Origin of the sequence: Paenibacillus sp. Soil787 (assembly GCF_001429545.1) — a bacterium.
Lineage (GTDB): Bacteria > Bacillota > Bacilli > Paenibacillales > NBRC-103111 > Paenibacillus_E.
Genome location: NZ_LMSP01000023.1, coordinates 276,339 through 334,009, shown reverse-complemented (window position 1 = coordinate 334,009; position 57,671 = coordinate 276,339). Strand labels below are relative to the sequence as shown.

The following is a 57,671-nucleotide window of genomic DNA, read 5'->3' as shown; positions in this document are numbered from 1 at the left end:
GCGGCTTATCGATTAAGAAGCTGCTGAAAGATCGCGTGAACGCATCGCACTCATCTTAGGTTATACAGGGGGTGGAACCCCTTTTAACATAGCAACTGCACTTATAACGTTTACTTAAAAAGGGAGGAAGAAACATGAAAAAATGGATGACCGTTTTAACTGCTCTCTCGCTCACATTTAGTTTGGCAGCATGCAGCACGAAAACTGGCGGGGATCAACCGGCTGAAAGCAAGAAGCCTGAGGCCACGACAGCACCGGCAGCCTCGACAGCCGCCACCAAAACAGCACCGGTAGAAATTACATTCTGGGGTGACTGGGGCGGAGAAGGTGAAAAGCAGTTTGTGATGATGGCTGATGCATTCAATAAATCGCAAGATAAGATTAAAGTTAAATATGTTCTGCAGGAAGATATGATCACGAAGTTTCTGACAGCGGCTACCTCAGGCGGCTCGCCTGATATTATGTTCTGGGACAGATGGCGGACTTCGCTGTATGCATCCAAGAACGTGCTTCACCCGATCGACGATTATTTGAAGAAAGACAACGTTAACCGTGGCGATTATTACGATGAAGCCTTAAAGGAGCTTTCCTCTGGGGGTAAGCTGTATGGTCTTCCTTTGACGGTTGATGCACGCGCATTGTTTTACAACAAAAAGTTGTTTGCTGAGAAAGGACTTCAGCCGCCGAAAACCTGGGATGAGCTGGAGAATGCGGCTAAGCAGTTAACGGTATGGGAAGGCGATAAGCTGGTTCGCTCCGGTATGTCGATGCAGGATAATGGCCTGTACAATATGTGGTTGCAGCAAGCAGGTGGCTCTATGATGACAAGCGATCTGAGGAAAACGAATTTCAATAATGAACAAGGCAAACAAGTATTGGATTTCTGGGATAAGCTGATCAATAAGGATAAGGTGTATAAGGTTGGGTTTGAAAAAGGTCTTGGCGAAGGCACGGATGCTTTTGTGACAGGAAAAGTAGCTATGACTTATACAGGTCCATGGATGCTCTCAACTTATAAGAAATACGGCAAGGATCTTGATTTCGGTGTTGTACCTCCTCCAGCTGGACCTGGCGGCGCCAAAGGAAGCGTAATGGGCGGCTTCGGTCTCGTGATTCCAGCGGGCTCCAAGCATAAAGACGAGGCATGGGAATTTGAGAAATGGTGGTTAGCGAATAAAGACAACGCGCTGCTATGGGCGAAAACAAGCTTAAACCTGCCGGGCTTCAAACCAGCGCTACAGGATCCGTTCTTCAAGGATGATCCGAACTGGAAGCCATTCATGGATACATTGGAATTCGCGAAAATTCGTCCGCAGCATCCAGGATACTCGGTTATGGAAGGCGACGGTCTGATGCCGAATATTGAGCTATTCATTCAAGGCAAGCAGGATGCGGCCACAACGCTAAAGAAGGGGCAAGACCAAGGTGATAAGCTGCTCGATCAGAACGCAGCAGGGAAGTAACTAGAAATGTGGGGGAGGGGCATCCCTCCCTTTTTGTGGAAGGGGGAATTCTCTTGGCATCGATAACCAAGCTGGGTCGACATCAAGCTAGGATGGGTTATCTCTTTATTACGCCGACAATTTTGCTATTTATTATTTTTACGATTATTCCGGTCATCATGGCGTTCTATTTAAGCTTCACGAATTATGACATTGTGAGTAAAAACGATTTCGTTGGATTGGATAACTATAAGCGCCTAGCAGAAGATAACATCTTTTGGACGACGTTGAAAAACGTTTTGTTTTACTCCGTCCTTTATATTCCGCTGAATATTGCCATCTCTTTATCGATGGCCTTGCTGTTTATGCGCAGCCGTTTCGGCGTAAAGCTGTTTCGTACAGCCGGGTACTTGCCAACGTTAACTTCTGGCGTTGCTGCGGCCACGGTGTGGATATGGCTGTTAAACCCAGAGTTCGGACTCGTGAACGATATCCTGAGCAAATTTGGAATCACAGGACCTTCCTGGTTGGCTGAAATGCCTTATGCCATGCTGTCCATTGTGTTAGTGACCTTGTGGCAATCCGTTGGTTCGAACATGATCATTTATTTAGCGGGACTTAACGGGGTACCCGAACATCTGTATGAATCCGCAAAGTTGGACGGAGCTAATGCTTGGCAGTCCTTTCGCTATATTACTTGGCCAGTGCTGAGACCGACCACCTTTTTCGTAAGTACAATGGCCATTATTGGCGCGCTGCAGTTGTTTGACCAGGCGTTCGTATTGACCAAGGGCGGCCCCGCCAACTCGACGAAAACAACGGTTTATCACATTTATCAGCAGGGCTTCAACCAGCTCCAGATGGGCTATGCCGATGCGATGGCGTTTGCGTTATCTATTATTATTTTAGTATTTTCGCTCATTAATATGAGACTAAACAAAGAGGAATCCGTGATCTAGGAGGGATGGAACGTGAAACAGCAATACTATTGGCAAACGACAATCATGTATATCATTTCCATCGCCGTCTGCATCATCATGGTCGTCCCGTTTGTATGGAGTCTTATCACTTCAATCCGGTCGGATGAAGAGATTTTCATGCTGCCGATTCAATGGATTCCTTCCAGCATAACGATTGAGCATTATCGCAAGGCGTTTGAGCTCGTTCCATTCGGCCTTTATTTCTGGAATTCATTTTACCTTGCGTTCATGGGCGTGCTCTTCAACTTGCTTTTTGGCTCTTTAAGCGGCTATGCCTTCGCTAAGCTTCATTTCCGCGGAAGAGATATGATGTTCAAAATTCTGCTCGCTGCCATGATGATACCTGGTGTTGTGACGATGATCCCGCAATTTTTCGTGCTGAAGCACATTCCTTTAATGGGAGGGAATGATTGGCTGGGCGGTGGCGGCAACGGCTTGCTCAATTCATTTTGGGCGATTATTTTGCCAGGAGCGTCGGGTTCCTTTGCGGTATTTTTTATGAGGCAATTTTTCGTTTCTTTACCTAGTGATTTGCAAGAAGTGGCCCGAATTGAAGGCAGCGGAGAGCTTCGTATCTTTTGGAACATTTATATTCCGCTCGCGAAGCCGGCGTTGGCTACACTCGGTATATTTACCTTTCAAGCAGGCTGGAACAGCTTTCTCGGTCCGCTCATTATGCTTAACGACCCTGCCAAGAAAACGATTCAGCTAGGCTTAGCTGCTTTTACTTATAACAAACAGGTCGACTTCGGCCCGTTGATGGCAGGTGCTTTAATTGCGGTAGTGCCGATACTGATTTTGTTCTTGCTGCTGCAGAAGTATTTTGTGCAAGGAATCGCTTTTACAGGAACGAAGGGATAGTACGAAAGTCGGACAGATAGGTGAAGCGAATTGACAATTCGATTAAGAATGATCATAGCCCTGATGATTGTTGGGATAGGCATCATCGTGGCTGCTAGCTGGGGAGTGGAGACAATGGACAAAAACAATAAGATGACCGATGTGCAAGTGAGCACAAATAGAGAAACCTGGGAGCGGCGTGCGGATTTAGCTCAAGCCGGGTTGCTTAAGCAATATTGGAACGGAAAGCTGAACTTATTCGATAATTTGTCGCCTTGCAACGATTTATGCAATGAGAAGTTCCATTATTGGTGGCAAGCGCATGGTGTAGATACGTTAGTGGACGCTTATGCAAGAACCGGCGATGCAGCGTATAAGGGCTACCTGGCGAACATGTATCAGGGGATACTGGACCGCAATAGCGGCGTATGGCCGAATGATTTTTACGATGATATGGAATGGTTGGCTTTAGCTTGGCTCCGTGCTTATAACGTTACAGGCGATGAGAAATACAAGGAAGCTTCGCTCGAGCTTTGGGAAGATATTAAGACGGGCTGGAACGAAGAGCAAGGCGGAGGCATTGCATGGCGTAAGCCGCAGCTTGATTATAAGAATACGCCGGCGAATGCTCCAGCAGTCATTTTAGCTGCTAGATTATATAAGCAGTTCGGCAAGTCGGAGGATCTAGCTTTGGCGAAAAAGATTTACGATTGGCAGAAGGCCAATCTCGTTGATCCAGATACGGGCTTCGTCTGGGATGGGAAAAACCGCGAGGGAGACGGCAAGATTGATAAGAGCTGGGAATTCTCCTATTGCCAAGGTGTTTACATCGGAGCAGGGGTTGCGCTGTATCAAGCGACTGGGGACAAGAGCTATCTGGCGGATGCGGCCCGGACTGCTCAAGCATCGAAGCTCAGATTGACAAGTCCGGCAACAGGTATGCTTCCTAGTGAAAGCAATGGAGATGGCGGGTTATTCAAAGGCATATACGTGCGTTATTTGGCAGAGCTTGTTCTTGCGGACCCTGGTCAGAAGGAGTCGCTTGAGCTTCTTGTAACGAATGCAGACAGCCTTTGGAAATACGGGAGAGATGAGCAGCGCGTCATGTTCAGTAAATCATGGGCGGCAACACCTGAGCCTGCTGAGGATTTGAGTGTGAATCTAAGCGGTGTTATGCTGCTGGAGCGAATGGCTGCGTTGGAGAAGCAAGGATTGCTGAAACAGAACTAAGGCATTAAGAACAGGGCAGCCGAGAATCTGCCCTTTTATTTTCTACACAGAGGAGTCGAGGGATAGATGAATGCAGCAGCGATGGCTGAACAACTGCAAACGACTTTGCACAATCTTTATTGGAATCCGGATACACAGATTATGAATCAATGGGACGACAGTTTAAGTGTCAATCGACCTGACGAAAATTACTATTATTGGTGGCAAGCGCATGCTGCGGATGTCATCCTTGACGGCTATGTGCGAACTGGCAATGCGGAATATTCAAACCGTTTAGATCAGCTGTTCCACGGCATTCTTCGCTCTAATGGAGGAACGTTTCGCCATCAGTATTATGATGACATGCAGTGGATGGCGCTGGCTTGGCTAAGGGCTTACGACTTGACAGGTGCCCAGATGTACCGGGAGAGCGTTGCCGACTTGTGGGAAGACATTCGAGGCGGATGGAATGAGCATATGGGCGGAGGGATTGCTTGGCGAAAAAATCAGCTGGATTACAAAAACACGCCAGCTAATGCTCCAGCCGTTATCCTAGCAGTGCGATTGTTTCAACGATTTGGCGATGAAGCGGATTTGGCTTGGGCGCAAAAAATCTATGATTGGAACAGAAGGACGTTAACCGATCCCGTTGATGGATTCGTATTCGATGGCATCAATCGACTCGGCGACGAGAAGATAGATAAGGACTGGCAGTTTACTTATTGTCAGGGCGTCTTCATCGGTGCTGGCATCGAATTATACATCTGTACAGGGGATTCAGTTTATCTGGAGGATGCCTGCCGAACGGCAGCTGCGGTGAAAAACCGATTGTGCGACATTGCTGCAGGGATGCTGCCCGATGAAGGAATCGACGATACAGGTTTATTCAAAGGGATACTGATCAGGTATCTGCTGAATTTGACGGAGATTTACCCCGAATTTGAGCTGCCGGCTAAGCTTATTGAGCAAAATGCAATCATGCTTATGGAGAATGGCCTAGATGGCATCGGACGTGTCGGCACAGATTGGAGAAAGCCCCCTGAAGGCTCCATTCAGTTAAGTGTGATGCTAAGCGGGGTTATGTTACTGGAGGCGTATGCTTCACTTCAAACGAAGTAGAGACAAATTGGTGCGGAAGGGAGGTGAAATTTAAAATTTTTGAAAGCGCACTCACAGCAGCTAATTTTAAATGAGAAAAGGAGTTGTTTTATGTGATCATGCAAAAAAGATCAACTGTCAAATGGTTAAGTGTGAGTTTGGTAGTGGCCCTTTTCCTATCCGTTTGGGGAGGTGCAAATCGTGCATCTGCTTTCACAGCGTCGAATGCAGATACCGCAATGAATTCATTAGTAAACGTATTCTACGATGCTAACGCTAAATACTTCTACACGAACAGCGATCATCTCATACATGCTGCTCATGCTTTTGGACCCGACGGAGGACTGTACACCGATTTCTGGTGGGAGGCTCAGATGTGGGAAACGGTCATGGATGCTTATCAGCGGACGGGAAACAGCACTTACCGCACAATGATCGATGATATTTACACCGGTTTCAATGCAAAATATACGAACATGATTGATAACCAATTCAATGATGACCTTGGATGGTGGGCGCTTGCTTGTCTGCGTGCATACGAAATTACCGGTACGCAAGAATATTTGAACCGCGGATCCTTTCTTTTCGATCAAGTCTACGCTTACTGGGATACGACCTATTACGGAGGAGGAATCTGGTGGAGAAAGGATGCAACAAGCCCAGCGATCAGCAGCAATGCTCAGAAAAATATGGCTACCAATGCTCCTATGGTGATGATGGCTATTAAGCTAAAAAATGCCTATAATAACAACACTTATCTAACGAAAGCCCAGCAAATGTACACTTGGATCAAAACGAAGTTGGTCAATGGCAGTAAAGTAAATGATCACATGGAAGGTACTGGAGCGGGTATCGTCAAGGATTGGGATTTCACCTACAACTACGGAACTTTTCTTGGAGCGGCGACCGCTTTATATGGGGCTACTGGTACGAGCAGCTACCTAACGGATGCGAATAATGCAGCTGGATATGTGATAGATAAAATGACTGCGGCTACTACCTTGATGTACGAAGGGGAGAATGATGCTCCTGGATTTAAAATGATCTTTGCTCGCAATCTGAATCAGCTTCGCGTACAAGCAGGCCAATCGCAATATCTAAACTTTTTACAGCAAAATGCTACGCAAGCATGGAATCATAGAAGAACTTCGGACGGCATTATCGGAAGTGATTGGACGGCTCCTACTGGCTCCGCCTATATCCAAAGCCTAACTGCAGCTGCGGGCGCATCTATTCTTCAGTTCGTTCCTTCAGATAATTATACGGGCAATATTGCGGGGAACGGTCTTTATGAAGCAGAAAATGCCCAGCGCACCTTAGCCAGCGGTGTTGGCATGATCAACGAAAGTACACAGATTGGATTTAATGGCCGAGGCTATGTCGCAGGTTGGAATACCAACGGAACATCGCTTGATTTCTATGTGAATCAGAATAATGTGGGAACGAAGACGATTACGTTCCGATATGCAGCAGGCACCGGCAATGCGAGCCGATACGTCAAAGTAAATGGTGTAGACGTGGCTGCTAATTTGAACTTTTCTGGAACTTCCGGCTGGAGCAGCTGGAACACCGTTTCTATGACCATATCCCTTCAAGCAGGATCGAATACGATACAACTTGGCTATGACACCTCGAAAGGAAACAATAACTGGCTGAATGTAGACCAACTTTATGGCTTGTAAGCCCAATTTATGTCCAAAATGGAGGTTTTTTATGGGAAATCGACTCGGAAAAAAATTCATTTTATCGTGCAAATCCTACTCGCTTTCCTGCTTGCATTGCCTATTGTCCTGTCAGGCAGCATCGCTCCGCAAATGGCCTCTGCCTTAAATAATGGCTTATCGCCAACTCCACCTATGGGTTGGAATAGCTGGAACTTTTATGCTTGTAACGTGGATGAAGTGAAAATTAAACAAGCAGCCGATACAATGGTAAGCAGCGGTATGCAGGCAGCCGGATACAAGTATATTGTGATCGATGATTGCTGGCAAACAGGTCGAACCAGCGACGGTACCATTATCGCCGATCCGGCCAAATTCCCAAGTGGGATGGCATCACTTGCGAGCTATGTGCATAGCAAAGGTTTAAAATTCGGTCTCTACACGGATGCCGGATTTACTACTTGTGCCGGAAGACCAGGGATGTATTCGCATGAAGTACAGGATGCGAATACGTTTGCTTCCTGGGGCGTGGATTACGTCAAGATTGATTGGTGCGACAATGGGGGCATGGATCCGCAAACCAGGTATACGATCATCCGGGATGCGCTCGCTAACTCGGGAATGCCCATCCTATTCAGCATTTGCAATTGGGGCATCAACAAACCTTGGGTGTGGGGTGCGGCTACGGGCAATATGTGGAGGACAACGGACGATATCTTCGACTACTGGGACCGAGTAACTTGGATCATTGATCAGAACGCTCCGCTTGCCGATTTTGCGAGGCCTACCAAAGGCTGGAATAACGCAGATATGCTCATGGTCGGCAATTATGGAACAGGCGCCGTCTTCGGTGGAGGCATGACGGATACGGAATACCGTTCGCATTTCTCGATGTGGACGATTATGGCTTCGCCATTGATTGCGGGAAATAATTTGAGCGCGATGAGTCAATTCACGAAAGATACACTTATGAATTCTGAAGTAATTGCAGTAAATCAGGATGCGCTTGGCAGCCAAGGCATCTTAGTAACTGATCTCGGAGGATTGCAGGTGTACTCCAAAAAACTGCAGACTACTGGAACGCGTGCGGTTGTGTTGTTTAATCGTACAGGTGCGGCTGCGAACATGACGGTCAATTTTTCGAGCATTGGTCTCAATGCTACCGCTAGCATCAGGGATTTATGGTCCAAGACCGAGAAGGGATCGTTTACTAACAGCTACACCGTGAATATACCTTCTCATGGGACGGTTATGGTGAAATTGACGGGATCAGAAACAACGAGCGGTTCCTTTATCTCAGGTAAAACGTACCGAATCGTACCCAAATCGACGGGCTTATCCGTTGCCGTTGAAGCAGCTGCCTTAAACAATGGAGCGAAAATATTCCAATGGGATTACGGCACTGCGCAAAATGATCAATGGGTGATTACATCGACAACGGCAGGCATTAATAAAATTATCAACGTGAAGAGCGGTAAGGCAATGGCTGTCAAAAACGCCTCCTTGATGGACGGTGAAGACGTGATCCAATGGGATTTCGGCTCGACACTCAATGATCAGTGGGAAATTCAGGGCGTAGGCGGCGGTTATTTCAAAATTATTAACAGGCTATCCGGTAAGTCACTAAATGTAGCCAATAACTCACTTATCGCTGGCGGTAAAATGATTCAATGGCCGTATTCCGCCGCGGATAATATGACGTTCCAGTTGATTCCATTGAACTAATCAATTGTTTTCCTGACATACCTCAGTAACCCCGGAAGTACCAGAAGTACCAGAAGTACCAGAAGTACCAGAAGTACCAGAAGTACCAGAATTGCCACGAAAATACCCGAAAAGGCGAAAGAACCTTCCCGACTAATGGGAAGGTTCTTTTGAAGCTGTGTAAGCCAAAACAAAAGCAAAGGCCATAGCCATAGCCGAAGCTGAACCGAGGTTTACCCCGTATTAGCATGCATGGACTAGATGAGCAAGTTGTACTGCGTACAACAATTTTCTTGATTTCTGCTTGAAATACTAAGGATGTTGTATTCTGTACAACATTTTTAGACCTTTTATAGGTTATTTAGCTACTTTTGGCTGGAACGGATAATCAAGCGTATGTTAGGCATTATGTCTTGGGCACAGCCTAAAATAAGCTCCAATCAAATTCCTGTGACAGCGTTCCCAGAAGGTGAACTCCAGCTGTGCTGTTGCCTTTGCGGTTCAACGCGGGGCCAACCAAGCCGATACCATATCGTCCCGGTACCATCGTCAAGATGCTGCCAGACACCCCGCTTTTGGCGGGCAGCCCAACGTTCATAGCGAATTCACCAGAGGCATTGTACATACCACAGGTAAACATGAACGTCTTAGCGATCTGCACGAATCGCCGCGGGATAAGGCGTTGATTACGAATCGGATCTACGCCATTATGCGCTAGAACGAGGGCCATTCTAGCCAAGTCGGTACAACTCACTTCGACGGCACAATGGCTGAAATAGACGTGGAGGACGTCCTCCACGTCGCGATCCAGCACACCGTTGTCTTTCAGGAAGTAAGCTAACGAACGATTCCGGTGTGCGGTATCCGACTCAGATCGGAGCACATTTTGATTAATTTCAAGTGAAGGATTATGAGCAATGTCGCGGAAAAAAAGGAGAATCCGTTCAACTTGCTCCTTAGTATCACTGCCTGCAATCAAGGATGAGATCGCAATGGCTCCAGCATTGATAAGCGGGTTGAAAGGAATGCCGGGCTCAACAAGTTCGAGCTTTAGCATGGAGTTGAAATCGTCACCGGTAGGCTCCATCCCCACCTTGGAGAAAACAATCTCTTCACCGTTATCCATTAACGCCAAAATGAGTGTAAATACTTTCGAAATACTTTGCAAAGTAAAACGGAAATCAGATTCGCCAGCCACAGAGATATTTCCATTGGCATCCATTATACAGATACCAAGGACATCGGCTGGAGCGTTTGCAAGTTCAGGAATGTAGGAAGCCACATGTCCGTCTGATGTATGTTCCTTGCTCTCCGTAACCCATTTCGATAAGTTTTCATTGAGATGCTTCCATGTTTCTGCGTGTTGTGTATGACTCATTCAGAAGTCATCCCTTCCTTATTCGTTTAAGCTTTCCAAGCCTGCGGGTGGTTATCGCTGATAAGCTCCGTTGCGCTTGCATTCGCAATAACCTGTTCTGGGTTTTTGCAACCTGGAATGACCGTTGTAACCGCATCATGCTTCAAACACCAAGCTAATGCCCATTTGGCCATATCCATTCCTTCAGGAACTTCTTCTTTTTGGATGCGCTGCACGTCCTCAAGCTTCTGTTTCACACTCTCGGCATCATGTCGATGGCGAACATCAGTATTTCCGAACACCGCACCAGGCTTATACTTGCCGCTCAAATAGCCGCTAGCCAAAGGAACACGTGCTAGAACGCCAAGATCTTGATTCACACAGGAAGGGAAAACAAGCTCTTCTGGGGCTCGATCCAATCGATTGTACACGACTTGAATGGCTTTGGAATTGACCTTGCTGGAGGCTTCTGTTTGATGAATATTAGCATTACTACCAATGGATGTTCCCAAATGGCGGATTTTCCCGGCTTGAACTTGTTTGTCCAAAGTCGTCCAAAGATCATCATTATCAAATAAATCATCAGGTCCGGAATGGAATTGATATAAGTCAATATAGTCCGTATGCAAAGCTTTCAGAGAATCATCCAGTTGTTTAACAACGCCTTCGGAACTGAAATCATCTGTTCGGGTGAACAGATCGTGGAAATGGTGGCCAAATTTCGTAGCCACGATCCAGTTCTCGCGTTTGCGCCGAGATAAGTAGTTACCGATAAGAGATTCGGATAGATGGTCACCATAGCATTCTGCTGTATCGATCAGATTTATACCAAGTTCAGCTGCTTGATCGAGAATAGCATCTGCTTCAGCTTGCGTGTAGGTAAGTCCCCACTCTCCGCCGAACTGCCAAGTCCCAACACCAACGATGGAAACTTTCAAATCCGTTTTACCAAGTCTGCGATATTTCATGGCGAGCACTCTCCTTTTTAAGGTATCCAAGTTTATTAAACGCTATAGCTTGCTCCGTGTCAAAAAGAAAAAAGGCTCTTTCCTCTCCCTGAAGAGAAAAGAGCCTGATTGTATTAAGCGAGTCCTGGTGAAAGTTCTTTTTCGTTTTCTTTTTTGTCATCTGATTTTTTAGATTTACGGTCAGATACTTTAATGTTACCGATAAATAGTGTCAGAACAGCCCCGAGTAAAACGAATACTAGCCCTACAATAAACACTTGGTGAAGCGATGTAACCAGGGCGTTTTTTAGAATTGGCAGCATGTGGTCTACGAATTCTTTTGGCATTTTGGCCAAATACTCAGGACTTAGTAAGGAAGAATATAAGGCTTGTGGGTTGGTATGAATCATATCCGTCATCTGTGTAGCCAGCCCGCCTGCTTCCGCGGGAAGCTTATTGACAACAGGAGTTAGATCTTGCTCTAACAGCACAGTTGACTTGTGATTCATAATGGCTCCGAGAATCGTCATACCGAATGTACCGCCAATTTGACGGAAGAATTGACTGGAGGATGTAACGACACCAAGCTCGGATTTCGGGAAGCTCTCTTGTAAAGCGAGTGTTAGGATTGGCATAACTAGACCCATTCCCAGACCTAGAATCAGCATATAGCTTGAAGCAATCAACTTCGTCGTGCTTATGCCCATTGTCCCAAGGAAATAGAAGCCGATAGCCATAATAATCATCCCGCCAAGCATTTGTTTACGAACGCCGATTTTTTGAATGAATTGACCGGAAACGATGCTGGCTGCAATCATCGTAATCATGAGCGGCGTCATCACTGTACCTGATGCTGAAGCACTGATTCCGACGATGCCTTGCATGAAGAGAGGAACGAACATAATAGCTCCGAACATACCGACAGCCATAAGGAACCCTACACCGTTAATGGTTGTAAATGTTCTATTTTTAAATAATCGAACAGGAAGGATCGGCTCTTCTGCTTTGCTTTCAATAAATACGAAGGAAACCAAGGATACAATAGCCAATGCAAAAAGCCCAATGATTTGCCAAGAGAACCAAGCGAAGTCTTTGCCGCCAAATGTTAAAGCAAGCAATAAGCTGACAACCCCTACAATCATGGTGACAATACCCGGAATATCGAATTTCACTTTGCCGTTTGCTTTATGCTTTGGTAAGGCAATTGCAATTAAGACAACAGCAAGGATACCGACAGGAAGGTTGATGTAGAACACCCAGCGCCAGTCCAATGCGTCAACGATCCAACCGCCGATTTGGGGACCAATAACCGATGAAAGACCGAAGATTGCACCGAAAACGCCCTGCCATTTGGCACGTTGTTTACCAGTAAATAAGTCCCCGATAATAATCATCGCCATTGGCATCATAATACCGCCGCCAAGACCTTGCAAACCGCGGAACAGAATCAGTTCGGTCATATTCTGAGACATCCCGCATAAGGCGGAAGCCGCGATAAAGATGACTAAACCTGTTACATAGATGACACGACGACCAATTAAATCGGCAAGTTTACCTGCAATAGGAACGACAACTGTTGATGTCAACATGTAAGCAGTAGTCAACCAAGCCATGAGGCCAAGACCGCCGAATTCACCGACGATACGCGGCATTGCAGTTCCAACAATTGTACCGTCCAATGCGCCAAATAGCATAGCAATGATAAGACCGGTAAGCAGGAGACCTCGATTTTTGAGTTCTGGTCCTTCTGCTTCTATGGATTTCTCTGAAGCTGTTTTTTGTATAGTTTCCACTTGTACCACTCCTTGAATAATGATGAAATTAATAATAATTAGTAAGCTTTTCAAAGGCACTCACAAGAATGCGCATTTCTTCCGGGGGAAGTTGTGATAGTCCGCGAGCAATTACTTCTTTCTGGACATCTTCTGCTTGTTTGAGTATGGCCTTCCCGGTTTCGGTTATTTCAACCAGCACAATCCGTCGATCTGTCTCATGGTGTTTACGAATAACATGCCCACTCTGGACAAGTCGATCAATCATAACGGTGATTGCACTCGGTTTAACGCCCAGTTTATCAGCGAGATGAGTTTGTTTCGGAGCGCCTTCTTTAGAAATCATGAATAACATGAATATTTGTGGCTTCGTTAACTCCGAATTTAACTGACTAAGTACTATATGGCCAATTTTCCGATGTGCGGTTTCAAATGTTGTGCGGAACCGATTCGTATAAGCAAGCAATTCATCTTCCATTTATAAAACCTCCCTTACCGCTTTATTAAAGTGTCAAATCATTAAACAATAAAATATTTATATGAATTAATGTTTAAACTGTTTAAATAAAATATACGCCGATGATGATCCGAAGTCAATAGGGAAATTCAGTATCCGAGGCTAGTTAACTTGCATATCAGGCATATCTTGCATATAATAATTGATACATATACGTGAAAATGCTTTGACGGAGAAGAGTACGCAGTGCTTCTTGACAGGGAGGGAAAGCCGTTGATTGAGAGCTATCCCCGAGAATCAGGCTGCTGAAGTTCGCTCCCGAGCAGTCCTTTGAACGGAAGCTTAACCAATGGCTTCTAATTAGAGGGAACCGGACACATCGTCCGTTATCTGAAATGAAGTGAGAATCGTTTCTTTTGGCCTATACCAATGAACGAATCTAATTAGGGTGGTACCACGGCTTTTCGTCCCTTGTGAGGGAGCGGAAAGTCTTTTTTGTGTTTTCATTTAGGGTGATTCAGGGGCCTAATTCAGGAGGGATTTCGATGAAAGAGCGGTTAGAAGCTTTGAAGCAGGAAGCGCTGCAGGAGCTAAGCGGCGTACAAAGTCAGCAGGAGCTGAACGATTTACGTATCAAGTATTTGGGTAAAAAAGGGCCGTTAACCGAAGTTCTACGCGGTATGGGCGCATTAAGTGCGGAAGAAAGACCGGTTATCGGCCAAGTAGCGAACGACGTTCGTACAGCGATTGAAGCCGTTATTGAAGAGAAGCAAGCAGCGTACCAACAGCAAGAAACCGAAAACCGTTTGCGTGCGGAAATGATTGACGTAACACTGCCAGGTCGTCCGTCACAGCAAGGTGCTGTGCATCCTTTAAGCAAAGTTATTCAAGAAATTGAAGACATCTTCATAGGGATGGGCTACACAGTCGCTGAAGGTCCAGAGGTAGAGCAGGACTACTACAACTTTGAGGCGCTTAATCTGCCGAAGGATCACCCAGCTCGGGATATGCAGGACTCGTTCTATATCACGGATGAGATTTTAATGCGTACACAAACCTCCCCAGTTCAAGTTAGAACGATGGAGAAACGCAAAGGGGAAGTTCCGATCAAAATCATTTGTCCGGGCAAAGTATACCGCCGCGATGATGACGATGCGACACATTCCCATATGTTTACCCAAATCGAAGGTCTGGTCATCGACCGTAACGTACGGATGAGTGATCTGAAAGGAACCTTGCTTCAATTCGTTCAAGAGATGTACGGCAAAGAGACGAGAATTCGCTTGCGCCCAAGCTTCTTCCCATTCACAGAGCCGAGCGTTGAAGTGGATGTGAGCTGTGCAATGTGTGGCGGCGCTGGCTGCCGTACTTGTAAACAAACGGGCTGGTTAGAAATCCTCGGAGCGGGCATGGTACATCCACGCGTTCTGGAGATGGGTGGATATGATCCGAAGGAATACACAGGATTTGCATTTGGAATGGGCGTTGAGCGCATTGCGATGCTGAAATACGGGATTGAAGATATTCGTCATTTCTACACGAACGATTTGCGGTTCTTAAAGCAATTCTTACACTTGTAAGCATTAGGAAAAGGAGGGGTTAAGGATGAAGGTTTCTTATCAATGGTTATCGGAATATGTCGATGTATCAGGCTTTACAGCCGAGGAATTAGCAGAAAAACTGACCCGAAGCGGCATCGAAGTGGATATCGTGGAAGATCGCAATAAGGGTGTAACGAACGTAGTCGTTGGATTTGTCAAATCACGCGAAAAACACCCAGACGCAGATAAATTAAGTGTATGTATCATCGATGCCGGACAAGGCGAAGACTTGCAAATCGTTTGCGGGGCTAAAAATATTGATGCGGGACAAAAGGTGCCTGTCGCCATGATTGGTGCTGTGCTGCCTGGCGGATTGCAAATCAAACGCGCTAAGCTGCGCGGCGTAGAGTCACAAGGAATGATCTGTTCAGCCAAAGAACTTGGTCTGAACGATAAGCTGCTGCCGAAGGAAATTCAAGAAGGCATCCTAGTTTTGCCTGAAGATACCGAAATTGGCAGCTCAATTCTAGACGTCCTTGCTATTAACGACAAGGTGTTAGAGCTTGACCTGACACCAAACCGCTCCGATTGCTTGAGCATGCTGGGAGCTGCTTATGAGATCGCAGCGATCCTAGGACGCGGCGTCAAATTGCCTGATGCGGAAGCAGCGCGCGGGGCGGCTGGAACAGCCGCAGTGAAAGCTGCTGATCGCATCAGTGTGAAGATCACTGCGACGGAGCAATGCACGCACTACGCGGCTCGCCTTATTGAAGGCGTGCGCGTGGGCACTTCTCCGCTGTGGATGCAGAACCGTTTGATGGCGGCTGGTATCCGCCCGATCAACAACATCGTAGACATCACAAACTTTGTGATGCTTGAATACGGCCAACCGCTTCACGCATTCGATGCCGATCAGCTTAACAATGGCCACATCGATGTACGTCTCGCTGAGGCTGGCGAGAAGCTCGTCACGCTCGACGATGTGGAGCGTACGTTAGAGCCGCATATGCTGCTTATCACGGACGGCATGAAGCCGGTAGGGATTGCCGGTGTTATGGGCGGCGCTAACTCCGAAGTGATCGAAGGCACCACGCGGATTCTGCTTGAATCCGCCAAGTTCGCTGGCAGCTCTGTACGCCGCACATCACGCCAGCTAGGTCTTCGCTCTGAAGCAAGTCTTCGCTTCGAGAAAGAAGTGAACCCGGAAGCAGTGCTTCCGGCATTAAACCGTGCTGCTGCATTAATGGCTCAGTACGCAGCAGGTCAAGTCGCTGACGGCATCGTCCAAGCCGTAGCAGGCTCACACAAGCCGGTCAGCATCGAGCTAGCTGCTGACCGTGTGAATAATTATCTCGGCACTGAACTTTCTTTGGCTGAGATGGGTCAAATCATAGAGCGCCTGCACTTTACATTCGAGCAGGCAGGCGAAGGCAAGCTGCTCGTGCATGTGCCGAGCCGCCGCGGAGACATCACGCGGGATGTCGATTTGATCGAAGAAGTAGCTCGTCTTTTCGGCTACGATAACATCCCGACAACCTTAATGACCGGCGTGACGACACCCGGCTCCTTGACCAAAGAGCAGTCGATCCGTCGCATCACGCGGAATCTCCTTACACAGAGCGGACTGCATGAAGTTATCACTTACTCCTTCACGCAGCCGGATCAAACCGTTGCGCTTCCGGGTCTATACCCAGCGGCGAAGCCCATCTCGCTCGCTATGCCAATGAGCGAGGATCGCAGCCAACTGCGTACTAGCTTGCTGCCGCATTTGCTAGACGTTGTTAGCTACAATCGTAACCGTACGATGGATGACGTGGCTATTTTCGAAATCGGCAAAGTATTCATCACAGATGAGTCTACACTTACAGCCTTGCCGCAAGAGAAGCTGCTTCTCTCCATCGTATTGACAGGCAAACGTCGTCAAGCACATTGGGCACAGAAGTCCGAAGCTGTCGACTTTTATGATATCAAAGGTGTTTTTGGCCGCCTTGTAAACTACCTAAGCGTTAAAGGGCTTACCTATAAATCTGCATCACCAGATGGTTTCCATCCAGGCCGAACAGCTGAGCTTCTCTTAAACACAGCTGAAGGTGAGCAAGTCATAGGTCGAATCGGCCAACTGCATCCTACCGTCCAACAGCAGCGTGATCTTGATGACACTTATGTGCTAGAGGTTGAACTTTCTCCAATCTTGGAAGCTGCAGGAGATGCAATCGTATATAAATTGCTGCCGCGTTATCCGTCCATTGGGCGCGATCTTGCTGTAGTAGTGAACACTAGTGTACCAGTAGGTCTTATGGAGCAAACCATCGCCGAAGTTGCCGGAGACTTGTTAGAATCTATTCAAGTATTCGATATCTATACAGGTGAACGTTTAGGCGCAAATCGCAAAAGCGTAGCCATTGCCTTAGTATACCGTCACGCAGAGAGAACACTGCTGGATGAAGAAGTAACAGAGCTCCATTCCAAAGTTGTGCAAACCCTTGAACAACAATATGAGGCAGAGTTAAGAAAATAGTGTAACTTTCATTTAAGTTGCAGGAAAACAGGCTGGTCTTATCGAAATTACACTCGATAGGGCCAGCCTTTCATCTAAGGGAGGATATAAACAAGTGAACGCTGAAGATAAAACGAGGATTACCGTTGATATATATGGACACCAATACAAATTAAAAGCAAGCACCAGCACCAATTACATGAAGCGAGTGGCTGAATACGTGAACGAACAAATGTTTCGTATTGCAAAAGGCTATCCGCGGTTAGATTCACAGAAAATCGCCGTTCTAGCTGCAGTAAACATGGCTGATGAGTGCTTCCGTATGAACGAAATTATGGAAGAACTGAGCAAAGCCCAAAAGGACCAAGAGGCGTCCAAAGCCGCCTATGACAAATTAATCGTTAAATTTAACGATTTGAAACAAGAATACGAGCAACAACAGACATCCATAAGCGAACAAAATGCTAAGCTAGTGCAAGGAAACCAAACGCAAGAGCAATTGAAACAAGAAGTGCAGAAAGCAAAACAAGAACAAGAACAATTGAGGCAACAACTGCAACAAGCTAAACAACAGCAAGAGCAAGCCAAACAACAACAAGAGCAAGCCAAACAACAACAACAAGAGCAAGCTAAACAACAGCAAGAACAAGCAAAGCAGCAGCAAGAGCAAGTCACGCAACAATTAGAACAAGTCAAACAACAGCTAGAGCAGGAAAAACGTCAACAAATACAAGTAAGACAACTGCTAGATCAAGAAAAACAACAACACCAACAAACAAAGCAACAATTCGAACAAGAGAAACAACAAAAGGCACAACAGCTGCAAAAGCTGAACGAACAACACAGAGTCGAAAAACTGACCCTTTCAGAAATCCACCAACAAGACAAAGAAATGCTAAACCAGCAATATCAACAAGACAAAGAAGCACTCATGCATCAACATCTGCAGGATAAAGAAATCATAAACATGCAACATCAAGAAGAGATCTCGAAGCTTTCGAATCAGTATCAAATGGAAAAGGAAACACTCGTTAATCAACATCACGAAGAACTAGAACACATCACATTCCAACATCAAACGGAACTTGAAACAATCACGAACCAACTTCAAGAGAGAATACATACAATTTCAAACCAACATAAAGAGAAAATAAATCTTATTACAAATCAACATCAAGAGGAACTAGAAACCCTCTCATTCAAGCACAAAGAGGAGTTAGAAACACTCACCTCCCTTTACCAGGACGAGGCAGAAGCTAAGATTCTGCGTTTTGAGCAAGATAAGGGCAATCTAGTCGGGGAATTCCAAGAACGACAAACAAACATTATTCAACAGCTTGAAGACCAAAAATCAACCATTATTACACAATATCAAGCTCAAATTGACGCCTTACTAGAGCAGCAGCAATTAGAGCGAATTTCTCTTACTCAACATTATGAAGAAGAAAAAGAACGGATTTTAGCCCAAGCCCGCAGAGAAAAAGAAGAGTTAATGCACCAAAGCTTGAACGATGAAGCTCAACAAAAAGAACTTCAAAACATCAAAGAAGAGTATAAAGAACTACGCGAGGAATATGCTAAACTGCAGAATGAATACAATGAGTGGATCGAGCTTGTAGAAACCGATAGTCCTGGCAGGTAATCCACAGTGACACTGAATACATTAGACTATGTCATGTTGTCGATAGTAGCTTTGGGTCTCCTGCTTGGTTACTTTAGAGGATTTATAGCCCAGATTGTTTCACTCTCAGGTTTTGTTCTCGCTTACCTCGTTGCATTTTATTTTTACAGGGATTTTGCTCCTCTGCTTCGAAACGCAATTTCACTGCCTACCTATCAAAATTACCAAAAATACGAATTTATCGTAAAAGGCCTTAATCTGGATACCTACATCCTAAACGCTTTAGCCTTTGCTATATTGTTTTTTGGCGTAAAATTCGCACTAGTCATCATAGGCAGAGCACTTAATATTCTAGCAAAAACCCCAGGTCTAAACTTCATCAACCGTTGGAGCGGCGCATTGTTGGGCTTAGCTGAAGCACTTTTGATCATCATTATAGCCGTCAATGTAATCACCATCATGCCCTCAGATGGACTTCAAAAGCTGCTCTCAAGCTCAACCATAGCTCCATATTTAATTAACGAATTACCCAATATAGCAGGTAAACTCCAAGAACTCTGGAAACAAGGACTCCCCCTATAGAAGCTGCCTACTTTTCTAATATAGAAAGGCAGCTTTTATAAGTTACACCATGCAGCCTAGTACTTGTATCAGTACGAGCACCAGCACCAGTACTCCCGACTTACATCCACTACACGTATGAGTTCTGTAGTATCTACAACGACAACCACAACGAGAACGACAACCACAACCACAACCATAACCACAACGATAACCACAACCACAACCACAACCACAACCACAACGATAACCACAACCATAACCACAACCACAACCATAACCATAACCATAACCATAACCATAACCATAACCATAACCATAACCATAACTGCAGCCAACAACGATAGCCCCAGCCATAGCCATAGCCACAGGAGCCACACCCAAACCCACTACCCAAACCCACTACCCAAACCCACTACCCAAACCCACTACCCAAACCCACTACCCAAACCCACACTACCCACACACAGCCACAGCCACAAGAGCCACACCCACACCCATAGAAACAACCACAACTAAAGTGACACCCATCACTACAGCACCAGCCCCGGCAGCTACAGGCCGAAAGCCAAAGCCACTACCTCTATCGAGCCTCGTAATTTGCGACATGGTAAGAACTTTAACCCTATATTGTCGAAAAATACCTTTACTCGAACCGATATATTCTAAAATTATGTTTTCTGTGGTATCTACAATCATCAAAAACTCTTCAGAAGCCTTAAAACATTCTATATCCCTAAATGGGAAGAGACCGGAAATACTGCTATCAAATTATTGATTAGCCGATAATTGATAGATTTTTTCAATGTAGATACTACAGAAAATGAATATTTAAGAGTATTAATCTCGGAAAAATAAATTTCTTTACATACAAACAAATGTTCTGTATAATACAAATATAGGAAATAATTTAAGAGTTGCATTAATATTGAGAGGGGGCGACTCATGGATACATATTTATATGAATCGTTGGATGACACTCTCAAGACGGAGGAAGATTGTGTAAGATTTTTGACGAAAAGACGGTGGGCGGGTGGGTTTTGTTGCCCGAGTTGCGATAATCATTTATTTTATTTAGTGAAAACTCGTAATTTATTGGAGTGTAAAGAATGCCGCACGCAAATTTCATTAACTGCTGGAACAGTTATGCATAAATCTAAGCTTCCTTTGATGATTTGGTTCAAAGCTATACGAGCATTGATCCAGGATCGCCAAACTTATTCGATTGCAGCGTTCGCAAGCTTGCTTGAAGTGAATTATCGAACTGCTAAGTTGATGCTGGAGAAGCTGCAACTAGCTTTATATAAGCAATACTCACGCATGGGTTCAGGCGCGGACAGGATGCGTAAAAAGAAAGTAAAGTCCAGCCAAAATAAAAGAAAGTATTTAACCGTCAACTCTCAAAAGATCAATACCAACTTCTGTACATATATGTTCACTAATTCCAAGAGCATTAAGTATGTTGAGGATGTTTTGTTTAGAAAGTGGATGGATGCTTTCTTATCTGTTTATTTGTTTCCTGTCTTTTTAAGGTATTGTCAAGTGCTTTGACGTAACGTTATTCACTTATGAAATGCGAATTCAGAGGAAATGTAATACTATGTAAATATAAAAAAGCCTTACCGCTGTATTGCCGCGATAAGGTCTAAGGTCTTATGAACTGATAGCTTAATTTATTCTACAATCAATGTTGTTTTCATATTAGCGTGACCACTGCCACACATGATGGAACAGTTAATTGGGAAAGATCCTGCTTTATCTGGCGTAAAGGTGACTGTTTTGTTGCTGTTATCGAGATTTATTTTGAATTCTTTAATGGATGCGCCATGAACGCCTTGAGTATTATCAAGTGTAATTGTAACGGGCTCTCCTTTTTTGACGCGATATTCGGATTGGTCAAATTTGAAGTTAGAGGCTTTCAATACAACTTGTTGACCTGCAGCTTGCGTTGTAGCGGCGGGAGATGCAGTTGATTGTGCTGATTTTGTATCTTTGTTTCCACAAGCAGCTATCGCAATGACTAAGACTATTCCCATTAAAAGAACAAGTAATTTCTTCATGTATACCCCTCCGAGATTGTATTGGTTTCCCTCATCATTGTACACGACCTCTTCTAAAAAAACAGTGACAAACTCGTGAAAGAAATTGATAAAAGAAAAGATCGGTCCGGCGAGTGAATACGCGGCAGACCGATCTTTTTTGGGCTTTAGCATGGGTATCAGTTATCGAAACTGATACTTTTTATCGACGCTTTTCTTTTCCTGAGATCCCTTGTTCAAAGGGGGTTTTCACAGGAATGAATAGGTCGATGATTCCAATGACTAAAGCAGCTAAAATGGCACCTATGATACTCGTAGATACGTTACTTACAACAAACTGGGCGGCCCAAATGACAAGCGCACTCACCAGAAAGCCTACGATTCCCCTGCCAAAGGGAGTGATTTGTTTGCCGAAGATCCCTTCAATGATCCAAGCAGCAACAGCAATGACCAAAGCTAGAAAAAATGCGCTCCAGAAACCGCCGACTTTAAAACCTGGAACTAACCAGCTGACAAACATTAAAACCAAAGCAGAAACAATAAACCTTACCAGATGTCCGAGAAGATGCATCTCGTGAACCTCCTTCTTTTTGTGATGAGAACAAGTTCTCATGACAAGAAGTGATTTTTTGCAAACAATGCTTCGTGTGTTCAAGTCTTGCATTCCTTTTGGCAGGAAGATAGGTGCACAGCTTAGTGTATCCAATTCGATGAATTTTATGGTAGGCAGCATCTTCCATATAACGATTGTCTCCGTAGCTAATCGGGCTTGTTTTGGTTTATAATATAGGGTAGAGAAAAGAGGTTGGGATAGTTGAATAAGAAAATAATTAAAACATTAGATTATCAGAAGATTTTACATAAACTAGCTCATCATGCGTCTACTTCGCTTGGTAAGAACGCCGTGGAGAAGCTTGAACCTAAGGGTGATTTTGAACTCGTCAAGCTTCGGCTGCAAGCAACTGATGAGGCTGTTAATGTAGAGCGTTTGAAGGGAAATGCCCCTTTTGGTGGGATTCGTGATATTAGATCTTCCTTGCACCGGGTTAGAATTGGCGGGATGTTAAACCCTTCAGAACTGCTCGATATTTCTACGACTATGTTCAGTACACGCAGGTTAAAGCGATTTGTTCTCGCGGTTCACGAAGAATACGCGATTCCGATGCTCAAAGGGCAGGTTGAATTACTCACTGAAAATAAGTCATTAGAAGATAAAATTAATAGTTGTATTGATGAGAATGCTTTTGTTGTTGACGGTGCGAGCCCTGAACTGGGACGTGTGAGAAGCGAATTACGCACAGGTGAAGGAAGAGTCCGCGAGAGATTAGAGCAGATGCTTCGCAACTCATCTGTTCAGAAAATGTTACAAGACGTATTGATCACTATTCGTAACGATCGTTTTGTAATCCCCGTTAAATCGGAGTATAGATCCAGCTTTGGCGGGATGATTCATGATCAGTCGGCATCGGGTGCGACGCTATACATTGAGCCAGATACTATTGTTCAATTAAATAACAAAGTTCGTGAATTAAAGTTTAAGGAAGAAGTTGAGATTGAGAAGATTTTACGTGCACTAACTGAGCTAGTTGCTGAACAAGTGGATTTGCTCGTGCTTGATGTGGATCAATTGGCTGAGCTTGATTTTACTTTTGCAAAAGCTGGTCTAGCTAGGGAACTGAAAGCTACAATGCCTAGATTAAATGATCGCGGCTTCATTAAAATAAAGCGCGGCCGTCATCCGCTTATCGCGGCTGATTCCGTTGTGCCGCTTGATTTGGAGCTCGGCAATGACTTCTCACAAATCATTGTAACTGGGCCTAATACAGGAGGTAAAACAGTCTCCCTCAAAACAGTGGGACTCCTTAGCTTAATGGCGATGTCAGGGTTGTTTGTACCAGCTGAGGAAGGCAGCCAGTTATGTGTATTCGATGCGATTTATGCGGATATTGGTGATGAGCAGAGCATAGAGCAGAATTTAAGTACTTTTTCGAGTCATATGACGAATATCATAAGCATTTTAAGGGATATGACTCCAAAGAGCTTGGTTTTGCTGGATGAACTTGGAGCAGGTACGGATCCTGCTGAAGGTTCGGCATTAGCGATCTCCATTTTGGATTATATTCATCAAATCGGCTGCCGAATTATTGCAACGACGCATTATTCGGAGTTAAAGGCTTATGCCTATCAAAAACAAGGCACCATTAACGCAAGCATGGAGTTTGATATACAAACGTTAAGTCCGACTTACCGATTGCTTGTAGGTGTTCCTGGTCGAAGTAATGCGTTTGCGATTGCAGAGCGCCTAGGCTTATCGAAGCGTATTATTGAGCACGCACGTACGCAGGTAGGCGAGGAGGATAAGCGCGTCGAGTCAATGATCGCGTCGCTTGAGGAGAACCGCCTGATTGCGGAAGCTGAGCGCCAAAGCGCTGAGAGGATGCGACGAGATGCGGAAGAGATGCGCCTGACGTTAGAGGCTCAGCAGGCTAAGTTCGATGAGCAGCGCGATAAGCTGCTCGAGAAGGCTGAGCGCGACGCGCGTGAGGCTGTCGCCAAGGCGCGCCGCGAGGCGGATGAAATCATCGCCGATCTGCGGCGCATGGCGCAGGAGGAAGCCGGTGGCGTCAAGGACCACCGGTTGGTAGAAGCGAAGCGCCGCCTTGAACAGGCGGCTCCAGAACTGCGCGAGAAGCAGGTTCGCGCGGCGAAGAAGCGGCCTGAGAGAATCGAGGCCGGGGATGAAGTGCGTGTCGTGACCCTAGGTCAGAAGGGTCACGTTGTAGAGATTGTTAGCGCCACAGAAGCAACGGTGCAGTTGGGCATTATGAAAATGAAGGTCGAGTTGTCGAATCTCGAGAAGATCGGCAGCACGGCTCAGAAAAAGCCAGCTCATCAAGTGGCTACAACCGTCAAACGAACACGAGATGATAACATCCGGATGGAACTGGATATGCGCGGTCTCAATATGGAGGACGCCCTGATCGAGGCTGATCGATTCTTGGACGAATCTTTCTTGGGCAACCTGGGTCAAGTTTACTTGATTCATGGCAAAGGAACGGGTGTGCTGCGTACTGGAATGCAAGAATACTTGCGCCGTCATAAGCATGTGAAGAGCTACCGTATGGGGAATTACAACGAAGGCGGAGCAGGAGTTACGATCGTCGAATTGAAATAGCTTTTAAATTTTTTCATCTTTTTGAAACTCATTCTTTGGGACTGCGTATGTAATATGTGTAAGCACCGGTGATTAAAAAAAGAATTCGCATACCCAAATATGAATATACGTTTTATAAACCTTAGGAGGAATTCAAAAATGGGAATTTTTAAAAGACTTCGTGATATGACAATGGGTTCAATCAATGACTTGCTCGACAAAGCAGAAGATCCGGTTAAAATGTTAAATCAGTTTTTGCGTGATATGGAAGAAGATATCTTGGAGGCAGAGACTGCGGTAGCTAAGTCAATCGCGATCGAAAAGAAATTCAAGCTTCAATTCGAAGAATCCGAAGAGATGGTTAAGAAGCGTACAGAGCAGGCTATGAAAGCTCTTGAATCAGGCAATGAAGACCTGGCTCGCCGCGCACTGGAAGACAAGAAAGAGCACCAAGGACGCTACGATGAATTGAAACGCCAATATGATCTTGCGAAAACGAATGCGGATCAACTTCGCAGCCAATTAACGGAAATGAAAGACGAGTTCAACAAAATGAAGAACAAGAAGGATTTGTTGATTGCTCGTGCTGAAACAGCAAAAGCTCAAAAACAAATCAATCAAGCGATGTCTGGCTTTGGTACGGACAATGCAGCTAAAGGTTTTGACCGTATGGGTGAGAAAGTGCTTCAAATGGAAGCTGAAGCGCAAGCTAGCGGTGAGATCCGTGCTAAAAACCGCAGCTTAGATGATGAGCTTGACGGACTTGGCGGAAGCAGCAGCGGAATTGATGACGAATTGGCAGCAATGAAAGCAAAGCTTGCTGAAAAAAAACAATCCTAATGCTATACTAATAGTACCTGCGAGAGACTGAGTCAAACTCAGTCTCTTCTATCTTTCGTGAAGGAAGGCAGGAGACGAAATGAACGAAGAGGTGGATGTATTGCTAGGTAACCCGTATTTATCAACGCTTGCCTTTTTTGCAGTTGCTGTAGTCGCGCTTGTTGTATTTCTAACGATTTTCGAGATGGTCACCAAATATGATGACTGGGCTGAGATCAAAAAAGGCAACTTATCTGTAGCGATGGCTACAGGTGGGAAGATTTTTGGGATTTGTAATCTGTTCCGATTCGCTATCCTAAACAATGACACGATGATGCATTCCCTCATCTGGGCAGGGTACGGATTCTTGCTTTTGCTAGTTGCCTACTTCATTTTTGAATTCTTGACGCCTTATTTCAAAATTGATGAAGAAATCAAAAAAGATAATCGTGCTGTAGGTTTCCTGTCCTTGACGCTGTCTGTCTCTCTTTCCTACGTGGTCGGAGCTTGTGTAACTTAGAATCATACATAATCTTGGAGGCATGAACAATGAAATACCTGTGGGGCACTTTGTTTGCCATTGCATTTGTATTTGTGGCGGCAGGGGTTTATTATTTATTGAAATATGCATGAATGCATTAGGTGGAGGATTACGCAATGAGTACCAATGAAGAAATAGTTTGTCCATGGTGTCAAACGGAGATCGTTTGGGATCCAGAAATTGGACCAGAGGACGAATGTCCGCACTGTTTTAACGAACTGAATGATTATAGAAGCATTGATTTAAAAGTGAAACAAACAGGTCAACCGCTTCGCTTTGATGAACAAGAATATGCCGATTCGGATGAAGATTTGTCATTGGCTTGGGATGATTCGGATGAACCTCTCGATAAATACGGAGAAAAAGTTCAGCATATTACGGACGAACAAGAAGAGGCACCCGAGTGCTCAAGTTGTCATGAACTGATGTTGTTTGCAGGTGCCGAGGTAACGAGTGGCTCCTCTTTCACGCCAGTTATTCCCAAAACGTTAGGAAGTGCTTTCCTAACAGGTCCCTTTACTTCGAATATCTTTGTGTGCCCATCTTGCTTTAAGGTGGAGAAAATCTTATCTGATACAGATCGACTGCTCATGGTTGAACGTATTAAATCGGAGTAATGGTGGAACCGAGTCCTTCATGGATTCGGTTTTTTTATATGCCCAGCCTCATATTTTCACACGATTGGGGAAGCTTAACAAGAGCTATTTCGATCTATGGGGAAAGGTGAGGAGGAGTATGCAAAAGGAAAAGAGTAAGCAATTTGTTGGGCCAAGTAGGGCGATAGATGGCGCTAAAGGCAATTATTTTGAAGACCGAGCAAGTGGAGCCGCCCAAGTTAAGGGTTCACAGAAGAAAGGCCGACTAGATGCGCAAGCGATTCTTTTGCTCATCGTTCACACGCTGTTTGGCAGTGCAAATGCCTTGTCGGGGACTTTTGTTGGTGTGTATTTGTGGAAGGCCAAAAATGACTACGCTTTAATCGGTTGGTTTACGTTAACGACGCATTTGACAATGGCGCTGACCTTCTGGTTAGCAGGGAAATGGGTGAAGGAACACAATAAAATGAACTGCTTACGGCTTGGCGTAGCGGTTTCCGCGGGTTTTTATATGCTGGTATTGTGGCTTGGATCAAGCAGCTTTCACTATTTTGTTTGGTTAGGTATGGTCCAGGGAATTTCAGCGGGCTTATTCTGGATTGCTTTTAATGTTGTTTATTTTGAAGTGACGGACCCCGATAATCGAGATCGGTTCAATGGTTGGGTTGGGCTATTGGGTTCTGGCGCAGGAATAATTGCACCATGGATCTCCGGTTTACTCATTGTGAGTTTGGGAGATGGTGCTGGTTATCGGTTAATCTTTTCCATCTCGTTAGGTATCTTTGTGCTAGGCGTGATTATCAGTTTCTTTTTGAAAAAACGGAAAGTACAAGGTAGCTACGAATGGTTGTTTCCCGTTCGTTGTCTAAGGCAAGCCGAAACACCATGGAAGCGCGTGTGCTTAGCCTTGGTATTTCAAGGAGTTCGAGAGGGTGTCTTTGGTTTCATGATTGCTCTTCTCGTCTATATATCCACATCTAGTGAAGCGAGACTAGGGAGTTTCGTATTGATTACTTCTGCGGTATCTTTAGTGAGTTTCTGGGCGGCGGGACGATTTATTAAGCCTCACTTTCGTAAGATAAGTATGCTGATTGGCGCGGCGATGATCGTGGCCGTTATTATTCCTTTTTTCTGGAAAATGGGGTATAGCACTTTACTTATTTTCGGCATAGGAGCTTCGCTCTTCTTTCCGTTGTATTCGGTGCCTATGGTGTCGGCTGTATTCGATCTAATTGGTTCAAATGAAGCCAGCGCTAAGCAGCGGGAAGAGTATGTTGTTCTTCGTGAGCTTTCACTCAATGTAGGGCGTGTGAGCGGTGTGCTCTTATTCATTTGTGTCATTTCGTGGAGTACGGCGCCGCTCGTGATAAACGTACTGTTATTGATCATTGGCAGTTCACCACTCGTCAGCTGGTACTTTATGAAGAAGCAGTTGACTGTATTAAGAACTTGACATCTTTCGTGCTTCCCGTAAAAATGTGGGTATAGATTGTTTTATTGGGAAGAGGAGGGGGTATAGCCCTTGACACATAAAAAAATGGTGAATAGCATCACAGAGCTGATTGGTGATACACCAGCCGTGCGGATTAAGCGATTGGTAGGTCCGAATGATGCGGAGCTTTACGTGAAGCTTGAATACTTCAATCCAAGCGGCAGTGTGAAAGACCGCGCTGCGTTTAATTTAATCGAGCAGGCGGAGAAAGATGGGCTGCTTCGTCCTGGCGCTACGATTATCGAGCCGACTAGCGGTAATACTGGCATTGGACTTGCCATGAATGCGGCAGCCAAAGGCTACAAAGCCATTCTGATCATGCCGGACAACATGACCAAAGAACGCATTAACTTGCTCAAGGCCTATGGCGCAGAGGTTGTACTCACTCCCGCCGCGCTGCGGATGCCGGGTGCAATTGAGAAAGCGAAGGAGCTGCGCGACCAGATACCTGGCAGCTATATTCCACAGCAGTTCGAGAATCCAGCGAATCCGAGTATTCATCGCACGACAACGGCTCCGGAAATTTTGGAGCAAATGGATGGGCGTCTGGATGCATTCGTTGCAACTTCAGGCACTGGCGGAACGATTACTGGAACAGGCGAGGTGCTCCGAGAGAAGCTGCCGGATATCCAGATCTATGTGGTGGAGCCGAAAGGTTCACCGGTTCTATCTGGAGGAAGCCCGGGTCCGCATAAACTCGTCGGTACGAGTCCAGGCTTCGTACCCGCTATTCTCAACACAAGCATATACGATCAAATCGTACAGGTGACGGACGAAGATGCGATCCGAACCATGAAAGATCTGGCCAGCAAGGAAGGCATTCTTGTGGGACCCTCAGCCGGAGCCTCGGTGTGGACAGGTATGCAGGTTGCTCGTAAGCTAGGCGCTGGCAAGAGAGTGCTCTGTATTGCTCCGGATACGGGAGAAAGATATTTGAGTATGGACATTTTTGATTAGATGCATGAATAAGCTTAGCGAATATAAAGCGGCCCATCGGATCAAAATGATTCGGATGGGCCGTTCTACATTATTTTTTAACAAAAAGACGATGAAAAAATATTGAATAAAAATTCATAATTGAGTATAATTATGAGTATAAGAAGGTTTGGTATGAAAGGTGGAAATACTGTGAAACTAGCCTATATTAATGCGCTTCCTGAAAAAGATCAATTCCAGGAATTTATACGGACATATACAGAAGAATGCATAACATTTGGAGCTCAAGCGATTGTCAATTGGAACGATTTCGAATCGGATCACGTTATCTCGGTTTATGATGAGAATAAACTAGTCGGAATCGGTTGTATGGCGGGAGAATGTCATGTTCATGTGCGTCCTACGTACGAGCATCGTGAAATTGGATCCATGATGAACAAATTGCTGCAAGCCGAATCGAAGGTTAGTTTGGTTCAAGCTCAATCCTGAAGATTACTGGTAATCAGAGGCTATTCGGAGAACCGGATGGCCTTTTTGCAATTTGTAAGGTGGAAATTTCGGTTATACAAAAATATTCCGCTCTAAAACAAGCTCAGTAATTGAATTAGGACAGCAATTCATTGTAAGATTAAAGGATGAACGAATCAGATTTCAGAAAGGTAGGTTTAACCATGGATGCTTTGAAGCTTAAAATTCTCGAACTACTGAAGGAAGATGCCCGCAGGAGTGCGGACTTGATCGCCACTATGCTAGGAACGGCGGAGGCCGAGGTGGCGCGAGCGATAAGCGAGATGGAAGCGGATAAGGTCATCGTCAAATACGCGACAGTAGTTAACTGGAGTAAAGTGGATGACGAAAAGGTTACCGCCCTGATTGAAGTGCAAATTACGCCGGAACGCGGACACGGGTTTGATGCTATCGCGGAACGGATCTATTTATATCCAGAAGTCAAATCGGTTTATCTCATGTCTGGCGCTTATGATTTGCTTGTGGAAATTGAGGGAAGTTCCCTCAAACAAGTCGCTTCTTTCGTGTCTAACAAGCTCTCGCCAATTGATCGTGTACTTTCAACAAAGACGAATTTTATATTAAAAAAATACAAACAAGACGGCATTATATTCGAGGATCAGGAAGATGATCACCGAATGCTCGTTTCGCCGTAAAGAAGAGGGAACGCCATGATCAAAGATGAGATAACGATCCAGCAGAATAAGGTAAAATCGATGAAGGACTACCTCGCTCCTGCCGTACGTGAAATGAAGCCTTCAGGTATTCGGAAGTTTTTTGATTTGGTGAGTAACAGCAAGGAAGATATTATTTCTCTTGGTGTGGGGGAACCGGATTTCTCAACACCTTGGCATGTTCGTGAAGCAGCTGTGCATTCTTTGGAGCGCGGTAGAACGAAATATACACCAAACTCAGGTATTCCTGAGCTTCGTGAAGCGATCGCCGATTACCTTCATACGTCCTTTAAAGTGAAATATGAGCCATCGAATGAAGTCCTTGTAACGGTTGGCGGCAGTGAAGCGATTGACTTAGCACTCCGAGCTTTGATAACGCCAGGCGACGAGATTCTTATACCTGAGCCTTGTTATATTTCGTATTCCCCTATCACGAGCATAAGCGGCGGTGTAGCTGTTGGAATCGAGACCTTCGCGAAGGACCAGTTCAAGCTGACTGAGAAAGCACTTCGCGACGCGATTACACCACGCTCCAAAATATTAATTCTCTGTTATCCTAGCAATCCAACAGGCGGTATTATGACCTACGAGGATTGGCTTCCGATTGCTAAAGTCATCGAAGAGAATGATCTTATTGTCATTTCTGATGAAATATATGCGGAGCTGACTTATGGTCAGAAGCACGTGAGCTTCGCAGCTATTCCTGGCATGAAAGACCGGACAATCCTGGTTAGCGGTTTCTCCAAAGCTTTTGCCATGACAGGCTGGCGGATGGGATATGCCTGCGGTCATTCGGAGCTGATTTCGGCGATGACCAAAATTCATCAATATACCGTGATGTGCGCACCGGTCATGGGTCAGGTTGCTGCTCACGAGGCGTTGACGAATGGTATGGAAGAGAAGGATCGGATGATCGAGTCCTATAACCAGCGCAGACGTCTGATCGTAAAAGGGTTTCGAGATATTGGTCTCGAATGCCATGAGCCGCAAGGCGCTTTCTATGCATTTCCAAGTATTGTCGCTACAGGATTAACTTCAGAAGAGTTTGCGCAGCGGCTATTATTTGAGTCAAAGGTTGCTGCCGTGCCTGGAGATGTGTTTGGTTTAGGTGGAGAAGGCTTCTTACGTTGCTCATATGCCTATAGTGTTTCTCAACTGAATGAAGCATTAGAGAGAATTGGAAATTTCATGAGAAAATTGTAATGTATAACGTAAATAAATATGTTCATTATTGATGAAAACTGGTATTCTTGTAGTAAGGAGGGATGAGCATGGCTTTTATGGAATATCAACTATCAACCTATCAAAAACATTTTCAAATTCGTGAACAGGATTTCGGACAACGTTGGTTGACCAAGCGTGCGAAGAAGAAAAACTCCCTTACCTTATTAGAAGAAGAGATTCATTCTCTGCGAAAAAGGTTAGAACAGATGGTTTTTGATGGGGAAGAAATGACATCTGATTCCGTCGTTGAATTGAGCACAATACTAGACCAAAAAATAAATGAATATATGCATAATGGGAAAAAAAGTCGGTGAAAACCGACTTTTCTCACGACTATCGATGGATTCAGATAACAAACGGAGGTACGCTCACAACATGAAAGTGAAATGGCTGTTGGTTATGATAGTGGGGCTTATGGTGATGCTTACGGGTTGCGGCGGGCCGAAGCCGGATGTATCAATATTTATTATGGGTGCTAATGGTTTTCCAAGTGAAGCGGGGGGCAAGCTGGAAAGTTCTTTGAAATCCAAGGTAGGCGAGGTACCTACAGTCAAAATCAATGCATCGCCTATTTTCTCGTTGGAAAAAATGATTGTGGAGCTGGCTGCAGGAGAAAATGGTATCTTGATTCTTGCCGAAGATCAATTCAAATCACTAAGTAATCAAGCGGGTTTCGTTTCTTTGGATGATACGATCAAACCGGAAGATTATCCGGATGGCGTTATTCAAATAGCTGAAGAGGGCAAGCCTGCTGAAAAGCATCTGTATGGTATTCCACTTGCAGGAAACAAATGGATGAAAGAGCAGGGTTTTGAAGGGAAAGGCTTGGTGGCTTTTATTCCTCAAAATGCTCCGAAGCTGAATGAGTCGAAGCAAGTGCTCAAAGTAATTGCACAAAAGTAACAAGAGGTCTATAATCGACAAATAGATTGATAGTAAAATATGCAGCCATAGGTGATGGTAAGCTCACTACGGAGAGATTGCCACTTAAAAGGGAAGCCGGTTGAAATCCAGCGCGGTCCCGCCACTGTAATCCAGGCATGAGTTGCCGGGAGAGTCAGGATACCTGCCCATGGTGCCGTTTACGACATCCTTCGAGGAAAAGGATCGCGTTAAATCAGGAAGCAACCCTAGGTTGCTGAGCGCCGCGATTTATCGTCCCCTTTGTTCCTTCGAGAACAAAGGGGCTTTTTTGTTAGTTGATAAGAAAGTATAAGTTTATACTTTTGCTCCACATCAACCTTGACAAACGCGCTCGTCACTGAGAGACGACGCAGCCGTTTATCCTTGGGGTCAATCGACATAAATTGTTTAGAGAGAGGGTTTGCCAGATGAAAAAGAATTCAGTAAAAAAAGCACTTATTCTTACAGTAGCGCTAGTAACAGCAATGAGTCTAGCAGCTTGCGGTAAAAAGGAAACGGAAATCACTAATCCGTCTAAGCTTGGCGGGGAAGGGACGAAAGCCCCTGCTGCAACGGCAACACCAACAACAGCAGCAAAAAAAACGGTCTATCCATTGAAAATAAAGGATGCTACAGGCAAGGAGTTTACATTTGATAAAGCGCCTGAGCGTATTGCATCCGTCTCCCCGGCGGAGACTGAAGCTCTTTTTGCAATAGGGCTGGAGGCTAATATTGTTGGGGTATCTGATTATGATGATTATCCAGAAGCGGCTAAATCGAAGCCGAAGCTTGGCAGCATAACGAAGCCTAACCAAGAAGCGGTGATCGCTTCTAACGCAAATGTTGTATTTACTGGGGTTTCGATGAAATCAGATACGGTAGAAAAGCTGCGTGCTTTGAATATTAACGTGTTTAAAGTGGAGCCCAAAACGGTGGACGATGCCATCGCGAATATTCAAACGTATGGAATAATTACAGATCATCAGGAGCAAGCCGAAAAAGTGGTTGCTAAGATGAAAGCGGACCTTCAAAAGGTTGTTAATGCGGTAAAAGACGTGAAGCAAGAGAACAAGAAAAAGGTATACATTGAATTTGCCCCGGGATGGACAGTGGGCAGCGGCGAGTTTATGGATGAATTGATCAAGATTTCTGGCGGTGTTAATGTTGCAGGAGACAAAAGTGGCTGGTATGAAATCAGTGAAGAGAAAATCATTCAACAAAACCCTGGTGTTATTCTGTTCGCCAACGGAGTAGTCGATAGCAAGAGCAAGAAACCACTAGAGGAAATTATCCGTACACGAAGCGGTTGGGATGCTATTGATGCCGTGAAGAATAAGCAGGTGGTCGGCCTCGACCAGAACATGCTCAGCCGTCCGGGTCCAAGACTGACCGAAGGATTGCTTGAAATGGCGAAAGGCATTTATCCCGAACTGGTGAAATAAAATGAAGAGAAAATTAATGCTATGGGGAGGAGTAGGGGTTATACTCCTTCTTCTTTCTATTGTGGCGAGCTTGTCACTGGGTACTGCTAATCTACCGGTTCTGCAAATTGCCAGTATTCTCGCCAAGCATATCCCTTGGCTGGGAGATCACATCGATGCCGCCTGGCCGCAGTCGTCGGAACAAATCATCAATAAAGTACGATTTCCCCGTGTATTACTAGGGATTCTTGTAGGGGCTTCACTCTCGATCGCAGGGGCAGCTTTTCAAGGTGTGCTGCGCAATCCACTTGCGGATCCTTATGCACTCGGTGTATCCTCGGGGGCTTCTGTAGGAGCCGCATTTTTAATTTATTTCGGACTGCAAGTGGCGTGGTTTGGGCAATGGTCGATCCCTATTGTTGCCTTCGTAACGGGACTTATTTCTTTATTTCTGGTTCTAAAGCTTGCTCAGATCGATGGGAAGCTGAAGATGGAGACGCTTATTTTATCAGGCGTGGTCATGCAGGCATTTCTAGGGGCAATCGTATCCTTCATGGTATCTATTTCCAAACAAGTCATTAATGAAATTATTTTCTGGCTAATGGGCAGCTTGGCCATGCGAGGTTGGTCATATACATATATCATTGCACCCTATTTAATTATCGGATTTGTCGTGCTGCTTAGCTATGCAAGGTCGTTAAATTTACTGGCTCTTGGTGAGCGGCAGGCATCACATCTCGGTGTGAGTGTAGAGCGTACGAAGCTTATTGTGCTTATTGTGGCAACATTTCTTACTGCCGCTGCAGTATCGGTTGCTGGTGTAATCGGCTTTGTCGGGCTCATCGTGCCGCATTTAGTGCGACTCTTGGCAGGGCCGGATTATCGGTTGATTATTCCGTTGTCAGCAATTGGCGGCGGCATTTATGTCCTCTGGGCAGATACACTTGCCCGTACCCTGCTGAGTCCCACCGAAATTCCTCTTGGGGTCATCACGGCATTTCTGGGTGCGCCATTTTTTGCTTATTTGCTCCACAAGGATAAGAAAACGTTAAGAGGTTGATCAACATGATTAAAGTGGAGCACCTTTCCCAAAGCTTTAGGGAACAGCAAGTGCTGGAGAACATCAGCTTTGAGATTAAGCAGGGTGAATTTTTTGGCATTATCGGGCCAAACGGCAGCGGTAAGTCGACGCTGCTCCGTCTACTATCAGGGATTGATCCTGTTAAAAATGGAAGTGTTGACCTGGGTGGCCGGTTAGTATCCTCCTATTCACGAAAAGAGCTGGCTAGATGGCTTGCTGTTCTCCAACAGGATGCGCTGCCTCCAGTAGGTTTTACGGTCCGTGAAGTGGTGGAGATGGGCCGGTATCCTTTTCAAAATTGGCTTGGTGAGGAGCCCTCTGATGCGGAAGGATTAATTGATGGGATTGTCCGGAAGCTGCACTTGGAACCGCTGATTGATCGAACAATCGAGCGCCTCAGCGGCGGTGAACGGCAGCGTGTTGCGCTTGCTAAAGTGATGGCTCAGCAGCCACGGCTGCTTATGTTGGATGAACCAACAACGTTCCTAGATATTGGCTATCAAGTACAGATGATGGACTACATCAAGGAATGGCAGCGCGAATCCGAGTTGACGGTTGTAGCTGTCCTGCATGACTTGAACTTGGCTGCGCAGTACTGCACGCGATTAATGGTTGTACATAATGGCGAGCTTGCAGCGATTGGAACACCAGATGAAATTATTACTAGCGGATTAATCAGCGAAGTGTATGGAACTGAACCGATTGTCCTGCAGCACCCTGTTAACGCTGCTCCGCAAATTTTATTACAGCCAGGAAAATAGTTAAGCTATCGGAGGACACAATCATGAATAAGATGCAAGCAATTATAGATAGCATTAAGCCTGTTGATCAAGATGTGGTGAACCAAGCGAACGAGCATTTGAATCAATTGACGAAACCGCAGGGAAGTCTCGGGAAACTGGAAGATATAGCGCGTCAGGTTGCTGGAATTACAGGCGAAGTGATGCCGATTTTTGAGAAAAAAGCGGTTATTGTTATGGCCGGAGATCACGGTGTATGTGAAGAAGGGATTAGTGCATTCCCTGCGGAAGTAACGCCTCAAATGGTGCTTAATTTCCTTTATGGCGGGGCTGCTGTCAATGTTCTTGCTAGGCATGCCGGCGCTGAAGTCGTCTGTGTTGACATGGGGGTTAATGCTGATCTGGAGCATCCTAATCTCGTTTCCCGTAAAGTAAGAAAAGGAACGCGTAATATGGCGCGTGAAGCGGCATTAACGCTGGATGAGACTGTGCTGGCGATACAAGCCGGAGTAGAAGTTGTGGACGAGTTGGTGGAAAAGGGCTATCGACTCTTTGCTATGGGAGAGATGGGGATTGGCAATACAACGGCCAGCGCAGCGATTCTGTGCGCATTGACGGGCTTGGATGCCAGTCTTGCTGTAGGACGCGGAACGGGCATTGATGATGGCAAATGGCTGCATAAAGTGTCTGTTGTGAATAAGGCGCTGGATGTGAATGGACTTCGTGTGAGTGAAGATGGAAGATCAAGCGCTGAGCATGCGCTCGATGTGTTGATGAAGGTCGGCGGACTAGAGATCGCCGGACTTGTTGGCGTGATTCTCGGCGCAGCGAAGAATCGCTGTCCGGTAGTTGTCGACGGCTTCATCTCGTCGGCAGCGGCGCTTGTGGCGAGCCGATTAGCACCGCTAAGCGCGTCCTACATGCTCGCCTCGCACTTATCGCAGGAGCAGGGACATGCGAAGCTGCTCGAAGCGGTTGGCCTCGCAGCGATGCTGCATATGGATATGCGCCTGGGCGAAGGAACGGGCGCGGTGCTTGTCTTTAACTTGATCGATGCCGCAGGCAAGATCATGAAGGAAATGGCGACATTCGAGAGCGCAGGCGTGTCGCGGGGTTAGACGCTTGGCGGCATGCCGGTAAAGGCAAGCTTACGCAGTAAGCATCGATAAGGAGGCGAAGGCGCCATGGCGGTTTTGGTTACGGGCGGCGCGCGCAGCGGCAAGAGTTCATTCGCGGAGAAGCTCGCCATGCATGGCAGCGAGCGAGGGATTTATATCGCGACTTCCCACATCTACGATGAGGAAATGAAGGAGCGGGTTGAGCTGCATCTGCAGATGAGGCTTGCCTCGGGGTATCCATGGGATACCCGGGAGGAGCCTTTCCAACTGCGGGAGCTGCTGCTTCATCTGCAGGAGAGCGGGGAAGATGCCGTGGTCTTGGTCGACTGTTTGACACTTTGGCTGTCCAACTGGCTGCTCCATCATGAGGGAGAAGCAGATGCTTCTGCTCAGGTAATGAAACGCATAGACGAGCTTGTAGAAGCAGTGTCTTCTTACAGTGGACATCTCATCTTGGTTACGAATGAAGTGGGTGACGGCATTGTGCCGGAATATCCGCTTGGCCGCAGTTTTCGTGACTTGGCAGGACGAATGAATCAACGCTTAGCTGGGGTATGTAAGCAGGTATTCCTTGTCACGGTTGGCATACCCATGGAGCTAAAAAGCAGAGCTTATCGACTGGAATGAATAAGTCATTAGGCATGGAACGGTGATCAATATGTGGATATATTCTTGGCAGGAGATCGTTAGTATGACGGCTGCTGCCATTGTGCTGGACTGGCTGATTGGTGATCCGAAGTGGCCGACACATCCGGTTATTCTCATCGGACGATTCATTCGCTGGGTAGAAGGCAAGTTACATAAAGGAAAAGAGACATCAGTTATATCATCGTCTGGATGGCTGCGAACGAAGGGTGTCATGCTTACTGTTTCTACTGTAGTGCTTAGCTTTAGCGTGATGCTGCTGCTCATTCTTGCTGCTCGCTCTATACATGAGTGGCTCGGATACTTGGTCTCTACGTGGTTTATTTCCACAACGATTGCTATTAAAGGATTAAAGGATGCCGCTTATCTTGTTTACAATCCGCTGCGTACAGGAAATCTCGCAGATGCTCGCAAGTACACGGGCTACATCGTAGGCCGCGATACGGATGAGCTCGGCGAGGAAGAACTGACGCGCGCGGTCGTAGAGACCGTGGCGGAGAACATCGTCGACGCGGTCATCGCGCCCTTGTTCTATGCGCTGATCGGCGGAGCGCCGCTCGCGATGCTGTACCGGGCATCGAATACACTGGATTCGATGGTCGGCTACCGAAATGACAGATACCGTCATTTCGGCTGGGCGTCGGCTCGCTGGGACGACGTTATGAACTGGATCCCGGCTCGGCTGACCGGCCTCCTGTTGATCCTCGTCGCCCTGCTGCAGCCGGGCCTCTCGGCGCAGCGCGCAGCGGCAGCGACTCGCCGCTTCGCGCACCTACACCCCAGCCCGAATAGCGGAATTCCAGAGTCGGCGGTAGCCGGGGCACTCGGAATTGAGCTGGGCGGGCTGAACATCTATGGCGGCGCTGCGAGTGAGCGCGCCCGTCTGGGCTGGCCGCTGCGTCCCCGAACGCAGCAGGATATTGTCTACGCCGTGAGGATGCTTTACGGCGTCAGCTTTGTAGTGATGGGAGGATTGCTGTGCATACTGCTCGTACTGTTTTACTAGATTGGCTGCGTGCTTGCATAGCAGCCTTTCAGTTTTTAACCCGTTTGCCCATTCCTGTGCAAATTGACTATACAGACCGAGTATTCCAAAGAAGTGTGATATTCTATCCGCTAGCGGGATTCGTCATCGGTCTTCTTTTACTCCTTGCAGGCGAAGGGTTAAGCCTCGTCCTGCCTGCGATGCCCGCAGCCGTTCTGCTGCTGGGGTTCTGGGTCGTCCTAACAGGGGGCCTGCATCTAGACGGGTTAATGGATACCGCTGATGGTATTCTCAGCCACAGACCCCGTGAGCAAATGCTTGAAATCATGAAAGACAGTCGCGTAGGCGCCATGGGTGTCATCGTTTGTGTTCTCCACCTGCTCCTCAAGTTTTCGCTTCTTTACACCTTGCTAGATACTGGTGGAATGGGCGGTATATGCTTCTTACTTGCCATCGTTCCCATCTGGAGCCGATGGTTTATGGTTGCAGCAATTCATGGTTGGCCCTATGCCCGGCAAAATTCAGGCTTAGGGAGTTTTTTTCGCGGAGTTACCAAATGGCATGTAACTCTGTCTAGCTTAGTAGCCCTCTTTACTACTACGCTTTTTATTGTAATATTTTCCATGTGGCAAGCTGACTCTAGCGTTACATTGTTCTCCTTCGCCAATGGTTTAGCTATCACTTTTAGCTTTGCTATTGGCACAATTCTAACAGGCTGGATTTTGGCCACATATATAAGCAGTAAATTAGGCGGTTTAACCGGAGATACATACGGTGCTTTGAATGAACTTCTTGAAACACTACTTTTGTTGGGCATTACCATTTTCGTTACTTCCCACATGTAGGTTTGTAACATCCTGAAAAAGAGATATTCCAACACAGAGAAAGGAGTGAATTTCATGCTAGAACGCTATGGGCATGGAGGCGACCTCTGGACCGCAGAAGAAGCCTTTGGCCGTCCGAAGGAGCAATTCTTGGATTTCAGCTCGAATATGAATCCGTTAGGTCCTCCTTCGGTTGTTAAGCATATTCTCAAAGACGGATGGCGTGATATGGTCAAATATCCCGACCCCGCCGTGCGTGAGCTGAGAAACAAGCTTTCGTTGAAATATGATATCGAAGTGGAAAGCATCCTGGTTGGCAACGGGGCAGCGGAACTGATCGATCTGACGGCGCGAGTGTTAAAGCCCACTGTAACCGGATTAGCGAGGCCTTCTTTTAGTGAATATGAGGAGGCGGTTCATAAATCAGGCGGCGGTATCTATAACATCCCTCTATCGCCAATTCATTATTTTGAATTGCAGAAGCAAGATATCGAAGCCGCCTATTCGGCAGCGGACTTGTTCTTTCTAGGTCATCCCAATAATCCAACAGGGAAGCGGGTTCCTCGTCAAGTGTTGGATATGCTTATTCAGAGTAACCGAAGATTGGTGCTCGATGAGGCGTTCATGGATTTTGTGCCGAATGAGCAAGAACACTCTTTACTCAAACTTGCTTCCACCAGTGAGCAGCTTGTCGTTATCCGCTCGATGACGAAGTTTTATTCCATCCCGGGTATACGCTTAGGATTCATGGTGGCTCACCCCGATAGGATTCGGCAAATCCAACATCTTCAGGTGCAGTGGAGCGTAAACTATTTAGCTCAGCGCATCGGAACAGCCGTGCTTGATGATGTGGATTTTGAGCAGTCCAGCTGGCAGTGGCTGGAGGAAGAGAAGCCATGGCTCACCCGGCAGCTCGAGCAATTAGGTCTTGAGGTTGTACCTAGTGATGTGAATTTTTTGCTTTTTTCATTCCCTGAGGGGATGGATATCGATGTGAAGATGGCCCAGAAGCATTTGGGGCACCAAGGGATTTTGATCCGAGATGCGTCTTTATTTGAAGGCCTCAATAAACGCTATTGCCGGATTGCGATACGTCTTCGCGAAGACAACGAACGGTTAATAGCCGGGTTACGTCACATGATGGCCGAATTCATGCAGAACCGGGGGCAAGCTGATGACGAATAAGACTGTGCAAGCTGCAACATTGATGGTCCAGGGCACAGCTTCGGATGTGGGGAAAAGCATTCTAACGGCCGCACTATGCCGTATTCTTGTTCAAGACGGCTGGCAAACGGCGCCATTTAAATCGCAAAATATGTCCCTCAATTCTTATATTACTTTTGATGGTAAAGAGATTGGCCGAGCACAAGGTGTGCAGGCGGATGCCTGTCGTATTTTAGCCACAACGGATATGAATCCGATCCTGCTTAAGCCGAAGCAAGACATGGTTGCTCAGGTCGTTGTTCACGGGAAACCATACTCTGATCTAGATGCAAGAACGTATAGAGAGACTTATTTGCCGCAGGCTGAAGTGATTGTGAAGGAAGCTTTAACCCGTTTACGCAGTCAATATGACGTAGTGGTGTTAGAGGGGGCGGGAAGCCCTGCTGAGGTTAATTTGAAGGACCGCGATATTGTAAATATGCGGCTGGCAGGTTGGGCAGACGCTCCTGTGCTTCTTGTTGCTGATATTGATCGTGGAGGCGTATTTGCCTCAATCGTAGGAACACTGGAGATCTTGACGCCGGAGGAAAGGGACCGGGTTAAAGGCTTTATTATTAATAAGTTTCGTGGAGATGTTAGTCTACTGAAACCGGGCTTGGATTGGCTAGAGGAAAGAACGGGGAAGCCTGTTCTTGGGGTCATTCCTTATCTGCCGCAGTTAGGCATCGAGGATGAAGACTCAGCTTCACTAGATTCCAAACGCATGCAGAGTAAGCGGAATGAGGGCTCTCAAGGAAAACAGACAGATCAGCTGGATATCGCGGTCATTCGTTTGCCCCGCCTCTCTAATTTTACGGATTTCGATCCTTTGCAAGAGGAGAAAGATGTCCGTTTCCGCTATATTACACACCTTTCCGAGTGGGGGGAACCGGATGTCGTCTTGCTCCCAGGCAGCAAGAATACGATGGACGATTTACGGTATTTGAACGAATCTGGTCTGGCAGAACGAGTGAAGGTATTCGCGCAAATAGAGAATGGTTGGGTCGCTGGTATTTGTGCAGGCTATCAGATGCTAGGCGTCAAGCTGCTTGATCCACACGGCTACGAATCCGATCATCCGGAGCTAGAGGGACTAGGGCTTTTACCAACGGAGACGGTATTTACTTCCGATAAAAGGACGGTTCAAGTTCAGGGAAGCAGCACACTCTTTGCTGAAAATAAATCTCAGATTGTCATTGATGGCTATGAAATCCACATGGGGCGGACGCGTTATTTGCAAGAAACGGTAACGCCTTTCCAGATTAAGGCTCTTTCCAGCCTCGATGAAGATAGCTCTGACAATGATCTGCACGGAGACGGAGCAGCTGCGGATCATGGGCGTGTTTGGGGGACGTATTTACACGGGATATTGCATAATGATGACTTCCGCAGAGCCTGGTTAAATCGTATTCGCAAGCACAAAGGATTATCCCTAATCGAGGGTGGCCTTCGTTTTAAAGAGCGACGAGAGGCTGCTTTCGATAGATTGGCTGACCACGTTAGATGTCACTTGGATATGAACCGTGTTTATGAGATGATGGATATATCAAAGCCTTGGAAAAGGGAGGATGCTTGAAATGAAAATTTATACTCGAACTGGAGATGCGGGGCAAACTGGCGTAATCGGTGGTCGTGTGGATAAAGACGATGATCGTGTTGAGGCTTATGGCACAACGGATGAACTGAACTGTTTTGTGGGTCAGGCGATGAGCTTTATGGATCCTGCGAAGTACCCTGATTTACTCCCGGATTTGCTGCAGGTGCAGCATGAATTGTTTGATTGCGGTTCAGATCTTGCTCTCTTGAAACAAGAGCTGCGTCCTTATAAAGTAACAGCGGAAATGGTTGATATGCTTGAGACTTGGATTGATAAATACGATGCTGAAACTCCGGATATTACACGATTCATTTTGCCGGGCGGCGGCACCGTTTCATCCACACTTCATGTTTGCCGTACCGTATGCCGTAGAGCAGAACGCCGGGTTGTAACGCTAGCTCGCACACAGGCAATTAATCCAGAAGTGCGCAGATACTTGAACCGACTGTCCGATTTATTCTTCACCATTGCCCGCACTGCGAATCACCGTGAAGGGATTACGGATGTGGAATATGTACGAAGCGCTGAGGTGTTTAGACGTAAATCATGAGTTATTATGAACCGTTAGTATACATCGTACCGCCGGAGGAAGAGGGCTTCATTCTCAAGACGGTGCTGCAAAAAAGATTGATGGTCTCTCGCAAATTGCTATCCCGCATTAAACTGACCGAGCAGGGCATAACGGTGAATGGGGTTAGACAATACATCAACATAAAGGTGAAGGCTGGCGATCGTGTAGAGATTCGTATGGAAGAAGAGCAATCCGAGGATATCTTGCCTCAGGATCTTCCTCTGCACATTCTGCATGAAGATGAGCATCTGTTGATACTAGCCAAAGATGCCGGTATTATCGTACATCCGACGCATGGGCATTATTTGAACACGATCGCCAATGGCGTTGTGTATCACTGGCAGCAAGCGGGCATTACGTGCCGTTTCCGCCCCGTGCATAGGCTAGACCAAGAAACCTCAGGTGTATTGGCAATCGCAAAGACGCCCTATGTGCACCAGCAAATATCGGAGCAGATGATTCAGCATCAGGTGAAAAAAGAATACCTGGCCTTTGTGTGGGGCGTCGTCACAGCAAAAAGCGGAACGATAAATGAACCCATTGATCGCGATCCTGAACAGCCGCATGTTCGTATCGTTACCGCTGACGGCTATTCGGCCGTAACTCATTATGAGGTCGTGGAACAATTCGCACATGCCGCTTTAGTACGCATATGGCTTGAAACCGGACGGACGCATCAAATTCGCGTTCACATGCGACATTTGGGTCATCCGCTGCTTGGGGATAAGATGTACACACTTCCTGAGTTTGAGCAGAGTTTATCAGCAGTTGAAGCAAGTAGAAGACTGGGTCGTCAGGCTCTGCACGCTTATAAACTGGGCTTTGTGCATCCAGGAACAAGGGAATGGACGGAGTTTCGTGCTCCTTTGCCTGCGGATTTAACTATTTTGCAATCATGGCTGCAGGGAAGTAACTAGATAAACAGAAACCATCCCTTAGGTAGGATGGTTTTTCTTTGTTATAACTTGACTTTCCGTATCAATTACCTCAGAATTTTAAGTAGTTCGTTTCTTTTCAACTTAGACTTAAAGGAGCTTTAACATCATGGGAGTAAAAATATTTTGTTACGATAAATGCGGGACATGCCGTAGTGCCGTAAAGTGGTTGAAAGAGCATCATGTAGATATTACAGAAAATGTCCCTTTATTCGAAACACCGCCCTCTGCCAAGGAATTGGCTAAGCTGCTAAGTGATAGCGGTCTGGAAATCAAAAGGTTTTTTAATACTTCCGGGGAAGTATATAAAGAGATGAGTTTGAAAGACAAGCTTCCCAGCATGTCGCAAGAACAAATGCTCGAATTGCTCGCCTCGAACGGCAGGTTGATTAAGCGTCCGATCGTAACCGATGGCCATAAAGTAACAGTCGGCTTCAAGGAAGCTCAGTATGATGAAGTATGGGCGAAGGGGTGATCTTAGATTGGAAGAGAAGAAACCTGCTGGTAAAAAGTCACCACTAGCCATTGGTGGTTTCATAGCAGTACTATTATCCCAAGGGAAGCTGCTCTTAGGCTTACTAAAGTTTGGTAAAGTTGGCGGAGCCATCATCTCGATGTTCATTACAATTTGGGCCTATGCCTATCTCGCTCCGCTGCCTTTTGCAATAGGCATTGTTCTGATGATTCTCATACATGAACTCGGTCATGTATTCGCCGCCAAGATAAAGGGGCTTCCAGTGTCAGCGCCCGTATTTATTCCTTTTCTTGGAGCACTGATTACAATGAAAAAGAATCCAACCGATGCAGCAACAGAAGCGTTTATTGGCATAGGAGGGCCTATTCTTGGGACCATTGGTGGTGCTGCCGCTTTTGGATTGGGCGTATATACGGATTCTCCTGTCATTGTTTCGGTTGCCTACGCTGCATTCTATTTAAATTTAATTAATTTACTCCCTATTCATCCTTTAGATGGCGGGCGTATTTCTACAGCGGTAACCCGTTGGTTGTGGATTCTGGGTTTAATCGGCGGTTTGGTATTTATTTACTATATAAATAGTCGTGTAAGTCAATTTGTTTTCTTTGTCATATGGGCTATGTTTGCTTGGGATTTGTACAAAAAATACGTGAAATACAGAAATCGCGAAGAGCTTCTTTCGGTTTCCACTCGTTTCGATTTTAGAGCGGATCATTTGCTCCAGCAGGGATATATCATTCCAGGTGAAAATCACACACGAGATCTAGACTATACGACATACTCGGATTTACAGGGGCCTGGGGAGAGTAGACAAACCATTGTGTTGTACTGGCAGGGGATCGGATTCGAGGGTCATGCTTTATTGCCTCAGCAATCCATCATTAAAAGAGTCCAGTTAACCAAAGTGGAACGTATGCAGAAAGAGAATGGGTTTTATTTAGGGTTACAAGTAAAAGTGGATTATTCACCTCTAGGGATACAGGAGCTTTACTATGAAGTCCCTGCGAAAACCCGTTGGAAATTCGGAATCGCTTATCTTGCGCTCGTTTTGTTTTTGCTTTATATGATAAGACTTGTTCATCAAGTTGGAATTATCGGCTAACACTTTCCAGTCCGCCCTATTAATTAGATATGAAGTGAATTCAGCATAAAGAGGATATCAACCATGAAAATTACAGGATCAAAGAGACTTAGTCAACTAGGATCGGCTATTTTTTCAGAAGTAGCAGATTGGAAGAGAGAGGTTATGAACCAAGGGGTAGACGTCATAGATTTAGGTATAGGAAGCCCTGATCTACCTCCTTCTGATCGAATTATTGAAGCGATTGCTGAAGCCGTTCGCAACCCCGCGCATTACGGTTATCCAACATCTGAAGGTAGTTTGGCATTTCGAGAAGCAGTAGCGAGATGGTACAGCTATCGATTCGGTGTGGAGCTGAGTCCGGAAAGTGAAATATTGACTCTGATGGGCTCACAAGATGGTCTTGCTCACTTAGCGCTTTCACTCTGTGATCCTGGGGACATTGCCATTGTCCCTGATCCAGGTTATCCCATATATTCGGCAAGTCTTGTGTTGGCGGGAGTTGAACCTTACTTGCTGCCGCTGCGCGCAGAACATAACTTTTTACCCCAATTAGAGGACATCCCAGTAGACGTGGCTGCTAAGGCAAAATTCATCCTGCTTAACTATCCAAGCAATCCATTGTCTGCTGTTGCAGATCGCGCTTTCTTTGAGCATTTGATTACCTATGCCAAGAAGCATGACTTGCTTGTCGTACACGATCTTGCCTACTCCGAAATGGCTTTTGATGGCTATCAGCCTATCAGCATTTTGGAGATAGAAGGCGCTAAGGAGGTTGCTGTCGAGTTTCATTCACTGTCAAAAAGTTTTAATATGGCAGGTTGTAGAATTGCTTTCCTAACTGGAAATGAAGGCGCCGTGAATGCTCTTAAAACGCTGAAATCCAATATCGATTACGGTGTATTCAGTGCCATTCAAGCGGCTGGAATTGCAGCATTAGAGGAAGACATGGCGCATAATCACTCCGTTGCCCATGTGTATGAAAGAAGACGAAATGTGTTTATCTCGGCACTAGCGGAAGCGGGTTGGCTCATACCACCACCCAAGGCAACAATGTTTATCTGGGCTCCAATTCCAAAAGGATGGACATCTCGACAAATTTCCCGGGAAATGTTATATCATGCTGGTGTTGTCGTTATTCCTGGAGACGCTTTCGGGGCTGAGGGAGAAGGCTTTGTACGAATCGCATTGGTACAAGAAGAGGGTCGATTACTTGAGGCGGCAAAGCGCATAGGAGATTGGCTTCGTACATTAGAATGAAAATTAGAGATTTTGGTAAAAATAGGAGAATGAGAGACATATAGATGTTTAAGTAGTGAAATAAAACTTATTAGTTGAAAGGGGTAAGCATATGGATGCCATTTCCTCATTATCTGAGCTTTTAGCTGACCAGAAGCCTTCATCGTTCGTAGAAATTCCCGGAATTTTGGGGCAAACCTTTGGGCAAGCAACAATTGCAGCTACATTGCCCATGAGCAAACTATTTTCAATCTATGAAGTTGATTTAGAAGTTCAACGTGCGATTATTCCGCGTAATCTTTCTAAGCTAATTGATTACGTTAATTTGTATTTAGAAGATCGCCAGCCTATTTATTTCCCGGGAATCATTTTCTCGGCAAGAGGTGCAGGTCATTATGACGAAGAGGGGCAAGCGCTTCGCTTGCAGCCGATTGAGAAATTATATGTAGTGGATGGTCAACATCGTTTGGCCGCTTTCCAACGCATTATGGAGACATTACAAAGTCAAATGGCACGTGCTAAGGATCGTCGTGAGTACGACAAGATGGAAGAGATCACGGAGAAGCTGCGCCGTTTGTACGCGTTCCCTATCTCAACTATGACATACTTGGATATTAATGCTCGTCAAGAGCGTCAGTTGTTCTCCGACATTAATAAGCTTCCGCGTAAGCTTGGCGGCAACCTGGCGGTACTTCGCGATCAGCGCAGATTCTATCACGTTGCTGCATCGGAGCTTGCTGCCAAAGCGCCAGCTATGCAGAAGCTGACTGTAGATATGTTCTCTGAACGCGGAAAGTCACCTGAGTATTTGTTCTCCTATCACTTGCTGATCGAAATATTGATTGCTTTGTTCGAAGGCAGAATGAAATCAGCAGCGCGTAATAATGGCTATCAATATGAGGATAAAGAGCTGCAAGATCTTGTTTCCTTGGCGGGTACCTATTTCAATGGCTTGCTGAATTACTTGCCCGAACCAGCTAAGGGTGAAATCGTGTGGTCTGAGAATATCCAAATTGCACTAGCCATGTTTATGCATGAAGAAGCTACGAAACCAGGTAAATTTAATCGCTATGCACTTGAGCACGTATTGAAAATACTTCCTCATGTGAACTGGAACAATATTTATGCGGGAGAAGAGAAGGATCGGTTGCCGAGACGGACTCGCATTATGAAAGCTTACAACTATATCAAAAACTTTTATCAAGATCAGAATGCATTTCTGATCAGCGATGCCGATTCTTACAATTCCAAGGAGGACGTGAGCTAATGGAAGGATTACGCCTTAAGATGACCATTCATCCTTTTTGCGATAAGTTCGGACTTTCAACTGTAGCTTTACGCGTTCAGGATCTGCTGAATTATACGATGATTGACCCTATGGTGCAGCGTAAGCTGAGCAACATGCAACGACGCAAAATCTCCACCTATTTACAGGAGCGGGAGCTCGACCATGTGTTCTTCGGACCTGTTACGCTGTCATTGCGTGAAGTGAATCAGCTGTCCAAGGGCGAGAAGGAATTCCTTCTGAAGCATGGCTCCAAGCTGTCTATTTTGGACGGTCAGCATCGTATCCTAGCGCTAGGCTATGTGAACGATCAGATGCAAAAAGAAGTTAGACGGTATGAGAAAAAATTAGTGGTGCTAAAGATCAAACAACGGAAGTTTCCAGAGGATACAGAAATTAGGCAAGAGGTTGAGGAAACCGAAGGTACGATTAATCAGCTTGAGGGAAGACGTCTAGATTTGATGGAAACACAGCTTGCTGTGCAAATCTATATTGGCTTAACAGAGGAAGAAGAACAGCAGTTGTTCGGCGACATTAACTCTAAAGTCCAGCTGGTGAGTAAAGAGCTTGGTCACTCCTTCGATTCCATTGACCCGTTAAATCTGGTTATTCAACAGGTTGTCGATCATAATGTGTATCTCAAAGCAGCCGGTGTTGAGCGTCGCAACAACTTGACTTCGTTCAATCGTAACTTTACTTGCTTCAGCTGGTTATATGCGACGGCGACGATGCTTTTTTCAGGCAGAATGCAGCCATCTTATGAGCTTCAGCGTAAAATTCGCCACGATCCATCGACGTATGTAGAGATTTTGCACCAATTTTTTAATACGGTCCTGCCGATGATGCCAGAGCAACCGGGCTTGGCGCAATATACATCTGCCAATCGTGTGATTCAAGAAAGTATTGCGCTGTATGCGAATCGCTTCTTATTCCCGAACGGTGAGTATAACGAGGAATGGACGAATTCTTTGCAGCTTCTGGAAGGCTTCGATTGGTCGCATGACAATGAGGAATTGATCTACGTATTTGGCGCGTTGGATAACGGTAAGATCAATCTGATCCACGAGAAATCACTGAAAAAGCATGTGAAACTTGTACAATTCTTCCTTGAAGGCACGGATAGCGCAAGTGCGGATGAGGATGATGCAGCTTCGTCTGCTTCATAAAACACAGGCGAAAAGACAAATGAGAGATTGATCTCATTTGTCTTTTTTTTGCCAGAATGTTTAAGTTCTTCACCGACTAAAGCGTTAGGGGTACCCTAGAATAAGTTTTGAGCTGGAGAGACTTTTAACGAACTGGAGTGACTTTGGCTTTGGTATACCTGCGATTGTGCAGGCTTTTTTTCTTTAAGTAGCTCATATTCGTAAATTTCTGCAATTGTGCAGGCTTTTCACTCTTTTTTTAATTTTCAGGATGGAAAAGCAAAAAATTCTTGCATATTAGCAGGCTTTTCCATTTTTGAAACGAGATTTTACAAAATACATGCACTTTCGCAGTTATTTTAGGCCGTTGAAACGGAAGGGGGTATTATTAGAAAGGCTGTTCCCGATTATCCAAACTTTGTCATAAAAATTTATGAATATGTGCAAGCTATATGTATTCTCGATAAAACAAAGGAGGCAACATGCAAACTCAACAAGAACAACAACAAAACGCCATTATGCAGGTAACACCTCAGGTAATTACAACCAAGGACTCTCAGTATTTAAAAGACCAATTATCGTGGGAGCTCTTAGCCATGAAAAAATGCCGCCATTTTGCACAGGAATGCTCGGATTCAGAAATTGGACAATTGATTGATAAAGCCGGTCAAATGCATCAAAAACATTACATGCTCTTATTAAAACACCTGCAAAATAATAATTCAGAGGAAATGAAAAAAGTTCCTCAAACACAACAATGAAGGAGGATCGTATATGAATCAGAATCCACAAGTCATCAAGAATCCTAAACCTGCCAATGAGCCGCAAGTCAAAGGTCCCGAATTGAATGATCGTGACCGGGTAAACGATATTTTGGCGACGGAAAAATACTTAACGGATAGCTTTAACGTATCTGCCAGAGAAGCAAGTCACACTTCCCTGCATCAGGATATTATGACGATTTTGAACGAGACACATCAATGTCAATATGAACTATTTGAAATGATGTTCAGAAAAGGGCACTACAAATTAGAGGCCGAAGAACAAACGAAACTGGATCAATCCTTTCAACAGTTTTCTAATTATTCAACGCAATTCCCATATCAAGGGACAACCATTCAGTAGACATATTGTTTCAGTCTTCCCATTTTTGACCATACTGCATAATGTAGCTACTTAACTAGCAGGAGGGTATCTCAGACTATGTTGGCCGTTCATCAACGTATGGCGGAGTTATGGACATTACGCAGAGCGCGTGAGTTAACACGAGCAGAGCAGGATGAATTACTGCTGTGTATGGAAGCTAACGCGACATATGTATGGAACCGTTTGAAACTGGAAAATTTATCGCTCTGTGCTTCGTTTACTGGAGACTATGATTGGCTGCATGAAATTTGCGAGCGCATCGAAAAGCTTGAACCCAAGCACTGACCTATCCGGTCGGTGCTTTTTTCCTTTTCTGCAAGAGAGTGGACGAGTATAATGGTAGTAGTCTATATCTAAGGAGCTGTGACATGGTAAGCTGGTTCAAGCAATTGTGGGGGGCTCCCCATAAATTATTTCTTCTGGGTTTACTGCTATTAACCGCGTTATTACTAAGATTATATCTAGCTCCCCTCTGGGTGGGCTATGATACTGACGTACGAACGTTCCTAGCGTGGGCGGATCGCGCATATTCAGTAGGTTTATCCGGATTGTACACGAATGCCAAAGAATACTTTCTCGATTATCCTCCTGGGTATATGTATGTCCTATATCTAGTTGGCTTACTGCACCACAAGCTGTCGATTCCCTGGGAAAGTGCAGGGTCGTTAATTATTCTGAAGCTTCCTGCCATTCTGGCTGACATAGTAACGGCTTACCTCTTGTTTCAGCTAGCGATTAGCCGCCTGGGCGGGGCAAGGACATGGGTACAAGCCATTCAGATTGCTGCTTTGTTTGCCTTCAATCCAGCGATTTGGTCGAACTCCGCGATATGGGGACAGGTTGACTCATTTTTCATGTTATTTATTCTTGCAACTTTGTTGCTGCAACAGCGGGGGAAACTCCCGCAAGCCGCGGTTTTTATAGCCTTAGCACTACTTCTTAAGCCACAGGCACTGCTTTTCGGTATTTTTCTACTTATCGATGTTATACGAAAGCGCAGCATGATGGTATTGTTGTTGAGTGTTCTAAGCGGAGCTGCGACGATGGCCGTGATTTCACTCCCTTTTGCCGTTGGCAGAGGGTATGGATGGTTGATCGGACTATACTCAGGCACCTTAGCTTCCTATCCATACGCCTCCTTGAACGCGTTCAATCTTATGGCCCTCTTGGGTGGCAATTTTATCGATATGAATAACGGTATCCTGCACATCTCTTATCAATGGATGGGATGGGTGCTTATGGCGCTATCCATCATCTATGTTTGCTATTTATATATTCGCAGTAAAGATCAGCGTGGCGCCTTACTTTATGCGGCTTTCTTATTTATCACGGCCGTTTTCATATGTATGACCAAAATGCACGAGCGCTATTTGCACTACGGATTATTGCTGGCGCTGACCAGCTTCATTTACATAAAGGATCGCCGGATTCTGGGGCTCTTTATTGGTTTTAGCATCACCCATTTTATTAATATAGCCGATGTGCTGTTACGCAGTTTTCATCAGGATTATCACATTCCGAGATATGATCCTTTGATGTTGGTCGTTTCGGCCATCAATGTTATGATGTTTGCCTATGCATGTTTATTGGGATGGAGGCTTTTCGTGGAATCACAACAAGAACAGAAGGTGGAGGGGCCAGTTCCGCTAGTTCCGCTGCCAATCGAGCAAGAAATTAACATAGAAATTCATACAGAGTCCAAACGGTGGAATGCGATTTTCAAACCAAGTTTGGATGAGGTAGAAAGAAGCATAAAGGGACGTTTTTTCACCAAAAAGGATGCGCTGTATCTTGGAGCTTTAGTGTTAGTTTACACGATAATTGCTTTGTTCCATCTAGGCGGGCATAAAGCTCCTACAACGTTTTGGAAGCCAACAAGCGGGGGCGAAACAGTTATTGCGGACCTTGGCAGCTCACACAATATTACAAGAATTAACACCTTTGCTGGTGTAGGTGAAGGGGCTTATTCGTTCTGGTTTTCACAGGACGGTACGCAGTGGCAGGATCAAATATCGGTGAAATCCGACCACACCAAGGTATTCACTTGGAACACAGTCGAGCCTAAGAAAGATGCGCGTTACGTTAAAATGGTCATTGATGCGCAGGAAGGAGCGGCGCTGCATCTTCATGAAATTGGTATATTCGGAGATGGCAGCACGACTATCTTGCCGATTGCTAAGGTTTCAGAACAAGATGTAAACGCGGCTGATGAAGGTACAACGCCTAATTTGTTCGATGAACCTACCACAGTACCGTACACGCCTACCTATATGAATGGGTCGTATTTTGATGAGATCTATCATGCAAGAACAGCCTATGAGCATCTTCATCAAATAGAGCCTTATGAAAGCACGCATCCACCGCTAGGTAAAGTGCTAATGTCGATTGGCATTTATGTGTTTGGATTGAATCCGTTTGGCTGGAGAATCATCGGAACGCTGTTCGGTGTCGGCATGATTCCAATCATGTATGTGTTCGCTAAGCGAATGTTCGGCCGTTCAGAATATGCCTTTATCGCTGCTTTCCTGCTTACCTTTGATTTCATGCATTTTGCGCAGACGCGTATCGCGACGATAGATGTTTACGGCGTATTCTTCATCATGCTGATGTTCTATTTCATGTATCGTTACACAACGCTTAGCTTCTATAGGGAAAAGCTTTGGACGACGTTAATTCCCTTAGGGCTATCCGGTCTTTTCTTCGGAATTGGAGCTGCATCCAAGTGGATCGTTATCTATGGCGGTGCAGGACTTGCTGTGCTGCTGCTATTATCTTTAATAGAGCGGTTCGGCGAATACCGATTCGCACGAAGTTTGCTGCGCGAGGAGGAAATCGAACCTCCACTGACAGAACACGAGCGCAGTCGACTACAGCTTGTAGAGAAGTTTTTCATACGTAGCACTCTGCTTACTTTACTATGGTGTGTACTCACGTTTATCATCATACCGCTAGCTGTGTATACGTTATCCTATATTCCGTTCATGATGGTTCCCGGACCGGGGCATAATCTGAAGGATGTGGTCACCTATCAGGTGCATATGTACAAATATCATAAAGATTTGGTCGCAACGCATCCGTTCTCTTCCCCTTGGTGGGAGTGGCCGATGATGCTCCGTCCGATATGGTATTACCAAGCAAAGCTCATGCCGCAGGGCATGCTTTCGAGCATCGTCTCGTTTGGGAATCCGTTAGTATGGTGGCCGGGCTTCATCGCCGTTATTCTTTCGTTTTATGTAGCATTTACACGTAAAGATAAGCTGCTGCGGATGCTGCTAATCGCTTACTGCTCGCAGTATTTACCATGGATCCTAGTGCCAAGGCTCACATTTATTTATCACTATTTTGCGATGGTGCCATTCCTTGTGCTGATCTTAACCTATTACATCAAAGAGTATTTAGAAGAAGGACCACTTCATAAGAAAAGGTGGGTCTACGGATATTTAATTGCCGTGTTCGTTCTATTCGTTCTCTTCTTTCCGATTCTTTCGGGGATGATCATTCCATCCAAATATTCCTTCTTCCTTCGGTGGTTGCCGGGTTGGAATTTCTTTTAAACAAAAAGGCAAAGGGGCTATCCCGAGAGTCATTTTTGGTTGTTAGGCCATCTCTCGCCCTGAGGTAACCAGAATTCGCAAAGGTGGGGGAACGTCGATTCGCTATTTGGACGAAAAGCACCCGAAATCAAGAGGAAGAGGAACTACAGTGCGTTATTTCTCGGTTTTTGCGTTCAGAGGGTTCATTTTGAACAAATAACGTACTCACGTTCCTCTAATTCAATTTCTAGCGCGGATTTCCCGAAATAGCGAACCGTCGTTCCCATTGGCTGCTCGGCTGCCCACAACATAGCCTTATTTTAGCGGCCTTAGAGATTGCTCAGATCAACTCCCGATGGATTGAAGTTGCTTTGGCACGAACGATTTGTTATGCAGCCATTCTTTTCGGACTCATTTGTGGCTTTGGCTTCGTGAATGTCCTTGGGGAGATCTCAATTCCTCGTTCCGGGTTGGTTGCATCTCTTCTGGGTTTCAACCGTGTCGAGATCGGTCAATTGATGCTTCTTGCCGTATGTGTGCCTCTCTTAGCTTGGCTTTTTCGGCTTCATTTGGTTCATTGAAAGGCAATTCAACTTCTTGATACTTGGCTTTTGATTCGTATTCTTTTAAAAAAATTGTATTGACGTCGTAAAAAAGCAATGGTAATATAAATCCAAGTAAATTACTGTGAATTAAAATAAGTCGACCCAACAACAGGAGACTCCCACTTTGTACAGAGCAAAGGCAGCGGAGTCTTTTTTTTCATCCAAACCTTAATGGAGAGTGAATCACATGGCTAAAGTTGTTATTATTTCAGGAAGTCCAACACCTACGTCCCGTTTGCATGGCGTTATCGAAGTGGCAAAAAGTGAACTATTGAAAGCGGGCTTGGAAGTGGAATGGATTAAGGTACGAGACATACCTGCAGAGGATTTGTTATATGCCAAATTTGACAGCGAAGCTATTGTGAAAGCGAACGCGCATGTTGCCGAGGCAGATGCTGTATTCGTCGCTACGCCGGTTTATAAAGCCTCTTACACAGGCGTGTTAAAAGCTTTCCTTGACCTACTCCCGCAAAAAGGCCTCGAGCGCAAAGTCGTGCTTCCGTTAGCCGTTGGAGGGACGATATCTCATCTGCTCGCGATAGATTATGCTTTAAAACCGGTGCTGTCTGCATTAGGCGCGCAGAACATTCTGCAAGGTGTGTATGTACTTGATAAGCAAGTAACGTGGGGCGATCAAGGACAAGCGATCCTCGATGAAGAAATTTCAACTCGACTGCAAGAATCCGTAACTGAATTTATTCAAGAAATTAAGTGGCATACAAGCCGTTAAGTTGGCATAGAAGATGAAAACCGCTGCTGGTACCCTTTACTTGTAAAAACGGAGTTGTCTCCTCAAGCAGGTTTTACTTGAGGAGACAATTCCGTTAGTAATTTGATTTTAAGCATTCAGTTGCTGTTTATTCACAGCTAAAACGTTATTTTCAACCGAAGTATAGGGAAGACTGCCATCGAGGACGCTTTTCGCGCGATGATGATCAAGCAAACCCTCCCAACGTGCAATGACGAAAGTGGCAACAGCGTAGCCGATAATATTCACTGTCGTACGATAATTTCCCATGAATCGGTCCGGTGCAAGCATTAGAGCAACGGCGGCCATGGAGATCGAACCTGACGCCGCCGCTGTCGCTGACAGTGCCACAAATGCAGAACCTGGTATACCAGCCATCCCCTTGGACGTTAACAAAAGCACCCCCAGAATCATTAGCTGCTCGACAAGACTCAGTTCGACGCCGGTCGCTTGGGCAAGAAATATAAGAGCGAGTGATAAATAGATTGACGCCCCGTCGAGGTTGAATGAATATCCGGTCGGAACAACCAATCCGACAACAGCTCGGTTGCAGCCGGCATGCTCAAATTTATTCATGAGCTGCGGCATGGCCGCTTCCGTCGAACCTGTTGCAAAAGCGAGAATGATCTCCTCTCGAATGTAGAGGATCAACTTCCAAAGGCTGATGCCTACGAATAACCGTGTGATAATAGCTAACACAATGATGAAAGCAAGACAAGCGATCGTCATGGCCACAAAGAGTTTACCGAACGACACGAGTGTGGTAACCCCATACTGACTAACAGCGAACGCCATCGCGCCGAATGTTGCAATAGCTGTAAGCTTCATGATATAGCCCATAATTTGAAATACGACTTTATTGAAATGCTCTAGAAGATCAATAACAACCTCTGAGGTTCGTCCGCCTACATGGATAATCGCAAAACCGAAGAAGCAGGAAACGAGCAGTACCTGCAGCATTGTATTATTCGCAAACGCTGAAACGGCACTATCTGGGATGATATTCAGGAAAAATTGCGCTCCGCTTGGAAGTGTAGAACTCTTGGTAACTTTATTGACAGCTTCCGTTGTCAAGGTTCCAGGATCGATATGCATTCCAGCGCCGGGATTGAATAAGTTCGCCACTACCATGCCAATGATTAGGGCAAAGGTTGTAACGACTTCAAAGTAAAGGAGGGTTTTCCCGCCTATCCTGCCAACTGATTTGATGTCGCCGACCTTCGCGATACCAACGACGACAACACCAAAAACAAGCGGCGAAATGATCATTTTGATAAGCTTGATGAAACCGTCGCCGACTGGCTTTAGCGCGACACCAATTGTCGGCCAAAGATAACCGACTAAAATCCCTCCGATGATTGATACCATAATCTGAAAAAAAAGGCCTTGATAAAAAGGTTTCTTTTCGGGTGCCGTTTTTGGATTCACTATGCATCCTCTTTTCTTTATTTTATTGATATCAATATCGTCTTTAATGTGAGTATTTCATTTCTGCTCTGTTCATCATTCTAGGTTAACTTATGTTACATGGATAGTTTATTTTTATAACATTGTTTGAAAATACAAAATAAGAATCCCCCGTTGTTAACACTGCATAACTACAATAACGGCTATGGGAAGAACCGCTGCTGGTACCTTTTACTAGCAGCGGTTTTTTGTGTGCTGAACAACCGTTCCCATGCTATACTACAGGTAGAACTTATACCGTCTATAATGTGGAATTATTTCGATTTATCATTTATAATCCGGGGCAGCGATATTGTTTTGATTGGGGAGATTATGTTGAATAATGAAATTAAAAAGAAAGTACTTTTAGTTGACGGAATGGCTATACTTTTCAGAGCATTTTATGCGACTTCTTACTCAGGTTATATTCGAAAAACTAGCTATGGATTGCCGACAAATGCTGTGTATGGATTTATTCAATATTTTTTTGATGCTATTAATACGTTTAACCCAACGCATGTAATTTGTTGTTGGGATATGGGGAGCAGCACTTTTCGAAATGAGAATTATAGCGAATACAAACAAAATCGTGTGGAAGCTCCTCTAGATCTTTTGCCGCAGTTTGATTTGGTAAAAGAAGTCGTTGCAGAGATGGGGATCCCCAATATTGGCTTAGTCGGCTATGAAGCTGACGATTGTATTGGGACCCTATCAAATAGACTTCAGAAGGATTCTGAGGTATTTATTTTAACTGGGGACCATGACATGCTTCAGTTAATTACTGAAAAAGTAAAAGTCGTAATAATGAAAAAGGGTAAATTAAATTACGCTACTTATGACCTCGAGACGCTTTATTCAGAGAAACAATTGACACCTTTGCAGATTATCGATTTAAAAGGATTTATGGGGGATACTGCTGATAATTATCCAGGGGTTAAAGGCATTGGAGAAAAAACTGCACAAAAGTTACTAGCTGAGTATAAATCAATTGACGGTTGTCTTGAAAATATTGAACTCCTGCCAAAGAGCATAAAAAATAAAATAAAGGAAAATATGGAAATGCTACATATATCAAGGGATTTGGCACGGATACGATTAGATGTACCAATCGAGTGCGAATTACATGAATGTATATGGGATTTACGTCGTGAGGCTGCTACAAAAAAATTCATGGAGCTAGAATTTGGAGGATTAACAAAACTACTAGGAGAGGTTGATGATTTATCAACCGACAACCCATTTATAAATGCCTCTAAAGAGGTTGCTGTTTCTAATT

General features: G+C 45.4%; 55 protein-coding genes, 1 pseudogene and 1 riboswitch (1 of these 57 only partly in view). Of the genes and pseudogenes, 47 read left to right on the top strand and 9 right to left on the bottom strand.

The genetic code is table 11. The features are described from left to right. From ASG93_RS36485 to ASG93_RS20990, 8 genes and pseudogenes are all read left to right on the top strand, one after another. Positions 1-59: pseudogene (locus ASG93_RS36485) on the top strand (glycoside hydrolase family 125 protein) (its annotated part extends 174 nt beyond the left edge of the window); the annotation flags it as partial. A 75-nt stretch (positions 60-134) separates the two neighbouring features. Continuing rightward, positions 135-1,463 carry an ABC transporter substrate-binding protein gene (locus ASG93_RS21020; protein WP_056834880.1) on the top strand — a complete coding sequence of 443 codons (1,329 nt, stop codon included), beginning with the start codon at positions 135-137 and terminating at the stop codon, positions 1,461-1,463. Positions 1,464-1,555: 92 nt separating this feature from the next. Beyond that, the gene (locus ASG93_RS21015) at positions 1,556-2,401 is read left to right on the top strand and encodes a carbohydrate ABC transporter permease (protein ID WP_082615018.1); all 846 of its coding nucleotides are present in this window, start codon (positions 1,556-1,558) and stop codon (positions 2,399-2,401) included. A 45-nt stretch (positions 2,402-2,446) separates the two neighbouring features. After that, the gene (locus tag ASG93_RS21010; protein ID WP_056835161.1) at positions 2,447-3,283 is read left to right on the top strand and encodes a carbohydrate ABC transporter permease; all 837 of its coding nucleotides are present in this window, start codon (positions 2,447-2,449) and stop codon (positions 3,281-3,283) included. A 30-nt stretch (positions 3,284-3,313) separates the two neighbouring features. Then, entirely contained in the window at positions 3,314-4,492 is a 1,179-nt protein-coding gene (locus tag ASG93_RS35950) for a glycoside hydrolase family 76 protein (protein ID WP_235550922.1), read from the top strand. Between the two features lie 66 nt (positions 4,493-4,558). Further along, a complete protein-coding gene (locus ASG93_RS35945) occupies positions 4,559-5,590 on the top strand; it encodes a glycoside hydrolase family 76 protein (RefSeq protein ID WP_056834875.1) in 1,032 nt (343 codons plus the stop codon). Positions 5,591-5,688: 98 nt separating this feature from the next. Continuing rightward, the gene (locus ASG93_RS20995; protein WP_235550935.1) at positions 5,689-7,251 is read left to right on the top strand and encodes a glycoside hydrolase family 76 protein; all 1,563 of its coding nucleotides are present in this window, start codon (positions 5,689-5,691) and stop codon (positions 7,249-7,251) included. A gap of 9 nt (positions 7,252-7,260) precedes the next feature. Further along, positions 7,261-8,955, top strand: coding sequence for an alpha-galactosidase (locus ASG93_RS20990; protein WP_082615000.1), 1,695 nt, complete (start codon positions 7,261-7,263; stop codon positions 8,953-8,955). A 403-nt stretch (positions 8,956-9,358) separates the two neighbouring features. Here the strand turns inward: ASG93_RS20990 and glsA are convergent, their stop codons facing one another. From glsA to ASG93_RS20970, 4 genes are all read right to left on the bottom strand, one after another. Further along, positions 9,359-10,312 carry a glutaminase A gene (gene glsA / locus ASG93_RS20985; RefSeq protein ID WP_056834872.1) on the bottom strand — a complete coding sequence of 318 codons (954 nt, stop codon included), beginning with the start codon at positions 10,310-10,312 and terminating at the stop codon, positions 9,359-9,361. Between the two features lie 26 nt (positions 10,313-10,338). After that, positions 10,339-11,259 carry an aldo/keto reductase gene (locus tag ASG93_RS20980; protein ID WP_056834870.1) on the bottom strand — a complete coding sequence of 307 codons (921 nt, stop codon included), beginning with the start codon at positions 11,257-11,259 and terminating at the stop codon, positions 10,339-10,341. Between the two features lie 113 nt (positions 11,260-11,372). Beyond that, positions 11,373-12,995, bottom strand: coding sequence for an MDR family MFS transporter (locus ASG93_RS20975; protein WP_082615017.1), 1,623 nt, complete (start codon positions 12,993-12,995; stop codon positions 11,373-11,375). A 64-nt stretch (positions 12,996-13,059) separates the two neighbouring features. Next, positions 13,060-13,488, bottom strand: coding sequence for a MarR family winged helix-turn-helix transcriptional regulator (locus ASG93_RS20970; RefSeq protein WP_056834867.1), 429 nt, complete (start codon positions 13,486-13,488; stop codon positions 13,060-13,062). A gap of 524 nt (positions 13,489-14,012) precedes the next feature. On the opposite strand from ASG93_RS20970, the gene pheS reads away from it, so the two are divergent. The 4 genes from pheS to ASG93_RS20950 all read left to right on the top strand — a co-directional run bounded on the left by pheS (position 14,013) and on the right by ASG93_RS20950 (position 19,708). After that, the gene (gene pheS, locus ASG93_RS20965; protein ID WP_056834865.1) at positions 14,013-15,047 is read left to right on the top strand and encodes a phenylalanine--tRNA ligase subunit alpha; all 1,035 of its coding nucleotides are present in this window, start codon (positions 14,013-14,015) and stop codon (positions 15,045-15,047) included. 25 nt (positions 15,048-15,072) lie between these two features. Continuing rightward, positions 15,073-17,526 (top strand): phenylalanine--tRNA ligase subunit beta, encoded by a 2,454-nt coding sequence (gene pheT / locus ASG93_RS20960; protein ID WP_056834864.1) that lies wholly within the window; start codon positions 15,073-15,075, stop codon positions 17,524-17,526. Between the two features lie 94 nt (positions 17,527-17,620). Next, positions 17,621-19,147, top strand: coding sequence for a cell division protein ZapA (gene zapA / locus ASG93_RS20955; RefSeq protein WP_056834862.1), 1,527 nt, complete (start codon positions 17,621-17,623; stop codon positions 19,145-19,147). Between the two features lie 6 nt (positions 19,148-19,153). After that, positions 19,154-19,708 (top strand): CvpA family protein, encoded by a 555-nt coding sequence (locus tag ASG93_RS20950; protein ID WP_235550921.1) that lies wholly within the window; start codon positions 19,154-19,156, stop codon positions 19,706-19,708. Positions 19,709-19,776: 68 nt separating this feature from the next. On the opposite strand, the gene ASG93_RS35765 is transcribed toward ASG93_RS20950, so the two are convergent. After that, a complete protein-coding gene (locus ASG93_RS35765; protein WP_162262868.1) occupies positions 19,777-20,025 on the bottom strand; it encodes a hypothetical protein in 249 nt (82 codons plus the stop codon). A gap of 118 nt (positions 20,026-20,143) precedes the next feature. Then, positions 20,144-20,296, bottom strand: coding sequence for a hypothetical protein (locus ASG93_RS35275; protein WP_156410988.1), 153 nt, complete (start codon positions 20,294-20,296; stop codon positions 20,144-20,146). Between the two features lie 336 nt (positions 20,297-20,632). Here ASG93_RS35275 and ASG93_RS20935 point away from each other — a divergent pair, with 336 nt between their 5' ends. Further along, positions 20,633-21,238, top strand: coding sequence for a transposase (locus ASG93_RS20935; protein ID WP_056834858.1), 606 nt, complete (start codon positions 20,633-20,635; stop codon positions 21,236-21,238). Positions 21,239-21,360: 122 nt separating this feature from the next. On the opposite strand, the gene ASG93_RS20930 is transcribed toward ASG93_RS20935, so the two are convergent. Beyond that, a complete protein-coding gene (locus ASG93_RS20930; protein WP_056834855.1) occupies positions 21,361-21,747 on the bottom strand; it encodes a cupredoxin domain-containing protein in 387 nt (128 codons plus the stop codon). Between the two features lie 181 nt (positions 21,748-21,928). Then, positions 21,929-22,297, bottom strand: a complete 369-nt coding sequence (locus ASG93_RS20925; RefSeq protein ID WP_056834852.1) for a phage holin family protein — start codon at positions 22,295-22,297, stop codon at positions 21,929-21,931. Positions 22,298-22,540: 243 nt separating this feature from the next. Here ASG93_RS20925 and ASG93_RS20920 point away from each other — a divergent pair, with 243 nt between their 5' ends. The 33 genes from ASG93_RS20920 to ssuE all read left to right on the top strand — a co-directional run bounded on the left by ASG93_RS20920 (position 22,541) and on the right by ssuE (position 54,931). Next, the gene (locus ASG93_RS20920; protein ID WP_056834850.1) at positions 22,541-24,901 is read left to right on the top strand and encodes an endonuclease MutS2; all 2,361 of its coding nucleotides are present in this window, start codon (positions 22,541-22,543) and stop codon (positions 24,899-24,901) included. A gap of 138 nt (positions 24,902-25,039) precedes the next feature. After that, positions 25,040-25,720, top strand: coding sequence for a PspA/IM30 family protein (locus tag ASG93_RS20915; RefSeq protein WP_056834848.1), 681 nt, complete (start codon positions 25,040-25,042; stop codon positions 25,718-25,720). A gap of 79 nt (positions 25,721-25,799) precedes the next feature. Further along, positions 25,800-26,219, top strand: a complete 420-nt coding sequence (locus tag ASG93_RS20910) for a DUF350 domain-containing protein (protein WP_056834846.1) — start codon at positions 25,800-25,802, stop codon at positions 26,217-26,219. A 137-nt stretch (positions 26,220-26,356) separates the two neighbouring features. Then, positions 26,357-26,857: a hypothetical protein gene (locus tag ASG93_RS20905; protein ID WP_056834843.1), complete on the top strand. Its 501-nt coding sequence runs from the start codon at positions 26,357-26,359 to the stop codon at positions 26,855-26,857. A gap of 118 nt (positions 26,858-26,975) precedes the next feature. Continuing rightward, on the top strand, positions 26,976-28,289 hold the full coding sequence (locus tag ASG93_RS20900; RefSeq protein WP_056834841.1) for an MFS transporter: 1,314 nt from the start codon (positions 26,976-26,978) through the stop codon (positions 28,287-28,289). An 84-nt stretch (positions 28,290-28,373) separates the two neighbouring features. Beyond that, positions 28,374-29,285, top strand: a complete 912-nt coding sequence (gene cysK / locus ASG93_RS20895; RefSeq protein WP_056835152.1) for a cysteine synthase A — start codon at positions 28,374-28,376, stop codon at positions 29,283-29,285. A 171-nt stretch (positions 29,286-29,456) separates the two neighbouring features. Beyond that, positions 29,457-29,753: a hypothetical protein gene (locus tag ASG93_RS20890; RefSeq protein ID WP_156410987.1), complete on the top strand. Its 297-nt coding sequence runs from the start codon at positions 29,457-29,459 to the stop codon at positions 29,751-29,753. Positions 29,754-29,935: 182 nt separating this feature from the next. After that, on the top strand, positions 29,936-30,427 hold the full coding sequence (locus ASG93_RS20885; RefSeq protein WP_047677420.1) for an Lrp/AsnC family transcriptional regulator: 492 nt from the start codon (positions 29,936-29,938) through the stop codon (positions 30,425-30,427). Between the two features lie 15 nt (positions 30,428-30,442). Beyond that, entirely contained in the window at positions 30,443-31,648 is a 1,206-nt protein-coding gene (locus tag ASG93_RS20880) for an aminotransferase class I/II-fold pyridoxal phosphate-dependent enzyme (protein WP_056834837.1), read from the top strand. Between the two features lie 68 nt (positions 31,649-31,716). Beyond that, positions 31,717-31,983: an aspartyl-phosphate phosphatase Spo0E family protein gene (locus ASG93_RS20875; protein WP_056834835.1), complete on the top strand. Its 267-nt coding sequence runs from the start codon at positions 31,717-31,719 to the stop codon at positions 31,981-31,983. A gap of 61 nt (positions 31,984-32,044) precedes the next feature. Then, positions 32,045-32,572, top strand: coding sequence for a hypothetical protein (locus tag ASG93_RS20870; RefSeq protein ID WP_056834833.1), 528 nt, complete (start codon positions 32,045-32,047; stop codon positions 32,570-32,572). A 32-nt stretch (positions 32,573-32,604) separates the two neighbouring features. Continuing rightward, a riboswitch (cobalamin riboswitch) is annotated at positions 32,605-32,758 on the top strand. A gap of 242 nt (positions 32,759-33,000) precedes the next feature. Beyond that, complete coding sequence (locus ASG93_RS20865) at positions 33,001-34,014, top strand: ABC transporter substrate-binding protein (RefSeq protein ID WP_056834831.1); 1,014 nt, start codon at positions 33,001-33,003, stop codon at positions 34,012-34,014. 1 nt (position 34,015) lies between these two features. Beyond that, positions 34,016-35,053, top strand: a complete 1,038-nt coding sequence (locus ASG93_RS20860; protein WP_056834828.1) for a FecCD family ABC transporter permease — start codon at positions 34,016-34,018, stop codon at positions 35,051-35,053. 5 nt (positions 35,054-35,058) lie between these two features. Further along, on the top strand, positions 35,059-35,835 hold the full coding sequence (locus ASG93_RS20855; protein ID WP_056834825.1) for an ABC transporter ATP-binding protein: 777 nt from the start codon (positions 35,059-35,061) through the stop codon (positions 35,833-35,835). 23 nt (positions 35,836-35,858) lie between these two features. Beyond that, complete coding sequence (gene cobT, locus ASG93_RS20850; protein ID WP_056834823.1) at positions 35,859-36,932, top strand: nicotinate-nucleotide--dimethylbenzimidazole phosphoribosyltransferase; 1,074 nt, start codon at positions 35,859-35,861, stop codon at positions 36,930-36,932. A gap of 66 nt (positions 36,933-36,998) precedes the next feature. Next, entirely contained in the window at positions 36,999-37,559 is a 561-nt protein-coding gene (gene cobU, locus ASG93_RS20845; protein ID WP_056834821.1) for a bifunctional adenosylcobinamide kinase/adenosylcobinamide-phosphate guanylyltransferase, read from the top strand. A gap of 31 nt (positions 37,560-37,590) precedes the next feature. Continuing rightward, positions 37,591-38,583 carry an adenosylcobinamide-phosphate synthase CbiB gene (gene cbiB / locus ASG93_RS20840; protein ID WP_056834819.1) on the top strand — a complete coding sequence of 331 codons (993 nt, stop codon included), beginning with the start codon at positions 37,591-37,593 and terminating at the stop codon, positions 38,581-38,583. Beyond that, positions 38,556-39,407, top strand: coding sequence for an adenosylcobinamide-GDP ribazoletransferase (cobS, locus tag ASG93_RS20835; protein WP_056834817.1), 852 nt, complete (start codon positions 38,556-38,558; stop codon positions 39,405-39,407). Before cbiB ends, cobS begins: the two co-directional genes overlap by 28 nt. Positions 39,408-39,461: 54 nt before the next feature. After that, positions 39,462-40,571 carry a threonine-phosphate decarboxylase CobD gene (gene cobD / locus ASG93_RS20830; protein ID WP_056834815.1) on the top strand — a complete coding sequence of 370 codons (1,110 nt, stop codon included), beginning with the start codon at positions 39,462-39,464 and terminating at the stop codon, positions 40,569-40,571. Further along, on the top strand, positions 40,561-42,165 hold the full coding sequence (locus ASG93_RS20825) for a cobyric acid synthase (protein WP_056834813.1): 1,605 nt from the start codon (positions 40,561-40,563) through the stop codon (positions 42,163-42,165). The genes cobD and ASG93_RS20825 overlap by 11 nt, the downstream gene beginning before the upstream one ends. A 1-nt stretch (position 42,166) precedes the next feature. Next, positions 42,167-42,736, top strand: a complete 570-nt coding sequence (locus ASG93_RS20820) for a cob(I)yrinic acid a,c-diamide adenosyltransferase (RefSeq protein ID WP_056834811.1) — start codon at positions 42,167-42,169, stop codon at positions 42,734-42,736. Next, positions 42,733-43,674: an RluA family pseudouridine synthase gene (locus tag ASG93_RS20815; RefSeq protein WP_056834809.1), complete on the top strand. Its 942-nt coding sequence runs from the start codon at positions 42,733-42,735 to the stop codon at positions 43,672-43,674. The genes ASG93_RS20820 and ASG93_RS20815 overlap by 4 nt, the downstream gene beginning before the upstream one ends. A gap of 124 nt (positions 43,675-43,798) precedes the next feature. Next, positions 43,799-44,167: an arsenate reductase family protein gene (locus ASG93_RS20810; protein ID WP_156410985.1), complete on the top strand. Its 369-nt coding sequence runs from the start codon at positions 43,799-43,801 to the stop codon at positions 44,165-44,167. Next, entirely contained in the window at positions 44,145-45,269 is a 1,125-nt protein-coding gene (locus ASG93_RS20805) for a site-2 protease family protein (RefSeq protein WP_414858881.1), read from the top strand. Before ASG93_RS20810 ends, ASG93_RS20805 begins: the two co-directional genes overlap by 23 nt. A gap of 63 nt (positions 45,270-45,332) precedes the next feature. Then, positions 45,333-46,508, top strand: coding sequence for an aminotransferase class I/II-fold pyridoxal phosphate-dependent enzyme (locus tag ASG93_RS20800; protein WP_056834803.1), 1,176 nt, complete (start codon positions 45,333-45,335; stop codon positions 46,506-46,508). Between the two features lie 91 nt (positions 46,509-46,599). Next, positions 46,600-47,754 (top strand): DNA sulfur modification protein DndB, encoded by a 1,155-nt coding sequence (locus ASG93_RS20795; protein ID WP_056834801.1) that lies wholly within the window; start codon positions 46,600-46,602, stop codon positions 47,752-47,754. Then, positions 47,754-48,938 (top strand): DNA sulfur modification protein DndB, encoded by a 1,185-nt coding sequence (locus ASG93_RS20790; RefSeq protein WP_056834799.1) that lies wholly within the window; start codon positions 47,754-47,756, stop codon positions 48,936-48,938. Before ASG93_RS20795 ends, ASG93_RS20790 begins: the two co-directional genes overlap by 1 nt. Positions 48,939-49,399: 461 nt before the next feature. Further along, on the top strand, positions 49,400-49,678 hold the full coding sequence (locus ASG93_RS20785) for a hypothetical protein (protein ID WP_056834797.1): 279 nt from the start codon (positions 49,400-49,402) through the stop codon (positions 49,676-49,678). 13 nt (positions 49,679-49,691) lie between these two features. Further along, on the top strand, positions 49,692-50,042 hold the full coding sequence (locus ASG93_RS20780; protein ID WP_056834795.1) for a spore coat protein: 351 nt from the start codon (positions 49,692-49,694) through the stop codon (positions 50,040-50,042). 78 nt (positions 50,043-50,120) lie between these two features. Then, positions 50,121-50,348 carry a hypothetical protein gene (locus tag ASG93_RS20775; RefSeq protein ID WP_056834793.1) on the top strand — a complete coding sequence of 76 codons (228 nt, stop codon included), beginning with the start codon at positions 50,121-50,123 and terminating at the stop codon, positions 50,346-50,348. 83 nt (positions 50,349-50,431) lie between these two features. Next, complete coding sequence (locus ASG93_RS20770; protein ID WP_056834791.1) at positions 50,432-53,617, top strand: glycosyltransferase family 39 protein; 3,186 nt, start codon at positions 50,432-50,434, stop codon at positions 53,615-53,617. A 410-nt stretch (positions 53,618-54,027) separates the two neighbouring features. Next, positions 54,028-54,177 (top strand): hypothetical protein, encoded by a 150-nt coding sequence (locus ASG93_RS37225; protein ID WP_414858880.1) that lies wholly within the window; start codon positions 54,028-54,030, stop codon positions 54,175-54,177. Positions 54,178-54,388: 211 nt separating this feature from the next. Next, on the top strand, positions 54,389-54,931 hold the full coding sequence (gene ssuE / locus ASG93_RS20760; RefSeq protein ID WP_056834787.1) for an NADPH-dependent FMN reductase: 543 nt from the start codon (positions 54,389-54,391) through the stop codon (positions 54,929-54,931). A gap of 108 nt (positions 54,932-55,039) precedes the next feature. Here ssuE and ASG93_RS20755 read toward each other — a convergent pair whose 3' ends face one another. After that, complete coding sequence (locus tag ASG93_RS20755; RefSeq protein ID WP_235550920.1) at positions 55,040-56,377, bottom strand: cation:dicarboxylate symporter family transporter; 1,338 nt, start codon at positions 56,375-56,377, stop codon at positions 55,040-55,042. 351 nt (positions 56,378-56,728) lie between these two features. Between ASG93_RS20755 and ASG93_RS20750 the strand changes: the two genes are divergently transcribed. Beyond that, positions 56,729-57,671, top strand: a 943-nt coding sequence (locus ASG93_RS20750) for a 5'-3' exonuclease (protein WP_082614997.1), incomplete at its 3' end; no start/stop codon positions are given.

What these genes read in the sequence shown, in the direction of transcription:
- ASG93_RS20905 (WP_056834843.1), top strand. Translation starts at nt 26,357, where the DNA reads ATGAGTACCAATGAAGAAATAGTTTGTCCATGGTGTCAAACGGAGATC.
- ASG93_RS20775 (WP_056834793.1), top strand. Translation starts at nt 50,121, where the DNA reads ATGTTGGCCGTTCATCAACGTATGGCGGAGTTATGGACATTACGCAGA.
- ASG93_RS20820 (WP_056834811.1), top strand. Translation starts at nt 42,167, where the DNA reads ATGAAAATTTATACTCGAACTGGAGATGCGGGGCAAACTGGCGTAATC.
- cobD (WP_056834815.1), top strand. Translation starts at nt 39,462, where the DNA reads ATGCTAGAACGCTATGGGCATGGAGGCGACCTCTGGACCGCAGAAGAA.
- cobT (WP_056834823.1), top strand. Translation starts at nt 35,859, where the DNA reads ATGAATAAGATGCAAGCAATTATAGATAGCATTAAGCCTGTTGATCAA.
- ASG93_RS20995 (WP_235550935.1), top strand. Translation starts at nt 5,689, where the DNA reads ATGCAAAAAAGATCAACTGTCAAATGGTTAAGTGTGAGTTTGGTAGTG.
- ASG93_RS20795 (WP_056834801.1), top strand. Translation starts at nt 46,600, where the DNA reads ATGGATGCCATTTCCTCATTATCTGAGCTTTTAGCTGACCAGAAGCCT.
- ASG93_RS20885 (WP_047677420.1), top strand. Translation starts at nt 29,936, where the DNA reads ATGGATGCTTTGAAGCTTAAAATTCTCGAACTACTGAAGGAAGATGCC.
- glsA (WP_056834872.1), bottom strand. Translation starts at nt 10,312, where the DNA reads ATGAGTCATACACAACACGCAGAAACATGGAAGCATCTCAATGAAAAC.
- pheT (WP_056834864.1), top strand. Translation starts at nt 15,073, where the DNA reads ATGAAGGTTTCTTATCAATGGTTATCGGAATATGTCGATGTATCAGGC.
- ASG93_RS20855 (WP_056834825.1), top strand. Translation starts at nt 35,059, where the DNA reads ATGATTAAAGTGGAGCACCTTTCCCAAAGCTTTAGGGAACAGCAAGTG.
- ASG93_RS20860 (WP_056834828.1), top strand. Translation starts at nt 34,016, where the DNA reads ATGAAGAGAAAATTAATGCTATGGGGAGGAGTAGGGGTTATACTCCTT.
- ASG93_RS20870 (WP_056834833.1), top strand. Translation starts at nt 32,045, where the DNA reads ATGAAAGTGAAATGGCTGTTGGTTATGATAGTGGGGCTTATGGTGATG.
- ASG93_RS20930 (WP_056834855.1), bottom strand. Translation starts at nt 21,747, where the DNA reads ATGAAGAAATTACTTGTTCTTTTAATGGGAATAGTCTTAGTCATTGCG.
- cobU (WP_056834821.1), top strand. Translation starts at nt 36,999, where the DNA reads ATGGCGGTTTTGGTTACGGGCGGCGCGCGCAGCGGCAAGAGTTCATTC.
- ASG93_RS20910 (WP_056834846.1), top strand. Translation starts at nt 25,800, where the DNA reads ATGAACGAAGAGGTGGATGTATTGCTAGGTAACCCGTATTTATCAACG.
- ASG93_RS21015 (WP_082615018.1), top strand. Translation starts at nt 1,556, where the DNA reads ATGGGTTATCTCTTTATTACGCCGACAATTTTGCTATTTATTATTTTT.
- ASG93_RS20900 (WP_056834841.1), top strand. Translation starts at nt 26,976, where the DNA reads ATGCAAAAGGAAAAGAGTAAGCAATTTGTTGGGCCAAGTAGGGCGATA.
- ASG93_RS20825 (WP_056834813.1), top strand. Translation starts at nt 40,561, where the DNA reads ATGACGAATAAGACTGTGCAAGCTGCAACATTGATGGTCCAGGGCACA.
- ASG93_RS20925 (WP_056834852.1), bottom strand. Translation starts at nt 22,297, where the DNA reads ATGCATCTTCTCGGACATCTGGTAAGGTTTATTGTTTCTGCTTTGGTT.
- ASG93_RS20990 (WP_082615000.1), top strand. Translation starts at nt 7,261, where the DNA reads ATGTCCAAAATGGAGGTTTTTTATGGGAAATCGACTCGGAAAAAAATT.
- ASG93_RS20935 (WP_056834858.1), top strand. Translation starts at nt 20,633, where the DNA reads ATGGATACATATTTATATGAATCGTTGGATGACACTCTCAAGACGGAG.
- ASG93_RS20875 (WP_056834835.1), top strand. Translation starts at nt 31,717, where the DNA reads ATGGCTTTTATGGAATATCAACTATCAACCTATCAAAAACATTTTCAA.
- ASG93_RS20970 (WP_056834867.1), bottom strand. Translation starts at nt 13,488, where the DNA reads ATGGAAGATGAATTGCTTGCTTATACGAATCGGTTCCGCACAACATTT.
- ASG93_RS20780 (WP_056834795.1), top strand. Translation starts at nt 49,692, where the DNA reads ATGAATCAGAATCCACAAGTCATCAAGAATCCTAAACCTGCCAATGAG.
- pheS (WP_056834865.1), top strand. Translation starts at nt 14,013, where the DNA reads ATGAAAGAGCGGTTAGAAGCTTTGAAGCAGGAAGCGCTGCAGGAGCTA.
- ASG93_RS21010 (WP_056835161.1), top strand. Translation starts at nt 2,447, where the DNA reads ATGTATATCATTTCCATCGCCGTCTGCATCATCATGGTCGTCCCGTTT.
- ASG93_RS20770 (WP_056834791.1), top strand. Translation starts at nt 50,432, where the DNA reads ATGGTAAGCTGGTTCAAGCAATTGTGGGGGGCTCCCCATAAATTATTT.
- ASG93_RS20800 (WP_056834803.1), top strand. Translation starts at nt 45,333, where the DNA reads ATGAAAATTACAGGATCAAAGAGACTTAGTCAACTAGGATCGGCTATT.
- ASG93_RS21020 (WP_056834880.1), top strand. Translation starts at nt 135, where the DNA reads ATGAAAAAATGGATGACCGTTTTAACTGCTCTCTCGCTCACATTTAGT.
- ASG93_RS20880 (WP_056834837.1), top strand. Translation starts at nt 30,443, where the DNA reads ATGATCAAAGATGAGATAACGATCCAGCAGAATAAGGTAAAATCGATG.
- ASG93_RS35275 (WP_156410988.1), bottom strand. Translation starts at nt 20,296, where the DNA reads ATGTCGCAAATTACGAGGCTCGATAGAGGTAGTGGCTTTGGCTTTCGG.
- ssuE (WP_056834787.1), top strand. Translation starts at nt 54,389, where the DNA reads ATGGCTAAAGTTGTTATTATTTCAGGAAGTCCAACACCTACGTCCCGT.
- cysK (WP_056835152.1), top strand. Translation starts at nt 28,374, where the DNA reads ATGGTGAATAGCATCACAGAGCTGATTGGTGATACACCAGCCGTGCGG.
- ASG93_RS20785 (WP_056834797.1), top strand. Translation starts at nt 49,400, where the DNA reads ATGCAAACTCAACAAGAACAACAACAAAACGCCATTATGCAGGTAACA.
- ASG93_RS20980 (WP_056834870.1), bottom strand. Translation starts at nt 11,259, where the DNA reads ATGAAATATCGCAGACTTGGTAAAACGGATTTGAAAGTTTCCATCGTT.
- ASG93_RS35945 (WP_056834875.1), top strand. Translation starts at nt 4,559, where the DNA reads ATGAATGCAGCAGCGATGGCTGAACAACTGCAAACGACTTTGCACAAT.
- ASG93_RS20865 (WP_056834831.1), top strand. Translation starts at nt 33,001, where the DNA reads ATGAAAAAGAATTCAGTAAAAAAAGCACTTATTCTTACAGTAGCGCTA.
- ASG93_RS20915 (WP_056834848.1), top strand. Translation starts at nt 25,040, where the DNA reads ATGGGAATTTTTAAAAGACTTCGTGATATGACAATGGGTTCAATCAAT.
- cbiB (WP_056834819.1), top strand. Translation starts at nt 37,591, where the DNA reads ATGTGGATATATTCTTGGCAGGAGATCGTTAGTATGACGGCTGCTGCC.
- ASG93_RS20805 (WP_414858881.1), top strand. Translation starts at nt 44,145, where the DNA reads ATGAAGTATGGGCGAAGGGGTGATCTTAGATTGGAAGAGAAGAAACCT.
- ASG93_RS20815 (WP_056834809.1), top strand. Translation starts at nt 42,733, where the DNA reads ATGAGTTATTATGAACCGTTAGTATACATCGTACCGCCGGAGGAAGAG.
- ASG93_RS20790 (WP_056834799.1), top strand. Translation starts at nt 47,754, where the DNA reads ATGGAAGGATTACGCCTTAAGATGACCATTCATCCTTTTTGCGATAAG.